The organism is Streptomyces cinerochromogenes (assembly GCF_014648635.1).
GTDB classification, from domain to species: Bacteria; Actinomycetota; Actinomycetes; order Streptomycetales; family Streptomycetaceae; genus Streptomyces; species Streptomyces cinerochromogenes.
This window is the reverse complement of record NZ_BMRM01000011.1, coordinates 56,713-111,318: the sequence shown is the minus strand read 5'-3', so window position 1 is coordinate 111,318 and position 54,606 is coordinate 56,713. Positions and strand designations below refer to the sequence as shown.

Here is a 54,606-nt window from a genome sequence, read left to right as displayed (position 1 = left end):
GCCGGCTCGGCGTCGACCACATCGACCTCTACTACCAGCACCGGGTCGATCCGCAGGTACCGATCGAGGAGACCGTCGGTGCCATGGCGGAGCTGGTGCAGGCCGGCAAGGTCCGTCACCTGGGGCTGTCCGAGGCCGGCGCGCAGACCATCCGGCGGGCGCACGCGGTGCACCCGATCTCCGCGCTGCAGAGCGAGTGGTCGCTGTGGACCCGGGACCTCGAGGCGGAGATCGTTCCGGTCTGCCGTGAGCTGGGCATCGGCCTGGTCCCGTTCTCCCCGCTCGGCCGCGGCTTCCTGACGGGCCGTTACGACTCGCTCGACGCGCTGGCGGAGTCCGACGTGCGGCGCAGCCAGCCGAGGTTCGCCGACGGCAACCTGGAACGGAACCTGGCGATCGTCGCGAAGCTGAACGAGCTGGCCGCCGCCAGGTCCGTCACCGCCGGCCAGCTCGCCCTGGCCTGGGTGCAGCACCGGGGCGACGACGTGGTGCCGATCCCCGGCACCCGCCGGCAGCGGTACCTGGAGGAGAACCTTGCGGCACTGGCCGTCGAGCTGACCGCGGACGACCTCGCCGCGATCGAGGCCGCGGCCCCGCCGGAGCGGATCGCCGGCAGCCGGTACGACGCGAACAGCCTCACCTTCGTCAACCGCTGACCCCACTTGGGCGTGCCGCGGAGCGAGCCGGCGGCGCCGGGGCCACGCTGGGTACAGGGCATTCCCGGCCCGTGACCCACCGGAGGAGCGGATGCGCAGACCCGACGCACCACCCGTCGTCGCCACGAGGGAGGCACACGCGATGCACCCCAGGCACGCGACGCGCCCAGGACACGACGTGCGCCCAGGGCACGACATGCGTGCCAGGCACCCGATGAGCCCAGGTCACCCGATCAGCCCCAGGCGCTCGATGCGCTCGATGCGCTCGATCCGCTCGGTCGGAAGAGTCACGGCCGCAGCCCTGGCAGGGGCCGCGGTGCTGTGCCTGTGGGCCGCGGCCCAGGCCGTCGCCGGCCCCGACGCCGCCCGGTCCTCGGCCGCGTACTGCGGACCGGACAAGGCCACCGGGCTGGCGGTCTGGGCCGACCCGGCGGACTCCTGTGCCACCGCCCTGCAGGTGGCGAGCGCCTACGCCAAGGCCCGGTCCGGCACGGCGCGCGCGCCCGTCACGGTCCGTACCGGCGACGGCACGTGGACGTGCCAGGAGCGCCAGGGCGACCCGAACCCGTACCAGGAATGCGTCGACACGGGCGACAGCGGCCGCCGGGTCTTCCTCTCGTCCTGAGCCGTGCCCCCTGACCCCTGTCCGTGCCGGTCAGCCCGGCGACCGTCCGCCGAGCGGCGGGAGCACCGTCAGAGTGCCGTTGGCCTCCTGCAGCGCCTCCTCCAGGGTGCCGGGTGAGTGCAGTGCGCCCGTGCCGTCGGGCGGGACGAGCCACTCCAGGGAACGGGCGGACCGGTACGGCGGCGGTACGGAGACCCAGGAGCCCTTCGTGGCGTAGCGCACTCCGGTGCCCACCCAGCCCCCGGACGGGTCCGGCGGCAGGAAGAAGCCGACCCGGCCCGCTCTCGTGTCCACGAGCGTGGGTCCCGGCACCGGCAGCGCCGGCCGCCACAGCAGGTCCAGGGTGAGCATCCCCAGCCGGTCGGGGACGCTCAGCACGTCCCAGAAGCGGCCCGCCTCCAGCAGTGCGACACCCTCCCCGTGGTCCCATTCCCATTTGCAGGCGCGCGGGTCGGCCGACGCCGCTGCCAGCCACTCCACGCCCCGCATCCACATCGTGTTCGTCATGCACTGCTCCGGATGTCCTCGCCCACCTGCCTGAGCGCAGGGAACGTCCCTGACCGGGCACTTCGTGCGTCCGCACACCAACCCGGCATATGCATGGTTGTAGATATTTCTACGTGGCGGAAGGGGTGGCGAACCCTGGCGTTTGAGTCGGGGCGTTCGAACTCCGCGAGTCGGTTCGTCAGTTGAGGTATAAGGCCGCGTCACTCGTCCGGTGGTCGAGGGTCTGCACGACGCTCGATTCCGTTGATCACGCGATCGATTCCACTGTGGATCATTGCTCCAGGCTGCTTTTCCGTCGTAGGCTCACGCTGTTCCGTCGCCGTCTCTGCCGAGGTGTTCCATGGACCGCACGCGCCTGCACGCCCTCCTCGCCCGCGAGAGCGCCGAGGCCGAACGCCTGAGCCCGCGTTCCCGGGACGCGTACGCACGCGCCGACCACCTCTTCGGGCGAGTGCCGATGACCTGGATGAACAAGACCGCCGGCGCCTTCCCCCGCTACCTGGCCGAGGCGCGGGGCGCCCGTGTCACCGACATCGACGGGCACACGTACATCGACTTCTGCCTCGGAGACACGGGCGCCATGGCCGGCCACTCGCCCGCGCCCGTCGCCGAGGCGGTGCACCGCAGGTACGCCGAACTGGGCGGGGCCACCGCCATGCTGCCCACCGAGGACGCCGAGTGGGTCGGCGCCGAACTGACCCGCCGGTTCGGCCTGGCCCGCTGGAGCTTCTCGCTCACCGCGACCGACGCCAACCGCTGGGCGATCCGGCTCGCACGCGCCGTCACCGGCCGGCCGAAGATCCTGGTCAACAGCTACTGCTACCACGGCAGCGTGGACGAGTCGCTCATCGTCACCGGTCCCGACGGCACCGGGGTGCCCCGCCCCGGCAACGTCGGCGCGCCCTGCGAGGTGACGCTCACCAGCAGGGTCGCCGAGTTCAACGACCTCGCCGGGCTGGAGCGGGAGCTGGCCCACGGGGACGTCGCCGCCGTACTGATGGAGCCCGCCCTCACCAACATCGGCATCGTGCTGCCCGAACCCGGCTACCTCGCGGGGGTCCGCGAGCTGACCCGGCGGTACGGCGCCCTGCTCGTCAACGACGAGACGCACACCTTCTCCGCCGGACCCGGCGGCTGCACAGCGGCCTGGGAGCTGGCACCCGACCTGCTCACCATCGGCAAGGCGATCGGCGGCGGCATCCCGGCCGGCGCCTACGGGCTGTCCGCCGAACTCGCCGAGCGGCTGCTGGCCCGTACCGACCTCGACCTCGTCGACATGGGCGGCGTCGGCGGCACCCTCGCCGGCAACGCGCTGTCGGTCGCGGCCACCCGGGCCACCCTCGAACACGTACTGACCGACAAGGCCTTCGACCGGATGAGCCGGCTCGCCGAGCGCTTCGAGGCGGGCGTCCGGGCCGGCGTCGAGGCACACGGACTGCCCTGGTCGGTCACCCGGCTCGGTGCCCGCACGGAGTACCGTTTCACCGCCCCGGCGCCGCGCACCGGCACCGAGTCCGCGGCGGCCTCCGACCCGGAGCTGGAGGACTTCCTCCACCTCTACCTCGCCAATCGCGGCATCCTGCTGACCCCGTTCCACAACATGGCGCTGATGTGCCCGGACACCAGTGAGCAGGACGTCGACACCCACACCGAGGTGTTCGCCGCGGCGCTCGCCGAGCTGGCCGGCTGAGGAAGCCGAGACGGCCGAGGAAGGCCGGGGGAAGGGAGACGTACGACGTGAAGGACATGGACGACATCGACCGGGCCATCCTGCGCGAGCTGCAGAGCGACGGCCGCATCGCCTACGCCGACCTCGGCCCGAAGGTGGGCCTGTCAGCCTCGGCGGCCCGGCAGCGGCTGCAGCGCCTGCTGGACGCCAGAGTGGTCCAGGTGGTCGGCGTCACCGACCCGATGGCCATGGGCGGGCAGGCCATGGCGCTGCTCGGCATCGGTGTCGACGGCGACCCGCGGGCCGTGGCCGACGCCCTCGCCGAGCGCCCCGAGGTCGTCTACTCGGTGCTCACCTCGGGTGGCTTCGACCTGTTCGCCGAGGTGGTCGCGCCCGGCCCGAAGGCGCTGCTCGACTTCGTCAACGACGTGGTCCGCCCCGTCGAGGGCGTCCGGGAGATCCGCTCCTTCCCGTATTTCGGCATCCACACCCACCGGTTCCTGTGGGACGTGGGCTGACCGGCGGGGGACGGGGGAGGCGTCAGCCGTCCCGTGACTCCGGTGCCCGCGGTACTCCTGCCGCCCCCGATGCCTCGGGTGCCGTCGGTACCTCCGGGTCCAGCACCAGGATGGTGGCGTCGTCGCGGACCTCGTACCGCTGCCGCAGCAGGTCCGCCCAGACGGCGCCGGGCAGCTCGGCGGACGGGCTGCCGGCCAGGGCGGCCAGCCGCTCCGGCAGCGGATAGAAGGTGCCGGAGGCGTCCCGGGCCTCCCACACGCCGTCGGAGGCGAGGAACAGCCGGTCCCCCGGGCCGAGCGGCACGGTGATCTCCTTCGGCCGGTCGGCGTCGAGGAGCCCGATGCCCAGCGGCGGCCCGGGCGCGACGGCGACCTCCCGGGTCTGCTCCGCGTGCAGCAGCACGGGCGCCGGATGACCGCAGGCCACCACCCGCACCGCGGCCGAACCGGTGGCGAACTCCAGCAGCAGGGCCGTGGCGAACAGCTCCGCGTGCCGTACGTCCGCCGAGTCCACCGTCAGCCGGCGGTCCAGCCGGGCCGCCACCGACTCCAGGTCCGGCTGGTCGAGGGCGGCCTCCCGGAACGCCCCCAGCAGGGACACCACGGTCGCGACGGCCGCCAGCCCGTGCCCCTGCACGTCCCCCATCACCGCGCGCACGCCGTACGGCCCCTGCCGCACGTCGAAGAAGTCCCCGCCCACCAGCGTCCCGTCCTGCGCGGCCCGGTAGAAGGCCGCGCAGCCGACCCGCCCGACCCGCTCCGGCAGCGGCGGCAGCACGGCCCGCTGCACGGCCTCGCCGATCGCCCGCTCCGTGTCCAGCTGGGCGTCCCGGTGGCTGCGCACATACGACACGAATACGCTCAGCGCGGCCACGAACACGATGGTGAGCAGGTCGGTGTCACCGGGCCGGTTCAGGTGCGTGGCCGGCACGTTCAGCACCACGACCACGCCCAGCCCGAGCAGTCCGGTCGTCAGCGGGCCGTACGACAGGACCGCCAGCGGCGGGATGGCGCCCAGCAGGAAACCGAGATCACGCGCCTGGGACGTGACCAGCGTGGCCGAGCCGACGGCCGCGAGCAGCAGCACGGGCAGCACCCGGACCCACCACGGCGGCGGCGCGCCCCGCAGCCAGCCGCGATCCTCCGGGCGTCCGCGCGATGCCCATCCGCGCACCGATCCCACATCCCCAAGTTACGCCGCCCACGGCAGACCGCCAGGAAGGCAGCGAACACCGACCGGACCACCCCCTGCCCGACCGACGGTGAACCCGCGCACCGTATCCAGCCGCAGCACCGTAGCCCCGTGATCGCACTCCGCAACCGTCAGACGGCGGTCACGCAACCTCAGCCGCCAGCCGCCAGCCGCCAGCCGCCAGCCGCCAGCCGCCAGCCGTCAGCCGCCGGCAGCAGCCCCGCGGTCGCTGCCGGCACGCCCGGCCGACCGTGCGCCCCCGGGCCGAGGGGGCCTGCCGGGGTAGGGAGCCCCCCGCCGGCGACCCGCCCCGCCGCTCGTGCCGAGGCCGCCCGGTGCCGGTGCGTTCCCCGGGCCCCCGGGTGGGGCGCCCGCGTGCCGGGGCCGGCCGTCCGTGCCGGACCGCGTGGTGACGCCTCCCGGTGGCCGGTGCGTTCGCCGGGCCCCGGGCGGGGTGCTGCCGGACCTCGTGCCGCGGCCGCCCGGTGCCGGTGCGTTCCCCGGGCCCTCGGGCGGGGCGCCCGTGTGCCGGAGCCCGCTCCTCCTGCCGGACCTCGTGCCGAGGCCGCCCGGTGACCGGTGCCTTCCCCGGGTGCTAGTCCGTCCCGCCGGCCAGGCGGGACTCCGCCGCGGCCAGGATCTCGGTGACCCGGAGGCCGAACGCGGCGTCGCAGGGGTGCGGGCGGCCCGTGCGGGCGGCGCGCGCCAGTGCGTCCGCCGCGCGGGTGAGCGCGGGGACCGCCCCCTCGGTGCTGCCCGGCAGGACCGTCACGCCCGCCTCGCCGCGCAGTTCCACATCGGCACCGGCCGCCGCCGGCGGGGCCGTCAGGCTGAGCGTGAGGGTGCTCGACGCACCGGTGGCGTGGTCGAGCACCAGGTGCACGGTGTCCGCCGGACCGTGCGCCGCCGCCACCACGTGCCGTACGTCGCCGAGCACCGGGAGCAGCACCGACAGGGCGTGCGGGCCCACGTCCCACAGCGCGCCCTTCTCCCGCCGCCACGGCGAGGCCGCGAACGGGCTGTCGCTCGTGAACACCGCCCCCAGCCACTGGGCGCGCGCCGTGAACCAGCCCGGCACGGCCGCCTGCTCCTCGATCCAGGCATCCGGCTCCTTCTGGAACCGCGCGGTGAAGAACACCACCGACGCCACCCCGGCCCGCTCCACCGCCTCCACGACGGCCCGCCCGTCCTCGACCGACACCGCCAGGGGCTTGTCCAGCAACAGGTGCCGGCCCGCCCGGGCCGCCCGCACCGCCACCTCGGCCTGCACGGACGGGGGCAGGGCCACCGCCACCGCGTCCACGTCGGCCAGCAGCGCGTCCACGTCGGCGTACGCGGCGACGCCGTACTGCTGCGCCAGCCCGGTGGCCGCCTCCGGCCGGCGCCCCCACACCCCGGCGAACTCCAGGCCGGTGTGCCCGGCGAGGGCGGGAGCGTACGCCGCCCGTGCCCAGGGGCCCGTTCCCAGCAGTCCGATGCGCATGTCGCGTTCCCTTCTCCGAGCCGATCCCCGCACCCTCAAGATGCTGCGCTCCGGTCGCCCTCCGCACACCTGCGGCCCGGATCGCCTTGCCGGGCGAGCCAGTTGGCGATGGCGGCGGCGATCGGCTGGCCGGTGTCCATCTCCACGAAGCCGAACTGGCCGGACTGGTTGCACTCCAGGAACCACCAGATCCCGTCGGCGTCCTCCGCGAAGTCGAAGGCGCCGTACGCCAGTTCCGCGCCCGCCATGTAGCGCAGTACGCCCTCGGCGACGCGCGGTGGCACGTCCGCGGGCAGCCAGGGGGAGACCGACGGGGCGAACCGGACGTCCACGTCGTCCGGAGAGGCGCCCGGGTCGGCGGGCTTTCGTGCGGCCAGCAGCGTGTCGCCGACGACGGTGAGCCGGATGTCGGCGTGTTTCGCGATCCGCCGTTGCAGCAGGGTCGGGCCGAAGGCGACCGCGGTGAAGTCGGCGTCCGGCGGCACCCGGCTGGTCGGCACCGCGCGGGGCGGCTCCTGCGGATGCGCGCCGGAGACCGGTTTGACCACCAGGTCCGGGAAGCGCTCCGCGAACTCCCGGGCCGCCTGCGGGAACGTCGTGATCAGGGTGGCCGGCACCGGCAGGCCGCTGCGCTGGGCCAGATGCAGCTGCCAGGGCTTGTGCCGGGCCCGGCGGGCGGCGTCCGGATGGTTCATCCAGCGGGCGTCGCTGCACCGCAGCATGCCGTACAGGGCCTGCGACGACTCCTCCGTCAGCCAGGCGGACGGCTGGACGGCGCGGGCGGCCGGGGCTCCCGGCCTGCGCACCCACACGGAGCGCAGGCCGTTCATGCTCACCAGGCGCCCGCCGACGGACAGATGTCCGTGGCGGGCGCCGTGTACGTACTCGCCCGACAGCGCCACCCCGTTGGTCAGATCGGCGGGGTCGAGCCGGACGACGGGCACCCCGGCCTCGCCCAGCCGGAGGACCACCATGTCCGCCGTCACGTCCTCTTCACTGGTCAGGATGAGCACGGTCATCTCTCGAAGTCCGCGGTTCAGTCGTCGAAGTGCGTCTTGGAACCGGCGGTCGACGTCGTGGTCCCGAGGGCTCTCAGGGTCGCGTGGTCGGTGGCGGCGATCCGCCCGTCCGGGAGGACGTTCAACTGCAGTCCGGAGTCGTACGCGTACGGAGCGCTGACCTCCAACTGCACTGCGGGCCGCGCGTAGTTGAGGGTGAACGGTTGCATGGTCTCTCCCTGTTTAGGCTTTCACGTCCTTATACGAGTCGAACGGGTGATTGGTTTCCTCACGCTGAGTGAGCACGGCCGGAGCGGTTCCTTCCGGGGCTATCGGGCGAGCGCCCTCCGAGCCGCCGCCAGTGCCTGTTCCCCGTATCCCCGGCCGAACAGCACCGCGTGCACGAGCAGCGGGAAGAGCTGGTGCACCGCGACCCGGTCCCGCCAGCCGTCGGCCGGCGGTGCCACCTCCCGGTAGCCGGCGAGCACGCGGTCCAGGTGGGGGCAGCCGAACAGCTGGAGCATCGCCAGGTCGGTCTCCCGGTGCCCGCCGTGCGCGGCCGGGTCGATGAGCCGGACCTCTCCGTCGGCGCCCCACAGCACGTTGCCGTTCCACAGGTCGCCGTGCAGCCGGGCGGGCGGCTCGGCCGGACCCGCCAGCTCCGGCAGCCGGGCGCAGACCCGCTCGAACACGGCCGCCTCGCCCGGCAGCAGCGTGCCGCGGTCGAGCGCGGCACGCACATAGGGCAGGACGCGGTGTTCGGCGTACCAGCCGGGCCAGTCGGTGCCCGGCGCGTTCCGCATGGGGGCGAGGCCGATGTAGGCGTCCTGCGGTCCGCCGGGCGGCGGCGCCCCGAAGTGGGGTGCGCCGGCCGCGTGCAGGGCGGCCAGTGCCTGGCCGAAACGCAGCGCCGCCGCGGGGTCGGGGGCGCCGGTCGGCACCCGTTCGGTCACCATCCAGTGCTCGTCGTGCCCGAGCACCGCCGGTACCCGCACCGCGCCCGCGTCGGCCAGCCAGTGCAGCCCCGCCACCTCGGCGCGCACCGCCCCCGGACCGTCGCCACGCTTGACCATCACCGGTGTCCCGCCGTCCAGCAGTACCTCGGCGGGCGAGCCCGACGCCCGCCCGGCGCCGCTCACCGGGCGCCCGGTGAGCCGGGCCGCCACCTGTCCTGGATCCTCGTCCTGTGTGACCACGCGCCCAGAGTACGACCCGCAACCACGGCCGCCCGCCGGGCACTTCAACCGTTGATACGACTGTTTTCAGTCAAACCCAGGTGGTAACTACCCGTGCTGATCCCGTACCGCTAGCGTGATCCCGCCGCGTCGCCACACCGGGGGCACAGGGCCCCGCAGGGACTAGCGCGCGGCGGAGGATCTCCCCCGTGACCACAGCATCCGTGCTGATGGCCGACGTCTTCGAAGTCCAGCCGTACACCTCCCACTGCGAGGTGATCCTCCGTGAGGGCGCGCACGCCGTGATCGGTGTGTCCCCGGGCAACAGCTACTTCTCCGCCCGTCGCCTGAACGACCTCGCCCGCTGGGGGCTGGACCACTTCGACCGGGTCGACTTCGTCTACACCGACCTGTACGTCGCCGAGATGTACGAGGCCTCCGGGTACCCACCCGACGAGGCCCGCCGCAAGGCCGTGAAGAACCTCCGCGGGGTGCGGGCCAAGGTCCGTGACGCGGTGTCGGCCGCCGATCCCGACGGCACCCGGCTGGACTGGCACCCGATGTCGGAGTTCCGCACCAACCCCGACTACCAGGACATCCACCGGCGGCTGAAGGCCCGGCTGGCCTCCGACGGCGCCTTCCGGGCCGTCTGCGAGACCCTGGTGAATCGTTTCCTCACCGCGCGCGGCGAGACACCGACCGAGCGGCAGCGCGCCGTGTGCCTGGAGTACGTGTGCGCCGAGGCCCCGCTGTTCCTGGACACCCCGGCCATCCTGAAGGTTCCCTCCTCCCTCAACTGCTATCACCAACTCCTGCCGATGGCCGAGCTGTTGTACTCCCGGGGTGCCGGACTGCGTGCCTCCCGCAACCAGGGCCACGCCATCGTCACCCCCACCGCCCCGGAAGGAGCCGCGGCATGACCACCGCCCCCGACACCCGTACCGACCACCCTCCCTTGCCCGGTTTCCCGTTCTCCTGGGACGGCACCCGGGTGCCCCCCGAGGTCGCCGAACTGCGCTCCGCCACCCCGGTGCGCCGCGTGCGGACCATCGCCGGCGACGAGGCCTGGCTGGTCTCCTCCTACGAGCTGTGCGCACAGGTGCTCAAGGACGACCGCTTCTCCCTCAAGGACACCTCCGCGCCCGGCGTGCCCCGGCAGTACGCCCTCACCATCCCGCCCGAGGTCGTGAACAACATGGGCAACATCACCGGGGCGGGGCTGCGCCGCGCGGTGATGAAGGCGCTCAGCCCCAAGGCGCCGGGCCTGACCGAGTGGCTGCGCACCGAGGCCCACCGCCTGGTGGACCTGATCGTCGCCGACGGACCGACGGCCGACCTGCGCGGCGCGTTCTGCGAGCCGTACTCCGCCGGGATGCACTGCCGCGTCCTCGGCATCCCGCGGACCGAGGCCCCGGCCTTCCTGCGCAGCCTGGACATCGCCTTCATGAACTCCCCGTGCCCGGTCACCGGGGCGCGGCTCAACTGGGACCGGGACATCGCCCGGATGGCGGCCCTGCTCGACGACCCGGCCACGCACGGCCTGATGGGCGAACTCGCCGCCCTGCGCCACGACCCCGACTACGCGCACCTCACCGACGAGATGCTGGCCACCGTCGGCGTCACCCTGTTCGGTGCCGGTGTCGTCTCCACCTCGGGCTTCCTCACCATGGCCCTGGTCCACCTCCTCACCCATCCCATCGCCCGCGACCTGCTGCGCGCCCGCCCCGACCTCATCGGCCCGGGCGTGGAGGAACTGCTGCGGGTGAACCTCTCCATCGGCGACGCCCTGCCCCGCCTCGCCCTGGAGGACGTGACGCTCGGCGACGTCGACGTCCGCGCGGGCGAGCTCGTCCTCGTCCTGGTGGAGGGCGCCAACCTCGACCCGGAGAAGTTCCCCGACCCGCACCGCTTCGACGTCCACCGCGACAACGCCGCCGACCACCTCTCCTTCGGCGGCGGCGCCCACTACTGCCCGGCGACCGCGCTCGGCCGCGCGCACGCCCGTGTCGCCCTGGAGGTCCTGCTCGACCGGCTGCCGGAGCTCGCCCTCGCCGTCCCGGCGAGCCAACTGGTGTGGCGCACCGGGTTCATGAAGCGGATCCCCGAGCGGCTGCCGGTGACCTGGTAGCCCGTGGCGACCCCGCCCTCCGTACGGCGTCCCCGACCCGGCACCCCGTACGGCGTCCCCGACCCGGCACCCCGTACGGCGTCCCCGACCCGGCACCCCGGACGGGTGCGCCGGGCCGGAGCCGCTCAGCGGCCCCCGGGGTACGTCCCCCGGGTCAGCCCCACCGGATTACCGGCCGGCAGCAGTCCCGACTCCCCGACCGTGCGGGCCAGCGGCTCCAGCAGCGCGGCCAGCCGCTCGCCGCGCTCGGCGCCCAGCGCGGTCCACGGCCCTTCGGCCGCCGCGTCGGTGCGCGCCTCGGCCTCCGCGCGCAGCGCCGCCCCCGCGGGTGTGAGCGAGCCGTCCGCCGCGAGCCGGCCGTCCGCGCGCAGCCGCGCCACGGCCGCGGCCCAGTCCTCCTCCGGCCACTTCCGCGTCTCGCGCAGGAAGGCCCCGTCGGACTCGCCGGCCGCCGCCTTGAGCACCATCGCCTCGACCGGACCGATCCCCAGTCCGACCAGCACCGCCACATGGGAGTCGCCCCGGTGCTCGCGCAGCGTCGTCAGGGCCTGCCACAGACGCCCGGCGGGCCGCCCGGGGCGGTCGATCGCCTGGTTGGCGGCGGCCAGTACCCTGCCCGTGGTGTCCGCGGCCGCTGCGGCCTCCCAGGCGAGGTCCGCGGCCTCCGCGAAGGCGGCGGAGCCCACGGTGTCCGCCCCGAACAGCCGGGTCATCGCCGCGTCCATCGCCTCCGCCCGCGCCGCCAGCGCGTCCGCCGGAGCCGCGTACGTCCAGGCGTCCGGCAGCGCCCGCGCCACCCGCGCGGGGTGGAAGACGTAGAAACAGCTCGTCACCACGGAGGGAGGCGCCGCGCCGAGCGGGGCGGCCCGCAGCGCGAAGTACCCCATCCAGAACCCGCGCAGCCCGAGCCCGTCCGCCGCCCGGTGCGCCTCCGGCGCGAAGTAGACGAGTCCGTGCACCGGTTCGTACCGCTCCCACAGGGCCCGAGCCATTCCGTCCGCCACTGCGTCCTCCCACCACGTCGGCCTGCCGTGCCGTCGGGACCAGCCTGCGTTATGACAGCAGTCATAACAAGGGGACGGAGGTCACCCTGGGTGGGTGGCCGACATCACACCGGCGCCGCGCCGATCACTCCGGCAGGTGTACGGCCGCTGCGCGGATTGAGCCGGACGAGGGGTCCCGGGCCCGGCGCACTGGGGCAGACGGGTGGCGTGGTGCCCCGCCTGGACGGCTCGGATGGTGGGAGACAGATGCCTCACTGACGGTGGTTCATGTCGAGGCCGGGTCCACCCAGCTGATGAGGTATCCGCTGCCCGGTCCCGGCGGAAGGACATCACTATGCGCTCTGCCCGCATGCTCCTGGCGACGGCGGCTGCCGCCGCCGCACTGGCCTTCGCCACGCCCGGCGCCGCGTTCGCCGTGCCGGCCGAGCACGACAGCGGCCATGACGACTCCTCCTACAGCAAGGAGCACGACAGCGACTCCGACCGCGAGGAGAAGGGATCCGGCGGCGACCACGACAAGGACTACGGCAACAAACGCGGCGGCGGAGGAGAACACGACGGCCCGCGCGGCGGAATGCACACGGGTGGCGGAGCGCTCGCTGCGGTGCGCAGCGGCGACTGGGGTTCGGGCGGCGACAGCCGGTTCGATCCCGAGAGCTACCGGGACAAGGGCCGCGACAGCGGCGAGGAGGAGGACGAGAACGAGGAACAGGACAAGAGCGAGAGAGGCGGCAAGGGCGACAAGGAAGGCAAGGGTGACAAGAGCGAATGGGGTGGTGGTGACGACCGTGAGAAGCCGCGCGGTGGCATGCACACCGGTGGCGGAGCGCTCGCCACGCCCGGCGTCACCGCGAGCGGACTCGCCGTGCTGGGTGTAGGCGCCGCCGGCGCGTACGCGCTGCGCCGCAGGAAGGCCGCCGAGCCGGCGTCCTGACGGCCGGTGCGTCCCACAGGGGCTGCGGACGCCGTCGGCGCGCATCGTGTCGGCGGCCCGCGCTCCCCGCGCACCGCACCGTCCGGACCGCCGGTCGCGGCGCCGTTCCCCTCCCGCCCTGATCCCCGTGCTGCCGTGCCCGAGTGAGGTGGTGTCCGATGGCAGCAGATCCCTCCTCCCCGCCCCCCTCAGGACCGGCGGCGGGCGCCCCGCGCACCGCCCGCGGCGGGCGGCTGACGCTGTGGGGCGTGGCGGCCGTCTTCCTCGCCGTCAGCCTGTTCGGCGGTCACCGGACGCCGGAGGACACCCCGCAGGCACCCCGGGCCTCGGGCGGCGGCACCGCCGCACCGGCCGACCCGCAGCAGCCCGGTGAACAGCTGCCCCGGTCGGAACCGACCCGCCTGCACATCCCGAAGATCTCCGTGGACGCCCCCTTCACCTCCCTCGCCATCGGCGCGTCGGGCCAGCTGCAGCCGCCGCCCGCCGGCGACACCAATCTCGTCGGCTGGTACGCCGACGGGGTCTCGCCCGGCGAGAAGGGCACCGCGATCATCGCCGGGCACGTCGACACGGTGACCTCCCCGGCCGTCTTCGCGAACCTCGACGACCTGGAGCCCGGCGACCGGTTCTCCGTGGAGCGGGCCGACGGGCGCACGGCGGACTTCGTCGTGGACGACACCGAGACCTTCGCCAAGGACGACTTCCCCAGCAGCCGGGTGTACGCGGACGCCTCGCGTCCCGAGGTCCGGCTCATCACCTGCGCCGGGGACTACGACCGGACGGTGCGGGACTACACCGACAACCTGGTCGTCTTCGCTCACCTGGTGTGAGCCCCCGGGGCCTCCGGCCGGACGGCGCGGCCGGCGAAGGGGCCGTCCGCGGCGAACGCCAGCGCCGCGAACCGTTCGCCGATCCGGCGGTGGGCTGCGGCGTCCGGGTGGAGCCCGTCGGGCAGCGGCAGTTCGGCGGCGTCGGCCTCGCCGTACAGCTCCCGGCCGTCCAGGAAGTGCAGCCACGGGTCCTCGGCCGCCCGTTCCCGCACGATCCGGGCCAGCTCCTCCCGGACGACCCCCAGGGTGAGCTTCCCGGCCGCCCGCTCCGCCGGATCCCCGGTGGCCCGGAAACGTACCCGGCCCTCGCCCAGGGCCTGAAGGTCCAGGGCGGTCGGGCCGGGCGTCTCCTCGTGCATCGGGCACAGCACCGGCGAGACGACGAGCAGCGGAGTGCCGGGGTGGCCCTCGCGGACGGTGTCGAGGAACCCGTGCACCGCGGGGCCGAAGGCGCGCAGCCTCATCAGGTCGGTGTTGACCACGTTCAGGCCGAGCTTGACGCTGATCAGGTCGGCGGGTGTGTCGCGCAGCGCGCGGGCGGTGAACGGGTCGAGCAGCGCGCTGCCGCCGAGCCCGACGTTGACCAGCTCCACCGAGCCCAGGGCCGCGGCGAGCGCCGGCCAGGTGGTGGTGGGGCTCGCCGCGTCGGAGCCGTGGCTGATCGAACTGCCGTGGTGCAGCCACACCCGGCGGCCCCGGTCCGGTACGGGCTCCACGGGCGCGTCGGCGCGCAGCGCGACGAGTTCGGTCGTCTCGTTGTGCGGCAGCCAGATCTCCACGTCCTTGACCGTGTCCGGCAGCCCGGCGAAGCGGACGGTGCCGACCGGGCCGGGCCGGTGCTCGGCGGTACCCGTGCCCAGGTCGATGACGATGGTGTCGCCCTCGGTGAGGGTGGCGCTGCCCGCCGGGCGTCCGTCCACGAGCAGGTCGTAGACGCCGTCGGGGCGGGGCGGTACGCCGGGGTAGAGCCGCTTGGTCGGCAGGGTGTCCAGTTCGACGGCGGTGGCGCGGGTGCGCAGGGCGAGCCGTACGCCTGAGGGCTGTGACTCCGCCAGGGCCAGCTGCGGGTCGGCGCACTGGGCTCGGGCCCGGGCGGGCAGCCGGTGCGGCAGCAGGCCGCGCGCGGTGCGCTCCAGATCGAGGGCGCCGCGGATGAGGTCGGCGGTCAGGGGGATGGTCTGCATGGTGTCTGCCTGCGTCTTCAGAGGGGGTGGGGGCCGGGTGGCCAGTTGCGCAGCAGGGAGTCGAGAGCGTCCAGGATCCGGCTCCACGACTCCTGCGAGTCGGGGGCGCTGTGGCTGAAGCCGCCCGCCGCCTCCAGGCTGACGTAGCCGTGGAAGACGCTGCCGAGCAGGCGGACCGCGTGGGTCTGGTCCGGCTCGGTCAGGTCGTAGCCGCGCAGGACGGCCCGGGTCAGCTGGGCGATCCGCACTCCCGCGCTGCCGGCCGCCGTCGCGGGGTCCAGCGGGTGCCGGGCCGCCGTGTAGCGACCGGGGTGCGCGCGGGCGTAGTCCCGGTAGACGTGCGCGAAGGCGGCGAGGGCGTCCTTCCCGGACCGGCCGGCCAGCGCCTCGGCGGCACGGTCGGCCAGCTCCTCCAGGGCGAGCAGCGCGATCCGCGTCTTCAGGTCCTGGGAGTTCCTCAGGTGCGAGTACAGGCTCGCCACCTTGACGTCGAACCGCCGGGCCAGCGCGGACACCGTCACCTGCTCGAAGCCGACCTCGTCGGCCAGTTCCGCGCCGGCGTGGACCAGACGTTCGGTGGTCAGACCCGCACGCGCCATCCTCGCTCCTCTCCCTCGTACCGAAAGCCATTATGGAGCTGCCTAAAACATTTAGGCAAACGGGATGCCCGACTAGGCGCCACGCTCACTCCCGCCCGCTGTCCTCCGCGTTCTCCGTGTTCTCCGTGTTCTCCGCGAGACGGTAGAGGGCGGCGCCGTGGGCGGGCAGCCGGACGGTGAGGTGGTGGCCGTCGTGCGGGACGTCGGTACGGGTCCACAGCTCGCGGATCCGGTCGTCGGGACGGGCGCCGACCGAGCCGAGCGGCACCTCGTGGCGGCGTGGCCCGTCGGCGAGGGAGAAGATGGCGGCGTAGCGGGTACGGCCGTCGGTGTCGCGGGCGGTCCACAGGACGAGCCCGTCCTCGCGGAGCACCTCGCGGTTGCCGGTGCTGTGCCACAGCACGGCCAGCGCCTCGTCGTTGGTGAGGAGTTCGATGGTCTCGGGCGGACTGGTGGGCAGGTCGCCGCCCATCATCAGCGGCGACCGGGAGATCAGCCACAGGGTGAGCAGGCTGATCTGCTCGGGCCGGGTGAGGGAGCACAGCCGGTCGGTGCCGCGTTCGGCGCGGACGCCGATGCGCCCGAGGGGCAGCATGTCGGCGTCCGCCCAGCCGCCCTCGCCCTGCCAGGGCGCCCACCGGGCCATCCGGGCGAACTGCGCCTCGACGTCCTCCCACCGGTCCCACAGGTCGTCGCAGACGCGCCACATGGTGGCGTGCTCGCGCAGGTGGTCCAGACGGGCCAGGGAGACGTCGGTGCCGGGGGACAGGCTCAGCTCGACCGGCCGGCCGCAGCGCTCGATCGCCCGCGCGTAGGCGGCGATCTCCCGCTCGTGGTAGGGGAAGAGCATGTCGTCGGCCTTGACGAAGTCCACCCCCCACTCCGCGAACCGGGCGACCTGGGAGTCGTAGTACGCCTGGGCGCCCGGACGGGTGTGGTCCAGGCCGTAGTTGTCGGTGTTCCACGGGCAGACCGAGGAGGTGTCGGCGATCTCGTCGGCGGTGAACTCCGTGCCGTACACCGGCAGCCGGGCGGCGACGGCCCGGCGCGGGATGCCCCGCATGATGTGCAGGCCGAAGCGGAGCCCGAGGTCGTGGACCCGGCGGGCCAGCGGGGCGAAGCCCGCGCCGCCGGCGGCGGACGGGAACCGGTTCGGCGCCGGGAGCTGGCGGCCGTACGCGTCCAGGACCAGGGGGGCGTCCGGGTTGTAGCCGTGGGCGCGGGCCGTCGGCTCGTACCACTGGATGTCCACCACCACGGTGTCCCAGCCGTGCGGCAGCAGGCGGGCGGCCATGAACTCCGCGTTGGCGAGCACCTCCTGCTCGGTGACGGCCGGGCCGTAGCAGTCCCAGCTGTTCCAGCCCATCGGCGGACGCAGGCGGCGGGCGGGGAGGGGGCGGTCCACGGATCGGTGTCCTCTCGGTCCGGCAGGGACATGGGGCCTGGACGGGCTCCGCGCCGAGCAGTTCGCACAGCGCCATGAACTCGTGCGTGCCGAAGCGGTTGCTCTCCTCGACGTTCCCCCAGGGGGTGTTGACCATTCGGGGGCGCTGCTCGCGCGGTCCGTCGCCGTCCCGCCGGTGGTACTCGTCGGCGAAACAGCCGCCCGGCCGGCGGAGGTTGGGGATGTCCAGGCCGCGCAGGGCGTCCACGACGTCCAGCCGGATGCCACACGGAGGGGGGTGGGGCGGAGGGCTGGACAGGGGTCCGACACCCACTTTTTTGTGGGTACTTGGCAGCTCCCGTCCACCCGGGAGAGGCTGTTCTCCGAGGTCAGGGGCTGCCGGAGAACGGACGGGAGGTGACGGCGGCAGCGGTCAGGACGCCGCTTCGCGCTCGCGGAGCAGCTCCAGACGGCGGTGGCCCCACGCGGCCAGCGGGTCCAGCGCCGCGGCCAGGTCGCGGCCGAACCCGGTCAGCGAGTACACGGTCTTCGGCGGCAGCACGTCGTGCACCTCCCGGTGCACCAGGCCGTCGTCCGTCATCTCGCGCAGCGCCTGGGTCAGCACCTTCTCGCTCAACCCGGGCAGATGGCGCCGCAGTTCACCGGGCCGGTGCGGCCCGGACTCCAGCAGCCACAGCAGCGACGTCTTCCACTTGCCGTCGATCACAGCGATCGCGGCGGTCACCCCGCAGACGTTCGGGTCCTGGGCGCGGCTGCGCGTCATCGTCGTCCTCTCTGTTCTCTCCACCGGCCCTCCGGCCGACTTCTCCACCACCTACGGGAGTTGCAACATGTCCACGTCTACGGATCTTCCTGCCGTCACCGTGCTCGGGCTCGGCCCGATGGGCCGCTCACTGGCGGGCGCCTTCCTCGCCGCCGGCGTGCCCACCACGGTCTGGAACCGCACGCCCGGCAGGGACCGGGAGCTGGCCGAGCGGGGCGCGGCGAGCGCCGCGACAGCCGAAGAGGCGGTAGCCGCAGGCGAGTTGGTCGTCGTCTGCGTGGTGAACTACGACGCCTCCGACGCGATCCTGCGCCGCGCCGACGTCACCCGCGCGCTGAAGGGCCGTACCGTCGTCAACCTCACCGCCGACACCCCGCGCCGCGCCCGGGACACCGCGGACTGGGCGGCTGCCCACGGCATCGGCTACCTGGACGGCGCGATCATGACTCCGGCTCCCAGCATCGGCACACCGGAGGCCGTCTTCCTGCACAGCGGCCCGCGCGAGCTCTTCGCACAGCACCGGCCGGTGCTGGAGGCGCTCGGCGGGACGCACACCCACCTGGGGGAGGACGCCGGGCGCGCCGCCGCCTTCGACATCGCGCTGCTGGACGTCTTCTGGACCGCGATGGCGGGTTACGCGCACGCCGTGGCGATCGCCCGCGCGGAGGGCGTCACCGCCCGTGAACTCGCTCCCTTCGCCCAGGGCATCGGCGCGATCCTGCCGCCGCTGTTCGAGCAGTTCGCCGAGGACGCCGACAGCGGCACCTACTCCGGGGAGATCAACCCGATCACCTCGGCCGCCTCCACCATGGCCCATGTCGTCGAGGTCGCCGAGTCGCACGGCATCGACGCGGGCGTGATGCGGGCCGCGGAGGGCATGGCCCGCCGGGTGATCGGCCTGGGGCACGGCACGGACGGGTTCATCCGGGTCGCCGAGGTGCTGGGGCGCCGCTGAGCCCCACGCCCCGGGGCGCCGGCCGGGGGGATGTGACCGCCCGCACCCTGGCGGACCTGCGACTTGTGCCAGGGAGGAGGCCATGGAACGCTTCGGTCCGCCGGCCCTGACCACGGCCGGCGCGGGCGGCGGGCGCGGTCACGTACGGGGTGCGGGGGCAGGGCGCCGGGCCGGCCGTGGGAACGAGCCGGGAGTGGACCGATGGAGCTGGAGCTGCGGCACCTGCGGGTGCTGTGCGCGATCGCCGACGCGGGCAGCGTGGGCCGCGCCGCCGCGCAGCTGGGCTACTCGCAGCCCGCCGTGAGCACCCAGCTCCGCCGCATCGAGCGCCATCTGGGCGAGCCGCTCTTCGAACGCGGGCCGAGCGGGGTCCGGCCGACCCGGTACGGCGCCGAGGTGGTGGAGCAGGCCCGGGACGTCCTGGTACGGGCCGCCGCGATCGGGCACCGTCCGGCATCCGCCCGCCCCCGCCGGCCCCTGCGCGTGGCCGCCACCAACTCGCCGGTGCTGTCCGGCACGGTCTCCCGCGTCCGTGCCCGGCTGCCCGAGCTGACCCTCTCGGTCACCAGCGTCTACGCCTCCTCGCGGATCGTGGAGCTGCTGGAGGAGGGCGCGGTGGACGCCGCCATCGCCGCGGACTACCCGGGCATGGAGCTACGGCACTCGACCGCCGTACGGCACCGCGGCATCGTCACCGAGCCCACCTTCGTCGCCCTCCCCGCCCGGCACCGGCTCCGGCAGAGCACCCAGGTGCAGCTCGCCGACCTCGCCGAGGACGCCTGGTTCGTGACCCCGGACGACGGCGCCGGCTGGCCCGGGGTCTTCTACGACGCCTGCGCCGCGGCCGGTTTCACGCCGGTCACCGTCCACGAGTGGCTCGGCGACCAGACCCAGCTGCAGAGCATGATCGCCGACGGTCTCGGGGTGTCCCTGGTGCAGCCGACGCTGCGGCCGATCCCGCACGTGGTGGTCAGGCCGCTGGCGGGCTCCCCGCTGTGGTGCCGCTACGTGCTGGCCTGGCGGCCGGACACCGTCGCCGACGACGTCGTGGAGACGGTGCTGCAGTCCGCCATGGACGCCTACCGCGACCTCGTCGCCCAGGCACCGCACCTGCGCACCTGGGCCTCGCGGACGTGGAGCGCCGCCGGGGCGTAGGAGCGGGTCACGGGAGCACCGCGATGTTATGAGCGGGCAGTGTCATGTGCTATGTCACACGCCATTGTTGGCCCGGGCGGGGCGCTGAGACAGTGCCTCACACGCCTCAACACCCCACAGAGGCGCATCCCTTCGTGGAGGAATCCCGATGCGCTATCGCTTCGCGCTGCCCGGACGCGTGCCGAGAGGCACGGCCGGCCGCATCGCCGGCGCCGCCGCCGTCTGCGCCACCCTGGCCGGCCTGCTGTCCACGCCGGCGCTGGCCGCACCCCGGCCGCACCCCGCCACGGCCACCGTGCCCCGCCCGCACCCGGCCGTGCCGTCGCCCGCCGCCGCGTCCGCCGCCGCCACCGAGCGCCCCGCGACCCAGGCCCGGCGGCTCAGCCCGGCCCAGCTCCCGCCCCGACCGCCGTCCTTCACCCGCCAGTCCGGACCGCGCGCGGCGAAGGCGGCCTCCTGCACCCCGGCCGACTTCGGCAGCCGGACCGGCTCCGCCCTCGTCTCCTACGTCAGGGCCGCGACCCCGGACTGCGTCAACACCCTCTTCTCGGTCACCGGCCCGGACGCGCGCGCCGTCTTCCGCGAGGCCCAGATGCTGACCGTCGCCGACGCGTTCACCCGCACCGCCGGGCAGTACCGCGGCGACAACTCGGGCAGCCTGCTGCAACTGGTGCTCTTCCTGCGCGCCGGCTACTACGTGCAGTTCAACCACCCCGGCGACGTGGGCTCGTACACCTCCCGCCTCACCACCGCCGTCACCAGCGGCATGGACACCTTCTTCGCCCGCTCCCGCTCCCGGGACGTCACGGAGGCCAACGGCCGGATACTGGGCGAGACCGTCATCCTCACCGACAGCGCCGACCAGCAGGGCCGTTACCTGTACGTCTACCGGCGGCTGCTGAACGACTACGACAGCTCGTACGACGCGGTCGACAGCATGATCAGGGCCGTCAACGACGTCTACACCCCCCTGTGGCGCGGCAACTGGAACCCGCGGTACGTGCAGGCGGTCGAGGCCGACCCGCGCATCGTCGACACGCTCTACGACTTCGCCCTGGCCAACACCGACCAGCTCGGCACCGACCTGGCCTTCCTGGACTCCAACGCCGGGATGAACCTCGCCCGTTACACCGAGCACGCCGGACTGCGGGACGACGTACGGCCGCTGACGAAGGACCTGCTGGACCGGACCGGGATCACCGGTCCGACGGCCGCGCTCTGGGTGGCGGCGGCCACGCAGGCCGCCGCCTACGACACGGCCGACTGCGCCTACTACGACGTCTGCGACCTCCCGGGGAAGCTCGACAGGGCCGTCCTGCCCGTCACCCGGCACTGCGACGCGAACATCACCGTCCGCGCCCAGGCGCTGACCGCCGCCGACCTCGACGCGGCCTGCGCCAGCGTGCTCCGCCAGGACGCCTACTTCCGGTCGGTCGTGAAGGCCGACGGCGCGATACCCGGCCAGTACGCCGCCACGCTCCGGCTGGTGGTGTTCACCAGCCGGGCCGACTACCAGACGTACGCCGGCGCGATGTACGGCATCAGCACCGACAACGGCGGCATGACGCTGGGCGGCGACCCGTCGGACCCCGCCAACCAGCCGATGTCGATCATGTACCAGAAGAACTACGACGACGGGTTCCCGGCCCGGATCTGGAACCTCAACCACGAGTACACGCACTTCCTGGACGCCCGCGACGACATGAAGGGCGACTTCGCCCGGCAGATCTCCGTGCCGGACGTGTGGTGGATCGAGGGCATCGCCGAGTACGTCTCCTACGGCTACCGCGGCCTCGCCGACGACCAGGCGGTCCAGGAGGCCGGCAAGCACACGTACCGCCTGAGCACCCTGTTCGAGAACACCTACGACAACAGCGACGTGACCCGCACCTACCCGTGGGGCTACCTCGCCGCGCGCTACATGGTCGAGCGTCACCCCGACGACGTGCAGCGCATGCTCGCCCGCTTCCGCGTCGGTGACTACGCCGGCGGATACGCCGTCTACCACGACGGCATCGGCACCCGCTACGACGCCGACTTCGACCAGTGGCTCACGGCGTGCGCCGCGGGCGCGTGCGGCAGGCCGGCCTCGGCCTGAGCGCACCCGCGCCCAGGGGAACGGCCGCCGACCGGAAACCCCGGTCGGCGGCCGCATGCGTACGGAGGGGCGAGGGATCAGACCGCCGTCGCCGGGAACGTCGGGTACTCCACGCCCGAGACGTGCTGGACGACCCGGACGACCTGGCAGGAGTAGCCGAACTCGTTGTCGTACCAGAGGTAGAGGATCGCGTTGTCCCCGTCGACCTTCAGTGCACCGGCGTCCACGATCGAGGCGTGGCGCGAGCCGATGAAGTCACTGGAGACCGCGTCGGGCGCCGTGATGAAGTCGATCTGGCGCTTCAGCGGGGAGGTCAGCGAGACCTCGCGCAGGTAGTCGTGGACCTCCTCGCGGGTGGCCTCGCGGGCCAGCTGGAGGTTGAGGATCGCGATCGAGACGTCCGGCACCGGCACCCGGATCGAGCTGCCGCTGATCTTCGCCTTGAGGTCGGGCAGCGCCTTGGCGACGGCGGAGGCGGCACCGGTCTCGGTGATGACCATGTTGAGCGGCGCGGAACGGCCCCGGCGCTCGGACTTGTGGTAGTTGTCCAGCAGGTTCTGGTCGTTGGTGAACGAGTGGACGGTCTCCACGTGGCCGCGCAGCACGCCGTACTCGTCGTCCATGGCCTTCAGCGGCGGGACGATGGCGTTGGTGGTGCAGGAGGCGCAGGACAGGATCTGCTCGTCCGGCTTGACGGTGTCGTGGTTGACGCCGTGCACGATGTTCGGGACGTCGCCCTTGCCCGGCGCGGTGAGGACGACCTTCTCGATACCGGGGCGCAGGTGCTTGGACAGGCCCTCGCGGTCGCGCCACTTGCCGGTGTTGTCGATGAGGATGGCGTCCCGGATGCCGTACTCGGTGTAGTCCACGTGCGCCGGGTCGTCGGCGTAGATCACCTTGATCGCGTTGCCGTTGGCGACGATCGTGCTGGTGTCCTCGTCGACGGTGATCGTGCCCTGGAACTGGCCGTGGATGGAGTCGCGGCGCAGCAGCGAGGCGCGCTTGACGATGTCCTGGGCGCCGCCGCCGCGCACCACGATGGCGCGCAGCCGGAGACCGTTGCCGGAGCCGGCCTTCTCGATCAGCAGACGGGCGACGAGCCGGCCGATGCGGCCGAAGCCGTAGAGCACGACGTCGCGCGGCTCGCGGCGCTCGATCTTGTTGGCGCCGGTGGCGCCGGCGACCGCCTCGGCGGTGAACTCGGCCACGCTCAGGCCCCGCTCGTCGGCCTTGTACATGGTGGCCAGCATGCCGAGGTCGATCTGGGACGGCCCGAGGTCCAGCGCCGTCAGGGCCTCCAGGAAGGGCATGGTCTCGGTGACCGACAGCTCGGCACCGGCGATCTGCCGGGCGAAGCGGTGGGTCTTGAGGATGCTGACCACCGACTTGTTCACCAGGGAGCGGCTGTGCAGCAGGACGGTCACGTCCCGCTCGCGGTGCAGCTTCCCGATGAGCGGGATCATCGACTCCGCGATCTCCTCGCGGATCTTCCAGTTGGTGAACGAGTCGTCGTTGACAGTCACAGATCCATCTTTCGAGCTAGGCAGCGCTCATATGATAACCACACTCGTTCGAGGGCCTGTCGACGGCCCCGACCGGTTCCTGAATCAGGGTGGAACCGGGTGAGAAACCCGGGTCGCGCGTTGCACCCGCGCACGGGCCCGCCCAAGGTCGGGACCGTGAGTACCTCCTCCGTGCCCCGGCCCGAGCCGACGGCCCCCGCAGGACCCCTCAGCCGTCTCCGGCTGCCCCGGCCGGGCGGGGCCGGCTCGCCGCAGGGCTTCCTGCCGGCCCTCGCCCTGTTCGCGGCCCTCCGGCTCGCCGGGATCCTCGCGGTGGTCCTCGCCAACGCACTCCGGGGGCGCCCGCTGGTCGGCAACCTGGCCCACTCCTGGGACTCCCGCTGGTACCTGCACATCGCCACGCACGGCTACGGCCACCTGATCTGGATCACCCCGCAGGGCGCCGTCCAGACCGACTGGGCGTTCTTCCCCCTCTACCCCGCGCTCATCCGGGCGCTGACCCTCCCCCTGCCGCTCACCCCCGGCCAGGCCGCCCTGCTGATCGCCTGGACGGCCGCCTGCGTGGCCGCGTACGGCGTCTACCTCGTCGGCCACCGCCTCTACGGGCGGGGCGTCGCCACCGCGCTGGTCGCCCTGTGGGCCGCCGTGCCGCACGCGGTCGAACTCACCATCGCCTACACCGAGTCGCTGTTCGCGGCACTCGCCGCCTGGGCCCTGTACTGCGTGCTGAGGGGGCGCTGGGTGTGGGCCGGAACCCTGGCCGCGCTCGCGGGCCTGTCCCGGCCCAGCGGCTTCGCGGTGGCGGTGGCCGTCTCCCTCGCCGCCGGACACGAGGCGCTGCGGCGGCGCGGCCGGGTCCCGGCACGGCTGTGGGCCGGCGCGCTGGTGGCCCCGCTCGGCTGGCTGGGCTATGTGCTGTGGGTGGGCAGCCGCACCGGGGACGTCCTCGGCGGGTACTTCACGGTGCAGAGCGCCTGGGACTCCCGCTTCGACTTCGGCGCCGGCTCGGTCCGCTTCCTCAAAGCCCTGCTCCTGCACGGCGGAGGCGTCGTCTACCCGGCCGCCCTCCTCATCGTGACGGCGGGCCTGCTGCTGTTCGCGCTGCTGTGCCTGGAGCGCGCCCCGCTGGCCCTGGTGGTCTTCTCCGGCGTGCTGGTGCTGCTCGTCATCGGGGGCTCCGGCTCCTTCTCCTCCAAGCCGCGGTTCCTGCTGCCGGCCTTCCCGCTGCTCATCCCGATGGCACGGGCCCTGGCCCGGACCTGGTGGCTGCGCCGGTCCCCGGCGGTCGTCGTGTACGGCGCCCTCGCCCTGCTCTCCCTGCTGTCCGGCGCCTACGTGATGGCGGTGGCCCACTCCCCGCTGTGAACCACCGCCGGCTCACCCCCGTACCACCCCGGCTACGCGGCCCGCTCCCGCCGGTGTGCCGGAAGACGGGCGACCAGTCCCGCGACGGCCGTGAGCAGCACGCTGACCGCGACGGGAGAACGGTGGCCGAAGCCGCCGTCGAGCGCGGCCCCGCCGAGGACCGGACCGAGCGCGGCGCCCACGTTCAGCGCCGAGGTCGCGAACGCGCCCCCCAGGGACGGCGCGTCCACCGCCTCGTACAGCACCCGCGTCACCAGCGTCGAACCGACACCGAAGGCCAGCAGACCCAGCACCGGCACCAGGGCGAGGGCCACCGCCGGCCGGCCGGCGGTCACGGCGAGGGCGGCCCAGCCGGCGAGGAGCGCGGAGCCGGCGGCCGGCAGCACCCGCCGCGGCCCGCGGTCCGCCAGCCGGCCGGCCGCCGTCACTCCGGCGAACGCACCGGCGCCGAACAGCGCCAGCACCGCCGGCACCCACCCGGCCGCGAGCCCGCACACCTCCGTGACCAGCGGCGCCAGATAGGTGAAGGTGCAGAAGGTGGCGCCGTTGACGAGCGCGGCGAGGCAGAGCACCGACAGCAGGCGGGGGCGGCGCAGGGCCCGCAGCTCCGTGCGGACCCCGGGGGCCGGGTCCCCGCCGTCCGCCGGGCCGCGCGGCACCGACCGGGCGATCGCGACGAGCGCCGGGGCGGACACCAGAGCCACCGCCCAGAACGCCGAGCGCCAGCCCAGCAGGTGCCCCAGGGCGGCACCGGCGGGCACCCCCACCACACAGGCGAGCGTGGTGCCACCGAGCAGGACGGCGGTGGCCCGGCCCTTGGCATCCGGTGCGACCATGGCGGTCGCCGTCACCAGGCCGACGGCCAGGAAACCGGCGTTGGCCAGGGCCGCGACCACCCGCGTGAGCAACAGGACGGTGAAGTCGGCGGTGAGCGCACCGACGACATGGACGGCCAGGAACACGGCGAGGAACACCAGCATCGACTGCCGCCTCGGCCGGCGGCGGCCGAGCAGCGCCGTCAGGGGCGCCCCCACGATCATGCCCACGGCGAAGGCGGACGTGAGCGTCCCCGCCGCCGGGACGGAGACCGTGAGGTCGCGGGCGATGTCCGGCACCAGGCCGGCCAGCATGAACTCGGAGGTGCCCTGGGCGAAGACGGCCAGCCCGAGCAGATACAGAGGGAAAGGCATGAGACTCCACACACCGTGACGCGGACGGGAAGCGAGCACACGCAGCGCGTGCGGTCCCGGCAGCCCGGTGGTGGCGTGAGTACGACAGGAACAGCCACCGGACGGCCGGCGGCTAGCCTCTGGAAGCCTCGGGGCTGGACATGCCCGGCACGCTAACGTGCGGACACGGGCGCGTGCCACTCGGTTTTTCCGCGCCCGGCGCGCGACGATGGACACCGGCCGGCCGCCGCGCGCGGACCCGGCACCGGCCGCGGTGAGCCGACCAGCCGACCAGAACGGGGGAGATGCCGCCGATGAGGCTGCACACGCACGAGTGGGGGAGCGGCGACCGGATCGCCGTCCTCGTCCATGGCCTCATGTCCGACCACCGCACCTGGCACCGGCTCGCGCCCGTCCTCGCGGACAAGGGATACCGGGTCGTCGGCGTGGACCTGCGCGGACACGGAGCGAGCGGGCGGGGCGAGTACAGCCCCGAGGCCTGGGCGGGCGACCTCGTCGAAACCCTGCCCGCCGGGCCGGAGTTGGCGATCGGGCACTCGCTCGGGGCCCTGGCGCTCTCCGGGGCCGTCGAACGGCTGGCGCCCGCGCGGGCCGTCTACTGCGACCCGGCCTGGGAGTTGCGCCACCGGGCGGTCCAGGCGTCGGCGTACTTCACCGTGTTCAAGAACGCGAACCGCACCATGATCAGCGGCCTGAACCCACGCTGGGACGACACGGACGTGGACATCGAGCTGGCCACGCTCGCCGACTGGGACCCCGCGACGGCACGCATCCTGCCGGCCGTCTACTCGGGCAGCCGGACACCGGCGCGCCCGGCGGTGCCCTCGCTGGTGCTGCTGGCCGGGGGGAGCGACCTCGTACGGCCCGGTCTGGGCGGGGAGCTGGTGCGGCGGGGCTTCGAGGTGCGGACCGTCGAAGGGGCCGGGCACACCCTGTTCCGCGACGACTTCGACGGCTTCATGGGCGCGCTCGACGGCTGGATCTGAGGGGAACCGCGGGGGCTCACGCCCCCGCGTCGTCCCGCGGTGCGTTTCAGCGCGGGTTGAAGATCACGCTGGCGAACCGGGTGCGGGCGGGCGCGGACCGGCCGGGCCCGAGCCGCAGTGCGGTGCCCTTGCACCTCTTCTTCGTGTAGATGACGAGAGGCTTCTTCGTCCCGTTGCGGGCGGCGCGCGCCTCCTGGCCCATGTCGAAGCACTTGTTGTCCGGCGGGCTGTCGATGGCGTACGCCTTGCCCTGGGGCCCGACCCACACGAACGTGCCGTCGGCGGCGAGCGCGGAACCCGTGGTGGTCAGAGCGAGGGCGAGACCGCCGAGTACGGCGGCGAGCGGACGGCACAGGCGCATGGGCGTGTCCTTCGTGACGGGGGTCGGGAGGGTAATCTCCCACTCCCGCCCCGCCCGGCCCCGGTGCCGACACGGGCACATCCACCGTCCGGGGGACGACAGCGGGGGCGTGGGGTGCCGCCGGCCGGCCGCCCGCTGTGCGAAGCACGCGAATCGGGGTAGTCGAGGGGACGCCCGAGGAAAGGACCGTCTCATGACGACCTATGTGATCAGCGTCCCCGGCACCTTCACCACCGGGATCGAGGCCGACACCCGCACCCGGCTGGCCCGGGCCTTGCGGCCCGCCGATCCGCACGGCACCCGGATGGGCAACGCCGAGGACCTGGACGTGCTCAGTGTCAACGAGGACAACACCTTCACCCTGCGCCTGACCGTCGAGGCCGACACCGGCCGGCACGCCGAGGAGGAGGCACACCGGCTCGCGGGCTCCGCGCTCCAGGACGCGGGACTGGACGAGCGCACGGCACCGCTCGGGCCCGCCGTGATCACCGGCATCGACTCCGAGGTCCGTTGACCGGGACAGGAGCCCGCTCCCGGTCCCGGCCCCGATCACCCCCCAGGGCGCGATCGTCCCTTTTCGGTAAAATCTAGGCGTTTGCCATAGATGCAGGCGACCGGCCCGCCCCGGGCCACCGCCCCGCCGGAAGTGATCGATGCCCCGCAAGCGCTCCCCGGACGAAGGCGACGAGCTGCTGGCCAGACTCGGTTCGCTCACGGCCCAGGCGCGTCAGCGCGCGGAGGTGCAGCGCACCCAGGTCGAGCTGGCCCTCGCGCTGCAGCGCGGCATGCTCCCCCGGGACCTGCCGGCCGCGCCCGGCCTGCATCTGGCGGTGCGGTACACCCCCGCCAACCTCGGTCTCCACGTGGGCGGCGACTGGTACGACGCCTTCACCCTGCCGGACGGCCGCATCGGGCTGTCCATCGGGGACGTGCAGGGCCACAACATCGAGGCCGCGGCGTTCATGGGCCAGGTCAGGGCGGGACTCCGGGCGCTCGCCTCGGTCACCGGCGAGCCCGGCGAACTCCTGGCCCGCACCAACGACCTGCTGCTCTCCCTCGGCAGCGAGCTGTTCGCGACCTGCACCTTCATGCGGCTCGACCCGGCCACCGGGGTGCTGGAGAGCGCCCGGGCCGGTCACATCCCGTTCGTCTGGGCCACGGCCGACGGGAAGTCCGGCGTCGTCGACGACGAGGGAGGGCCGCCGCTCGGGATCGAGCGGGGCGTCGACTTCCCGGTGAGCCGGCACCGGCTCACCACCGGCGGGGTGTTCGTCCTGCTCACCGACGGTGTCGTGGAGGGGCCGTCGCTGAACATCGAGGACGGTCTCGACCAGGTGGTGCGGCTCGCCGGCATCGCCGCCGTCGCCGGGCTGGACACCCGCGCGCTGGCCGCGGCCGTGATCAAGGGAGCCGGGAGCGTGGGGCACGAGGACGACGCCGCCGTCCTGGTCGTGGGCCTGGACGGCCGAAGCGGCGGACTCTGAGCCGGGCGCCGTGGGCAGCACCGGATGCGGCCGTCGCGGTCCGTCGCTGTGGTCCGTCACCGTGATCAGCCGCCGTAGGAGCCGTCGCGGTCGGCCGTCGCGTTCAGCTGCCGTACGAGCCGTCGCCGTGAGCCGTCGTATGAGCCATCGCGTTCAGCCGTCGTAGTCCGTCGCCGTCGTAGTCAGCCAGAGGGCCGGACCGGAGCCTGCCTCGCCTCGCCGTGCGGCGGCCGTCGGTGTGAGATGGCTGCTGTGGTGGCTATCGAGGAGCTGCGCCGGCCGGTCGGCTACGCCGTCCAGACGCTGGCCGTCGCCGCCTGCTACTACGCGGCGGCTCGGCTCGGGCTGCTGCGCGAGCTGACCGTCGAGGGCGCCACCGTCACCCCCATCTGGCCGCCGACCGGCGTCGCCGTCGCCGCGCTGCTGATCCTCGGCCTGGGCTGCTGGCCCGGCATCACACTGGGCGCCCTCTTCTCCGTCCTGTCCCTCACCACCCCCGGCGCCGACGTCCTCGTCATCCTCCTCGGCAACACCGCCGCGCCCGTCTGCGCGGCCCTGCTGCTGCGCCGGGCCGGATTCCGCACCGGCCTGAACCGGCTGCGCGACGGCCTCGCGCTGGTGTTCCTGGCCGCGCTGGGCGCCATGCTGATCAGCGCCACCCTCGGCGCCGGCCTGCTCGTCCTCAACGACAGCCTGCCCGCCCGCAGCTTCTGGCCCGTCTGGCTCGCCTGGTGGGTCGGCGACGTGATGGGCGTCCTGATCGTCACCCCGCTGCTGCTGTTGCTCCACGGCGCCCGCAGACCGCTGCCGCTGGGCCGCTGGCAGGAGGCGACCGCGCTGGCCGCCGTCGCCTGCGCGGTCGTCCCGTTCGCCGTCCACAGCTCGCTCAGCATGCTCTTCCTGGTCTACCCGCTCATCATCTGGGCGGCCCTGCGCTTCCAGCTGGCGGGCAGTGTGCTCTGCGCGCTGCTGACCTCGGTCGTGGCCACCGTCGCCGCCACGGAGGGCGTCGGCGCGTTCGCCGACCTGAGCCGGATCGAGGTCATGCTGAAGCTCCAGGCGTTCAACGGAGCCATGGCCCTGACCGCACTGCTGCTCTCCGCCGTGATCACCGAGCAGCGCAACACCCGGCGCTCGGTGGAGCGGGCCTGCCAGGAACTGGTCGAGGTGCTGGAACACCTCACCGCGGGCGAGGCCCCGCCACCCCGGCCGCCGTCGGACGACGCGGGCGACGCCGACGACGCGGACGGACGGTCCCGGCGGACCGGGGCCCCGTGAGCCGTGCTCCGCGCGCGGTCAGCGCTCCGACCGGTTCACCGGCCCCTCGTCGTCACTGCCCGGCTCCGCGGCCGGCGTCCCCGCCGCCGTGCCGCGGCGCTCGCGGTTCGGCGGGTGCGCGGCGCCGACGGCGCCGGGCTGTCCGCCGCCCGTCGTGCCGTACCCGCCGGGGATCCCCGGCGGTGTGTCCGCGGCGGCCGCCGCCTCGCTGATGTGGCGCCGGGCCCGGACGCCCGCCCGGCGCTCCGGGTAGGGGTAGTCGAACGGCTCGGCGGAGGCGCGCTCGCGCTCCGCCTCGAGCTGCCGGCGCGCCGCCCGCCCGGCCTCCGTCGTGTTCTCGTCCTGTGGCTTGCGCTCGTGGTCCTTCATGAGCCGCCGAGTACCCGGCCGCCGGCCGCCGTACCGGAGGCAGTGCCTCCCTCGTATCGGGGCGGCCGGGCGGCGCAGTGGAGCGGTGCCGTCGGTACCGGAGCGGTGCTGCCGCCGTACCGGAGCGGCGGCCCGGTACCGGAGCGGTGCCCTGGGTACCCGGGCGGTGCCCGTCGTACCGGTCGTCCGGCGTGTCGGGCCGTCCGACGGGGGCACTGGGAGACGATGGGCCGTGCCCGAACGGGCGCAGGGCCGGACCGGGAGGGACAGGGGCGGCATGGAGCAGCGGCCGGTACAGGAGAGGACGGGCGAGGCCACCACGCGGCGCACGCCCCGGCCCGCCGACCCGATCGCCGACCCGATCGCCGATCCGATCGCCGACCCGCCCGGCGGCCGGGATCCGGAGGGCGTCCGCCGCCGCATCCCGCGCACCGACGCCGTCCTGCGCGACCCCCGGCTGGCCGCGGCCGCGGACCGGCTCGGCGCGCACCGGGTGAAGGCCGCCGTACGGCAGGCGCAGGAGCGGGCCCGCGCGGGCGGCATCCCGCCGGAACAGGTCCCGCAGCACGCCCTGGACCTGCTGCCCGGCACCGCGAGCGGACTGCGCCCGGTGATCAACGCCACCGGGGTACTGCTGCACACCAACCTGGGGCGGGCCCCGCTGTCGGCCGCCGCCCGGGAGGCGGTCCGGGAGGCGGCCGGTCCCACGGACGTAGAACTCGACCTGACGACCGGCGTACGGGCCCGCCGGGGACGTTCCGCGCTCGCCGCGCTGCACGCCGCGGTGCCGGCCGCCGGCGCCGCGCACGTCGTCAACAACGGTGCCGCCGCCCTGGTCCTGGCCGCCACCGCCCTCGCCGCCGGGAGGGAGATCGTCGTCAGCCGGGGCGAGATGGTGGAGATCGGCGACGGCTTCCGCCTGCCCGACCTGCTCGTCTCGACCGGCGCCCGGCTCCGCGAGGTCGGTACGACCAACCGCACCACCCCCGCCGACTACGCGGCCGCGATCGGGCCGGACACGGGGTTCGTGCTGAAGGTCCACCCGTCCAACTTCCGGATCACCGGCTTCACCCGGTCCGCGGAGGTCGCCGACCTCACCGGCCTCGGCGTCCCGGTCGTCAGCGACATCGGCTCCGGGCTGCTCGCCCCGCATCCGGCGCTGCCCGCCGAACCCGACGCCGACACCCAGCTGCGCGCCGGCGCGGCGCTCGTCACCGCCAGCGGCGACAAACTGCTCGGCGGACCCCAGTGCGGGCTGCTGCTCGGCCGGCAGGACCTGGTCCGCGCCCTCGCCCGGCACCCGCTGGCCCGCGCCCTGCGCGTCGACAAGCTGACCCTGGCCGCCCTGGAGACCACCCTCACCGGGCCGCCCACCCCGACCGCCCTCGCCCTCACCGCCGGCCCGGCCGGGCTCCGGGCCCGCGCCGACCGGCTCGCCGCCGCGCTGGCCGCCGACGGGATCGACGCGTCCGCCGTGGAGAGCGCCGCCACGGTCGGCGGCGGAGGCGCGCCCGGCGTCACCCTGCCCAGCGCGGCGCTGTCCCTGCCCGAGCCGTACGCCGCCGCGCTGCGCACCGGACCGGTCCCGGTGGTCGGGCGCCTGGAGGCGGGGCGCTGCCTGCTGGACCTCAGGGCGGTACCGGCCGAGGACGACGAACGGCTCGCCACGGCCGTGCGGTCGGCCCGGACCACCGCGGAAGGGCGGCCGTGATGCGGGTCCTCGCCACCGCCGGACATGTCGACCACGGCAAGTCGGCGCTGGTCCGCGCCCTCACCGGCATGGAGCCCGACCGCTACGAGGAGGAGCGCCGCCGGGGTCTCACCCTGGACCTGGGTTTCGTGTGGACCCGCCTCGGCGGCGACCACCTGGCCTTCGTGGACGTACCCGGGCACGAGCGGTTCGTGCCGACCATGCTGGCCGGGGTCGGACCCGTGCCCGCCGTGCTGTTCGTGGTCGCCGCCGACCAGGGCTGGCAGCCGCAGTCCGAGGAGCACCTGGCCGTCCTGGACGCGCTCGGCGTCCGGCACGCGGTCCTCGCGGTGACCCGCAGCGACCTCGCCGACCCGGAGCGGGTGTGCGCGGACGCCGTGGAGCGGCTGGCCGCGACCTCTCTGGGCAAGGTGCCCCATGTCGCCGTCAGCGCGGTCACCGGTGCGGGACTGGACGCGCTGCGCACCGAACTGGCACGGCTGGCGGACGCCCTGCCCCCGCCCGACACCGAGGCCGACGTGCGCCTCTGGCTCGACCGGGCGTTCACCGTCCGTGGCCACGGCACCGTGGTGACCGGCACTCTCGGCGCGGGGACCCTGCGCGTCGGCGACCGGCTGGTCACGGCGGACGGGGCGGCCGTGCTGCGGGTGCGCGGCCTGCAGAGCCTGCAGGAGGAGCGGACGGCCGTCGGCGCGGTGGCCCGCGTCGCCGTCAACGTGCACGGCCAGGGGGACACCGGCCTGGGCCGCGGACAGGTGCTGCTCACCCCGGACCGCTGGCTGTGCACCGAGGTCGCCGACGTACGGGTCACCGGTGAGCCGGCGGCCGACCTGCCCCGGTGCGTCACCCTGCACATCGGCACGGCCGCCGTGCCCGTCACCGTCCGCCCGCTCGGCCCGGACACCGCCCGGCTCACCCTGGGCCGGTCGCTGCCCCTGCGGGTCGGCGACCGCGCGGTGCTCCGGGAACCCGGCGGCACCCGCACCCCCCGCGGGGTCACCGTGCTGGACGTACGGCCGCCCCGGCTGGCCCGGCGCGGCGCCGGCCGGGCCCGCGCGGCCGAGCTGGACACCATGACCGGCCGTCCGGACGGTGCCGCCGAACTGCGCCGCCGCAAGCTGGTCCGGCGCGCCGACCTGCGGGCGATGGGCGTCCCGGCGGCAGGCGAGCCCGTCGCCGGGGACTGGCTCGCCGACCCGGAGCACTGGAGCCTCCTCAGGGAGCGGCTGGCCGGCCAGGTCCTCGCCCACGCCCGGGCCCACCCGCTGGACCCCGGCCTGCCCACCGAGGCGGCCCGTCGGCTGCTCGGCCTGCCCGACCGCGCCCTGGTCGACGCGCTGGCCGCGGCCCAGCCCCGGATCCACGCCCGCCAGGGCCGGCTGTACCCCGCCGACAGTCCCCGGCCCGTCCTGCCGGCCCCCGTCCGCGCGGCCGTGGACGCCCTGCGCGGGGACCTCGCCCGCACGCCGTTCCGGGCCCCCGAGGCCGGACGCCTCGCCGAACTGGGCCTGGACCGCAAGGCGTTGGCGGCCGCGGCGGCCGCCGGGGCCCTGCTGCGGATCGCCGACGGGATCGTGCTGCTGCCCGGCGCGGACGCCGACGCCGCCGCCGTCCTGCGCGCCCTGCCCCAGCCGTTCACCCTCAGCGAGGCCCGGCGCGCACTCGACACCACCCGGCGGGTGGCCGTACCGCTGCTGGAGTTCCTGGACGCCCGGGGGCACACGGAACGCGTCGACGAGCAGCACCGGCGCTGCCGTCCGGACGCGGTGGACGGAGGCGGACAGGAATCGAACCTGCCTGCCCGAGATCCTCGGGCACCTCGGTTTTGAAGACCGGGAGGGCCACCAGGCACCCACACGCCTCCACCGCCCGTCAGGCTACTGCCCCAGGAGACCACCGGTATGACAACGACACCGGCCCATCGGACGCCCGTACGGCTCACCCAGTTCGCCCACGGCGGCGGCTGCGCCTGCAAGATCCCGCCCGGCGAACTGGAGGAGGTGGTCGCGGGGCTGACCGCGCCGCCGCTCACCGGCGGTGACACCCCGCTGCTCGTCGGCCTCGCCACCGGCGACGACGCCGCCGTGGTCACGCACCGGGGGACCGCCCTGGTGTGCACGGCCGACTTCTTCACCCCGGTCGTGGACGACCCCTACGACTGGGGCCGGATCGCCGCCGCCAACGCCCTGTCCGACGTGTACGCCATGGGGGGCCGGCCCGTGCTCGCCGTCAACCTGCTCGCCTGGCCGCGCGACCGGCTGCCGTTCGACCTCGCCCGCGAGGTGCTGCGCGGCGGACTCGACACCGCCACCGAGGCGGGCTGCCATGTCGGCGGCGGCCACAGCGTGGACGACCCCGAGCCGAAGTACGGCATGGCCGTCACCGGCATCGCCGATCCCGCGCGGCTGCTGCGCAACGACGCCGGCCGCCCCGGGCTGCCCTTGTCCCTCACCAAACCACTGGGCACCGGCGTCCTGAACAACCGGCACAAGGCCACCGGCGAGCGGTTCGAGCACGCCGTCGCCACGATGGCCGCGCTCAACCGGGAGGCCGCCGAGGCCGCGCTGGCCGCCGGCGCGGTGTGCGCCACCGACGTCACCGGCTTCGGCCTCCTCGGCCACCTGCACAAGCTGGCCCGCGCCTCCGGGGTGACCGCCGTGGTCGACACGGCCGCCGTCCCGTACCTGGAGGGCGCCCGGGAGGCCGTACGGGACGGGTACGTCAGCGGCGGCACCCGGCGCAATCTGGAGTGGGTCACCCCGCACACCGACTTCGGGACCACCGACGAGGACACCCGGCTGCTGCTCGCCGACGCGCAGACCTCCGGCGGGCTGCTCGTCGCCGGAGAGGTCCCCGGCGCGCCGGTGATCGGGGAGCTGGTGCCGCACGGCACCCACTCCCTCGTCCTCAGGTAAGTCCCCCTCACACACTCCCTGGTTCTCAGGCAGGGCCGCTCACGGCTCCGTGCCCGTGTGCTCGTCGATGCCCGCCCGGATCCGGTACGCCCGCACCAGCGCCAGGGCCGCCGGGCCCCGGGGCCGCCGGCCCGGGCGGACGTCGACGGCGAACGCCTTCGTCTCCTGGATGTGCGTGTTCGGGTCCAGGGACAGGTGCAGCAGCTCGTTGGCCGCGTCCCCGGTGCTGTAGCCGTTCGGGCCCCAGTGGTACGGCAGCCCCACTTGGTGCAGCCGCCGGCCGTGCACGGTCAGCGGGGCCATCCGGTCGGTGACCAGCACCCGCGCCTCGACCACGCCCCGCGCGCTGACGATCGTCGCCCACCCGGTGTGCGCCAGGCCCCGCTCGGCGGCCAGCTCCGGGGACACCTCGCAGAAGAACTCCGGCTGCAGCTCCGCCAGGTACGGCTGCCAGCGGGACATGCCGCCGGCCGTGTGGTGCTCGGTGAGCCGGTAGGTGGTGGCCACGTACGGGAACACACCGGAGCCGGGTTCGTCGCCGCTCGGCTGGTAGCGGTTGTCCGGGTGCGGCGGCAGCAACTGCCGCACCGGGTTGCGCTGCTGGTCGTAGAGCAGGTTCGGGAAGGGGGAGTCCTGCGGTTCGTAGTGCGCCGGCAGGGGACCGTCGGTCAGCCCGGACGGCACGTACAGCCAGGCCTTGCCGTCGGCCTGCATGACGAACGGGTCCGTGCCGGACAGCGCCTCCGGCCCGGACGCGTCCTCGGGCGGCTCGTGGTCCGGCGCCTTGTCCTTCTTGAAGTCGGGCACGTCGTGCCCGGTCCACTCGCCCCGCTCACCCTTGTCCGGGTCCCACCACACCAGCGCCTTCCGCTCGCTCCACGGCCTGCCCTGCGGATCGGCGGAGGCACGGTTGTACAGGATCCGCCGGTTGGCCGGCCAGGCCCACGCCCACTCGGCCGCCACCCAGTCCTGCTCCCGGCCCGGCTTGCGGCGCGCCGCCTGGTTGACGCCGTCGGCGTAGACACCGCAGTAGATCCAGCAGCCGCAGGTGGTGGAGCCGTCGGGCTTCAGCTGCTCGTAGGAGGAGAGCGGGTTCCCCTCGGCGTCGCGGCCGTTGATCTCGGCGAGGACGGCTTCCGCGTCCGGTTCGGTGAGCGGGCCCTTCACCGGGTAGTCCCAGGCCAGGTCGAGCACGGGCCGGTCCATCTCGTCGCCGGACCCGGCGAGCTTCTGCCGGATGATCCGCCCGAGGTGGTAGGCGAACCAGAGGTCGCTGCGCGCCTCGCCGGGCGGTTCGACCGCCTGGTGGTGCCACTGGAGCAGCCGCTGGGTGTTGGTGAAGGTGCCGTCCTTCTCGGTGTGCGCGGCGGCCGGCAGGAAGAACACCTCGGTGCCGATGTCCTCCGTGCGCAGCTCCCCGGTCTCGATCTCGGGGCCGTCCTTCCACCAGGTCGCCGACTCGATCAGGGAGAAGTCCCGGACGACCAGCCAGTCCAGGTTGGCCATGCCGAGCCGCATCAGCTTGGAGTTGGCGTTGCCCACGGCCGGGTTCTCGCCGATGAGGAAGTAGCCCTTGCAGACGCCTTCCAGCTGGGCCATCGTCGTCTCGTACGTCGAGTGCGAGCCGGTGAGCCGCGGCAGGTAGTCGAAGCAGAAGTCGTTCTCCGGCGTCGCCGCGTCGCCCCAGTACGCCTTGAGCAGGCTCACCAGGTACGCCCGCATGTTGCCCCAGTAGCCCTTGTGCGTGGCCTCGGCCCTCACGAAGGCGTCCAGGTCCTGGTTCTGGTGGGCGTGCGGCATCGGGATGTAGCCGGGCAGCAGGTTGAACAGGGTCGGGATGTCCGTGGACCCCTGGATGGAGGCGTGCCCGCGCAGCGCGAGGATGCCGCCGCCGGGCCGGCCGATGTTGCCGAGCAGGGTCTGCAGCACGGAGGCCGCCCGGATGTACTGCACGCCCACCGTGTGCTGGGTCCACCCGACCGCGTAGGCGAACGCGGTCGTGCGGTCGCGGCCGGAGTTCTCCGTGACGAGTTCGCACACCTGCCGGAACACGTCCTGCGGCACCCCGCAGATCCGCTCCACCATCTCCGGCGTGTAGCGGGCGTAGTGCCGCTTCAGCACCTGGAACACACAGCGCGGGTGGGTCAGCGTCTCGTCCCGCTCCGGCTCGCCCTCGCCGATCACCGCACCGCCGGCGCCGTGCGCCTCACCGCGTGCCGCCTCGGTCACCGAGCTGCCGCCGCCGGGGCGCTCGTCGTACTCCTGGTCGCGCTCGCCGGAGGGCGCCTGCACCTCGGAGCCCTCGTACTGCCAGCTGTGGGTGTCGTACGAGCGGGTGTCGGTGTCCAGGCCGGAGAAGACGCCGGCCAGGTCCTCGGTGTCCCGGAAGTCCTCCCGCAGGATCACCGGGGCGTTGCTGTACGCCACGATGTACTCGCGGAAGTACTTCTCGTGCCGGAGCACGTGGTTGATGATGCCGCCGAGGAAGGCGATGTCCGTTCCCGCGCGCAGCGGGACGTGCAGGTCCGCGAGCGCGCTGGTGCGGGTGAAGCGCGGATCGACGTGGATCAGCTTCGCGCCCCGCGCCTTGGCCTCCATCACCCACTGGAACCCGACCGGATGGCACTCGGCCATGTTCGAGCCCTCGATGACGATGCAGTCCGCGTTCTGCAGGTCCTGCTGGAAGGTGGTCGCGCCGCCGCGTCCGAACGAGGTTCCCAGACCGGGAACGGTGGAGGAGTGTCAAACACGCGCCTGGTTCTCGATCTGGATCGCTCCGAGCGCGGTGAACAGCTTCTTGAGGAGGTAGTTCTCCTCGTTGTCGAGGGTGGCTCCGCCCAGGCTCGCGATGCCCAGGGTGCGCCGGGTGCGGGTCTCGTCGACCTCCCACTGCCAGCCGGCCCGGCGGGACCCGATCACCCGGTCGGCGATCATGTCCATCGCCCGGTCCAGGTCCAGCCGCTCCCACTCGGTGCCGTGCGGGCGCCGGTAGAGGACCTGGTGCTCGCGGGCGTCCCCGGTGGTCAGCTGGAGACTCGCCGCGCCCTTCGGGCACAGCCGGCCGCGCGAGATCGGGGAGTCGGGGTCGCCCTCGATCTGGGTGACCTTCCCGTCCTGCACGTACACGTTCTGGCCGCAGCCGACGGCGCAGTACGGACAGACGGACTTCACCACCCGGTCGGCCGTGGCGACCCGGGGCGTGAGCCGTTCGCTGCGCCCGCTCTTGGCGGCGGCGCCGCGGCCGAGCGGATCCGTGCCGGTGAGCTGGCGGTAGACGGGCCAGGAGTCGATCCAGGTGCGTACGCCCACGTCTCCTCCTCCCGCTCGGTGCCTCGATTGTCCCGCGACCTTCCGATCGCGGCACCTCAGGCCGTGGTCGGCACGGAGGTACCCCTGCCGGGTCCGGCCAAACCGGTGTCGAGAACTTCGGGATGCACTTCGGGATGCCGGGCACGATCCTGGGCGGCCGGCTGCGGCTGCGCACTTCCGGGCGGGGCGGGGATCGCTTCCTCGCCGCGCCACTGCTGGACCTCCCGGCGGTCGGCATGGTCGCCGCGGGCCACACCGTGGCCGGACTGGCCATCATGGTGGGGATGCTGCCGGTGGGCGTCGCGGCCGCGGCGGTCACCTGGTCGTGGGTGAACCGCGAGGAACGCGAGGCCCCGGCCGACCAGGCAGCCCGACTCGGAGGTGGTGATCCTGGTGCCCGGTGACGGACGTCCCCGCGTGCTCGTGTTCGACGTCAACGAGACGCTCACCGACCTGTCCCCGCTCGCGGCGCCGATGGCGCGGGCCGGGCTGCCGGAACACGGGCTCCAGACCTGGTTCGCCGGTGTGCTGCGGGACGGGATCGCCCTGAGCCTGGCCGGAGGCCACGCGTCCTTCGGTGACGTCGCCCGCGACGGACTGCGGACGCTCGCGGCCGCGACGCCGGGCGTGGGCGACCCCGAGGCGGCGGCGGACCAGGTCCTCGCCGCGCTGCCCCGGCTGCCCCTCCACCCGGACGTCCCCGACGGTGTCCGGGCCCTGCGCGCCGCCGGATACCGGCTGGCCACCCTCACCAACGGCTCCGCCGCCAGCACCCGTGCGGTCCTCGACCGGGAGGGGCTGACCGACTGCTTCGAGACGCACCTCGACGTCGAGGCGGTGGGCCGCTGGAAGCCCGCCCGCGAGGCGTACGCGCACGCCGTGGACGCCGTGGGCGTGCCGGCCGACGAGGTGGTGCTGGTGTCGGTGCACCCCTGGGACATCGACGGCGCGGCCCGGGCCGGCCTCGCCACGGCCTGGCTGCGGCGCACCCCCCGGCCCTACCCGGCCGCCCAGCTCCCCGCGGCCATCGAGGCCACCGGCGTGCGCGACCTGGCCGACCGGCTCGGCGCCCAGGGGCAGCTGATCGACGGGGAGGGCATCGGCTAGGGTCCGGCCACGCGCGCCGGCAGCCCGCGCGGTACGGCACGAGCGGCGGGCGGCACCGTCAGCACTCCCGCGCCCGGAGCCGCTCCCGCTGCGGGACGACCGTGTACCGGGGGTCCTCCGCGGAGGCCACCCCGGCGTGGAAGACGCCGAAACGCAGCGCCGCCGAACCGGCGAGGAGGGCCGCGCCCGCCGCCGCGGCCGGACGCCGGTCCCGCACCCGGGCGGAGAGCACGGCCAGGGCGGCTCCGCCCGCCGTCAGGGCCTCCGCCGCGCGCAGCAGCCGGTGCGGCCTCCCTTGCTCGAAAGGCTCCGCGGTCAGCCCCATCCGCCGCTTCATCACCTGGAAGGAGCCCAGTTCCAGCACGGCTCCCAGCGCCGCCATCCGCCGTGCCGGCCCGGCCTGGGCGGCGGGCGCCGCGAGGAGGGCGAGGCCGGCGGCCGACGTGGCGGCGGAACCCGCGAACACGAACGGCAGCTGCCGGTAGCCCTCGTGCCAGGACGGCACCGCCGTGTCCGAGAGCAGCACCGCGGTGTAGGTCGCCACGGCCGGGCCGAGCACGGCGGCGCCCGCCGTGGCGGCCGAGCCCACCAGCCGGTACCGGCCCGTCACGTCGGTCGCCGCGGCCGCCAGCGTCAGCGGCGCGTACCCGCTCAGGATCCAGGAGCCGACGCTCATCGGCGAGGTGGGCTTGAACACCCGGAGCATGTTCAGGAACCGGGCCGGGCGCCCCAGGTCGTGCACCAGTGCCGCCAGGGACAGCGTGATGGCGCCGGCCGCGCCCAGCTTGGCCGTCCTGCCCAGCGCCGGCCGGCCCGTGGCCCCGGCCCCCGCCGCCAGCAGCGAGGAGGCTCCGGCCAGCCCGCCCAGGTACAGGTACCCGGCGATGTCCAGGGGCTTCCAGGTCGGCTTGTTGAGGACCGGCTTGCCGTAGTACGACGAGAACTCGGCGTCCGGCACCATCGGCTGCTCGCCCCGCCCGCGCCGGCGTCGCCTACGCCCCGCGTGCACCCCCGTCGGCGCCTCCCGGTCGGGCCGCGCGTGCCGCACACCGTCCCGTGTCACCTCGGACTCGCTCATCGCGGCCTCCGCACGAAGCTGCCGGCGGCGAGCGCGACCAGCGAGACGGCGGCCAGCGCCGCGTGCCGCCACATGTCGGGCAGGTCCCGGGTGGTGACCACCGGGTCCGGTGGCAGGCCGTACACCTCCGGCTCGTCCAGCAGCAGGAAGAACGCGCCGTCGCCGCCGACACCGTCCTCCGGGCTCTCGCCGTACAGGCGCGCGTCGGTCACACCGGCCGCGTGCAGCTGCGCCACCCGGGCCTGCGCACGCTCCCGCAGCTCCTCCAGCGGACCGAACTGGATCGAGTCCGTCGGACAGGACTTCGCGCACGCCGGTTCCATGCCGACGCCCAGCCGGTCGTAGCACAGTGTGCACTTCCACACCCGGCCGTCGTCCTTGCGCTGGTCGATCACGCCGTACGGGCAGGCGGGCACGCAGTAGCCGCAGCCGTTGCAGATGTCCTCCTGGACGACGACCGTGCCGAACTCGGTGCGGAACAGCGAGCCCGTCGGGCACACGTCCAGGCAGGCGGCGTGCGTGCAGTGCTTGCACACGTCGGACGCCATCAGCCAGCGCAACTCCGTGCGCCCGTCGGGGGACAGGGGCGAGATCTCCCCGGCGGGCGCGCCCTCGGGAGCCCGGTCCGGCGGGGGAGCGGTGGCGCCCGGCCCCGGGGAGGCGGCGCCGGTGCCGAGCCGGGACGCGGCGGCGAAGACGTCCACGTCCTCGTGCGCGACCCCGGGTTCCTGTCCGGCCAGCGGCTTGCGCTGCTCGATGAAGGCCACGTGCCGCCAGGTGTCGGCGCCGAGGCCCTGGGTGTTGTCGTAGGACATGCCGGTCAGCAGGAGCCCGTCCTCCGGGACGGCGTTCCACTCCTTGCAGGCGACCTCGCAGGCCTTGCAGCCGATGCACACCGAGGTGTCGGTGAAGAAGCCCATCCGCGGCGGGGCGTCCGGATAACCGGCCGCCCCGGCCACGTCCGGCTCCGGCCCGTACAGGAGGTTCTCCCGGCCCTCAGCGCCCTCGCCCATGTGGTGCCTCCTCGCTCATGGCTCGCCTTCCCGCCCGGGTACCTCGCCCGGCGCGGCCCGCACTCCCTCGATCCGGCGCCTCTCCCAGGCGGTGGCCGGCATCTCCACACTCCTGGCGAAGTACCAGCGGCTGAGGGCGTTGCGCAGCCGGTGCCGGTGGAACCAGCGCCAGGCCTCCGTGCCCTCGGCGCGCGGCCGGGATGTGTCCCGGACGAGGGTGCGGTAGGCCTCCTCGCGGGACAGCAGCGTGTGCGCCTCCTCGTAGCCGCCGCCCGCCGTGCGCCGTACCTCGCCGGTCGTCCCTCCCTCCAGGATCCGCCGCCGGTCGGCGGCCTGCAGCCCCAGGCAGGCCCGCTGGGTGAGGTGGTACGTGAGGAACGGCACCACGAACAGCGCGGTCCGCAGGGTCCGGGTCAGGAACTCCACCGGCAGGCCGAACGGGTACGCCGGCACGTCCTGCTCGCCCGCCGGCAGCAGCACGCGCCGTACCCGGAGACGGCGGCCGCGCCCGGCGCGGTGCGCGTGGGCTGGTCGCGCGGCCGGCCGCACAGGTGCTGCTCGGGCCGTGGGCCGGTGAGCCGGCGCTCGATGTACGGACAGCCGTGCAGGACCAGGAAGAGCAGCGCGGGCAGCACCACACCGGGCAGGAGCACGTCCCAGACGATCGTGTGTCCGGCGACGTCCGTCTGGGCCGTCGCGCACCCGCCTCGGCGTCCTGCTGCGGGCGCCCGGCTGACCGCCCCGCAGGACCGGCTCGGCCGGCCGCCGCGGGGTCGGGCGGAGCCCTGCCGCAGGCGTCTGGCCGACCCGCTCGTGCAGAACCGGTTCAGCCGGACCCGGCGGGGTCGAGCGGAACGGTCGTGGTGACCCGCTTGCCGTGGGACAGGCGGATCACCTCCAGCCCGCGGGAGAGCATCGCCACGAGGTGCAGGCCGTGGCCGCCGACGCGCCGGGGATCGGGAGGGCGTCGCCGCGGCGGCTCCGGGGAGGTGTCCGTGACGGTGATGCGCAGCGCCTCGGCGCCGGGCAGCAGCTCCAGACCGAGCGCGCACGGGCCGGGCGCGTGCTTGGCCGCGTTGGTGATCAGTTCGCTGACGACGAGCTGGGCGTCCTGCACCGGCCGCCGCCCTGGCTGCGGCCGCGCCCGGGCCAGCAGGGCGGCGACGGCGTCTCTGGCCTCGCCGATGCTGGATACGCCGGTGTCCCATGTGCGGCTGTAGCGCAGGGCCGTAGGCCGGTCCTGCGTCGTCGCGTGGGTCCTGAGCGGGATGTCCATACCTCGTCGCCCTTGTCCTTCGGGGTCTGGGGCCCCTCCTGTGCACAGGGGGTCGTTGCCGTCCCTGCTCGGTTACCCCATGCCGCGCCGGTCAAGGGGACGTGTCCGAGGAATCCTCCGGATGCGCGGGAAGCCCCGGGACACAGGGAACGGGCCCGGAGATCCGCCTCGGCTGGATCTCCGGGCCCGCGGCACAGCCGGACCCGCGCACGCTCAGTGCTTGAAGACGTCCTTGATCTTCTCCTTGGCCTGCCGGGCGTCCCCGCGCGCGCCTTCCATGCGGCCTTCGGCCTCTTTGCTCTCGTTCCCGACGGCGCGGGCCGCGGCCTCCTTGGCCTTGCCCTTGGCCTGTTCCGCCTTGGCCTTCGCCTTCTGGTTGCCGGCCATCGTGTGTCACATCCCCACTTCGACGCGGTCTTCGGTCGACATCCGGATTGCCGCTCCGACGGTGTCCAAACCAGGAATGTACGAGGTCCCTCGGCTCGTCACCGTCCAGGGCGCCGGCTGCGCCTGATGCCGCGAGGTCAGCATGCGCGGCGCCGGCGGGCGACGTGCCGTCCGGCGACGCCCGCCACGGCGACTGCGGCGGCGAGGAGGACGTACGGCTGGTAGCGCCTGATCTCCTCGTAGACCGCGGTGATGTGGTCGCCCGCCAGGTAGGCCAGGGTGGTCCACAGACCGACCCACAGAGCCGCGCCGAGGGCGTTGAAGGCGAGGAAGCGGCGCCAGCGCATGCCGGTCGTGCCCGCGATGATGCCGTTGGCCTGGCGCAGCCCTTCGACGAACCGGGCCACCGTGACGATCCGGCCGCCGTGCCGGGCGAAGAAGGCCTCGGCGGCCGCGAACCGCTTCGGCGTCAGGAGGACGTACCGCCCCCAGCGGTGCACGAAGGCCCGCCCGCCGGTCCGGCCGATCAGGTAGCCGAGGTTGTCCCCGGCGACGGCCGCGACGAACGCGATGACCGCCACGGCCGCCACGTTCAGCCGCCCCGCGCCCGCGTAGACCCCCGCGGCCAGGAGGATGGTCTCGCCGGGGGCGGGGACGCCGAAGTCCTCCACGAAGACCACGGCCCCCACGGCCCAGTAGCCGTAGTGGCCGAGCAGCGGCTCCAGCGCCGCCAGCGGTCCGGGCAGGGGTGGCGACATTCCTCCACGGTACGACGGCCCGGCCGTACGGCCGTCAGGAGCGGGTGACGGCCGCGTCCTCCTCGTCCCGCGAGGCGGCCTCCGGTGCCGTGGGCCGTTCCCGGCAGCCGGTCAGGCGGAGGGCGAGCGGCTCGGTGTACCGGGCGGTCAGCGGGCCGAGGACGACCAGGAGCAGCACGTACGCGGTGGCCAGCGGGCCCAGGTCGGAGTCGATGCCGGAGGTGACGGCGAGCCCCGCGATGACGATCGAGAACTCGCCGCGGGCGACGAGGGTGCCGCCGGCCCGCCACCGGCCGCGGGCCGAGATGCCCGCGCGGCGGGCCGCCCAGTAACCGGTGGCGATCTTGGTGAGGGTGGTGACGACGGCCAGGGCGAGGGCGGGCAGCAGCACCGGCGGGATGCTCGCCGGATCGGTGTGGAGGCCGAAGAAGACGAAGAACACCGCCGCGAAGAGGTCCCGCAGCGGCGCGAGGAGGTGGTGCGCGCCCTCGGCGACCTCCCCGGACAGGGCGATGCCCACCAGGAACGCGCCGACCGCCGCCGAGACCTGGAGCTGCTGGGCGACCCCGGCCACCACCAGGGTCAGGCCGAGCACCACCAGCAGCAGCTTCTCGGGGTCGTCGGTGGAGACGAACCGGGAGATGTGCCGGCCGTAGCGGACGGCCACCAGCAGCACCAGGCCCGCCACGCCGAGCGCGATGGCCAGCGTGACGCTGCCGGCGGCGAAGCCGGTCCCGGCCAGCAGGGCGGTGACGACGGGCAGGTACACCGCCATGGACAGGTCCTCCAGCACCAGGATGCTGAGGATCACCGGTGTCTCCCGGTTGCCGATCCGGCCCAGGTCGCCGAGGACCTTGGCGATGACGCCGGAGGAGGAGATCCAGGTGATGCCGGCCAGGACGACGGCGGCGATCGGGCCCCAGCCCAGGAGCAGGGCCATGGCGGCACCGGGCAGGGCGTTGAGGGTGGCGTCGACGATCCCGGCCGGGTACTGCGTCTTCAGGTTGGAGACCAGATCGCCGGCCGTGTATTCGAGGCCCAGCATGAGCAGCAGCAGGACGACGCCGATCTCGGCGCCGATCGCCACGAACTCCTCGCTGGTGCCGAGCGGCAGCAGGCCGCCCTCGCCGAAGGCCAGCCCGGCCAGCAGGTAGAGCGGTATGGGCGAGAAGCGCAGGCGGGCGGCGAGCCGGCCCAGCAGTCCGAGGCCCAGGATGATCGCGCCGAACTCGATGAGGAAGACCGCGGAAGAGTGCATCCGGCTCACTCCCGCCCGAGTATCGCGGCGGCGGCCTCGACGCCCTCGCGGGTGCCGATGACGATCAGCGTGTCCCCGCCGGCCAGCCGGAAGCCGGGGCCGGGGGAGGGGATCGCCTCGGCGCGGCGCAGGACCGCCACGATCGACACGCCGGTCTCGGTGCGCATCCGGGTCTCGCCGAGCAGCCGTCCGTTCCAGTGCGAGGCACCGGGCAGCTCGATCCGCTCGGCCACCAGGCCCAGCTCCGTCGTGGACAGCAGGGTGGGACTGTGGTGGGTCGGCTTCAGTGCGTCCACCAGCGACTCCGCCTCGGACCCCGTGAGGTGGACCGAGAGCGCGCAGTCGTCCGGATCGTCGCGCCGGTAGGCGCTCAGCGTCCGGGAGCCGTCCCGGTGGGCCACCACGGACAGGTGACGGTGCTCGCGTGTCGTGAGGTCGTACCGGACGCCGATTCCCGGCAACGGCGTCCTGCTGGTGCGTGCGGCGCTCATGGCTGCCCCCCTGCCCGGCTTGAACGTTTCTTGGTGAAACCTTTAGCCGAACCCTACCTCGGCATTGATCACCGCAGGGAGGGTGCTCGGTCGGGCAGGGGGGGGGGGCGGAGCCCTAGGAGCCGGAGGAGCTGGAGGCCGCGGTGCTCCCGTCGGGGCCGGGATCGGGCTGGCACAGGTGGCACAGTTCGTGGTTCCCGTCGCGGGTCACGACGGTTCCCCAGCCGAGGCACTGCTCGCAGTCGCGGGCGAGGGCCAGGTCGGGGCGGGGAGGCAGGAGGGGACTGCGGTGGGCTCCGTACGCCATGCGGTGAGCGGCTCCTTGGGGTGCGGGAGGGTCACGGGGAAGGGGATGACAACGGTGTCCGAATGACTCCAATTATGTCCTACTTTTCCCCTACGTCTGTGACCCATGTCACATTCCCCTAGATCTTTCCGAGCCGGGCGTCCCGCCACAGGTCGACGCCGCCCTCGGTCGCGTACCGGTCGATCTCGGCCAGCTCCTCCTCGCTGAAGGCGAGGTTCTCCAGCGCGGCGACGTTCTGCTCCAGCTGCTCGACGCGGGAGGCGCCGATGACCAGCGAGGTCACCCGCTCGTCCCGGAGTGCCCAGGCCAGCGCCAGCTGGGCCAGGGTCTGCCCGCGCCGGGCCGCGATGCCGTTCAGGGCGCGCAGCCGGTCCCGCAGGTCGTCGGTCAGCCAGGAGGCGTCCAGGGACGTCCCCCGCGCCGCCCGCGAGTCCTGCGGGACGCCGTCCAGGTAGCGGCCGGTCAGCAGGCCCTGGGCGAGCGCCGTGAAGCCGATGACACCGAAGCCCTCGTCCTGGGCCGCGTCCAGCAGGCCGTCGGTCTCGATCCAGCGGTTGAGCATGCTGTACGACGGCTGGTGGATCAGCAGCGGGGTGCCGAGGTCGCGCAGGATCGCGGCGGCCTGCCGGGTGCGCTCGGCGTCGTAGGACGAGATGCCGACGTACAGCGCCTTGCCCTGGCGGACGGCGGTGTCGAGCGCGCCCATGGTCTCCTCCAGCGGCGTGCTTCCGTCCAGCCGGTGGGAGTAGAAGATGTCGACGTAGTCCACGCCCATCCGGCTGAGCGACTGGTCCAGCGAGGCCAGCAGGTACTTGCGGGAACCGCCGCCCTGTCCGTAGGGGCCGGGCCACATGTCCCAGCCGGCCTTGGTGGAGATCACCAGCTCGTCCCGGTACGGCGCCAGGTCCCGCTTCAGCAGCCGTCCGAAGTTCAGCTCCGCCGCGCCGTAGGGCGGGCCGTAGTTGTTGGCCAGGTCATGGTGGGTGATCCCGAGGTCGAAGGCGCGCAGCGCGATCTCGCGCTGGGTCTCGAACGGGCGGTCGTCGCCGAAGTTGTGCCAGTAGCCCAGGGACAGGAGCGGGAGATCCAGTCCGGAACGGCCGGTGCGCCGGTAGCGCATGGTGCCGTCGTAGCGAGCGGGGTCCGCGACGTACGTCATCGGGTCTTCTCCGGGTGGTGCGGTAGGGGTTGCCCGTGCGTGTGCGCACGGGCCCGTCCACCCTGCTTCCTGCGACCGCGCAAGTCCAACCGCCGTCCCGGATGGGATTGAGAGGTTCCGTTTCTTAATCGCCCACAGGGGCAGGCGGTGATCAGCGGAGCGAGAGGAGGAGGCGCCCGTGAGTGGTGCGATGTCCGGTGAGGAAGAGCGGGCCCGCGGCGGGCAGCGGGCACCGGGGGCCGTGGCGCGGCTGCCGCGCCAGGTCCGGGAGGAGCTGACCCGCAGACTGCGCCGCAACCGGCGGGCCTTCCGTGCCGACGACGTCCAGGTCGTCGAGCCTCCGCTGCTCCGGCGCGCCGTCGGCGCCTCCGCGCTCGGCAACTGCATGGAGTGGTTCGACTTCGGCGTCTACAGCTATCTCGCCGCCACCATCGGCAAGGTGTTCTTCCCGGGCGCCTCCCCGGCCGCGCAGGTCATCTCCTCGTTCGCGACCTTCGCCGCCGCCTTCGTCGTACGGCCCCTGGGCGGGTTGGTCTTCGGGCCGCTCGGCGACCGGATCGGCCGGCAGAAGGTCCTCGCCACCACCATGATCATGATGGCGGCGGGCACCTTCGCCATCGGCGTCATCCCCGGCTACGCCACCCTCGGCATCGCCGCGCCCGTGCTGCTCCTGCTGGCCCGCATGGTCCAGGGGTTCTCCACCGGCGGCGAGTACGGCGGCGCCACCACCTTCGTCGCCGAGTACTCCCCGGACCGCCGGCGCGGGTTCCTCTCCAGCTGGCTCGACTTCGGCACCTTCACCGGGTACGCCCTCGGCTCGGCCCTGGTCACCGCGCTCAACCTGGCCCTGACGGACGACCAGATGCTCTCCTGGGGCTGGCGCGTGCCGTTCCTGATCGCCGGACCCCTCGGCGTGATCGGCCTGTACATGCGGCTGAAGCTGGAGGAGTCCCCGGCCTTCCAGCAGCAACTGGACGCACACGAGAAGGAGCTGGCGCAGGAGTCGGCGGGCAGCGAGTTCAAGGACATCGTCAGGAACCACTGGCGGCCCCTGCTCGTGTGCATGGGCCTGGTGCTGCTCTACAACGTCACCAACTACATGGTCACCGGCTATCTGCCGACCTATCAGACCGAGACGCTGCACCGCTCCAGCGGCTCCGCCGACCTGCTCGTGCTCGTCGGCATGGTGTGGATCGTCGTCCTGATCACCTTCCTGGGCCGGCTCAGCGACCGGGTGGGCCGGCGGCCGCTCTACGCCGTCGCCGCCGCCGCGATGATCGTGCTCGCCGTGCCCGCCTTCCTGTTGATCAAGGCGCACGGCACCTGGCCGCCGATCCTCGGGGTGCTGCTCCTGGCCACGCTGCTGGCCTGCTTCGCCGCGCCCAGTGCGGCGACCCTGCCCGCCCTGTTCCCGACCGCCGTCCGCTACGCGGCCATGGGCATCGGGTTCAACGTCGCCGTCGCCGCGTTCGGAGGCACCACCCCGCTGGTCACCGCCGCGCTGGTCGGCGTCACCGGGGACGACCTCATGCCCGCCTACTACCTGATGCTGGCCGGTGCCATCGGCCTGCTGACCGTGCGCTTCCTGCCCGAGAGCGCGCAGGTCCCGCTCAAGGGCTCGCAGCCGATGGTCGGTTCGCGGGAGGAACTGCGCGACCTCATCACCACCTCGCAGGAGCTGTACGCTGTCGCGCGGCAGCAGGAGGGGGCGCGGCGCGGCTGAGCCGCCGGCTCCGGGGCACTTCGGGGAACGTGGGTTTGTTCGATCGTACGAACTTCGCACCGGCCGGGTACCGGTTCGTGCGTTTGACAGGAAACTTTCCTACCAGTGGGCAACTCCCCACCCCCCACGACTTCTTGGAGCCCCCGTGCTGAACAGGAACCGTCTCTCCCGCCGGGCCGTCGTCGCCGGGCTCGGTGCCGTCGCCTCGGCCGTCCTGGTCGGTGTCGCCCGGGACCGTACGGCCTCGGCCGCCGCACCCGGTCTGGACGACCCGGCGAAGAAGGAGATCGCCATGAAACTGGTGTCGAGCGCGGAGAACTCCTCGCTCGACTGGAAGGCCCAGTACAAGTACATCGAGGACATAGGCGACGGCCGCGGCTACACCGCCGGCATCATCGGCTTCTGCTCCGGCACCGGTGACATGCTCGACCTCGTCCAGCTCTACACCGACCGCAGGCCCGGCAACGTCCTCGCCGCATACCTGCCCGCCCTGCGGAGGGTCAACGGCACCGACTCGCACGCGGGCCTCGACCCGGACTACCCCGGGGACTGGCGCAGGGCCGCCCAGGACACCGCCTTCCAGCAGGCCCAGAACGACGAGCGCGACCGCGTCTACTTCGACCCCGCCGTCTCCCGGGGCAGGACCGACGGACTGCGCGCCCTGGGCCAGTTCGTCTACTACGACGCCCTCGTCATGCACGGCGACGGCGACGACCCCACCAGCTTCCGCAACATCCGGGCGCGCGCCCTGCGCAAGGCCAAGCCGCCGGCCCAGGGCGGCAACGAGACGACCTACCTCAACGCCTTCCTGGACGCCCGGGTCTGGGCCATGAAGCAGGAGGAGGCGCACAGCGACACCAGCCGCGTCGACACCGCGCAGCGGGTCTTCCTGCGCAAGGGCAACCTCGACCTGGACACACCGCTCGACTGGAAGGTGTACGGGGACAGCTACCACATCGGCTGACCTCGACGGGGGCGCACTCGCACGGTGCGCCCCTGACGGGGAAAGATGGTCGGTGAGCGAACGACCCACCGATGCGGAGGAACCGACTCATGGCGCACGAGCGCGCCGGCCGGCCGGCCGGTCCCGAGGACCTTGTCGACGTGGCCCGGCTGGTCACGGCGTACTACACGCTGCACCCCGACCCCGCCGACCCGGGCCAGCGGGTGGCGTTCGGCACCTCGGGGCACCGCGGTTCGTCCCTCGCGAGCGCCTTCAACGAGGACCACATCGCCGCCACCAGCCAGGCCATCTGCGAGTACCGTGCCGCCCAGGGCACCGACGGGCCGCTCTTCCTCGGCGCGGACACCCACGCCCTGTCCGAGCCCGCCAGGGCCACCGCCCTGGAGGTGTTCGCCGCCAACGAGGTGACCGTGCTCATCGACAGCGCGGACGGCTACACGCCCACCCCCGCCGTCTCCCACGCGATCCTGACCCACAACCGGGGCCGCACCACCGGCCTCGCCGACGGCGTGGTCGTCACCCCCTCGCACAACCCGCCCGCCGACGGCGGCTTCAAGTACAACCCGCCGAGCGGCGGCCCGGCGGCCTCCGACGCCACCTCCTGGATCCAGGACCGCGCCAACCAGATCATCACGGGCGGCCTGAAGGACGTCCGCCGGCTGCCGTACGCCCGCGCGCTCGCCGCGGACACCACCCGGCGGTACGACTTCCTCGGCGCGTACGTCGGCGACCTGCCCGCCGTGCTGGACCTGGACGCCGTCCGCGCGTCCGGCGTGCGCATCGGTGCCGACCCGCTCGGCGGCGCCTCCGTCGCCTACTGGGGCCGGATCGCCGAACAGCACGGCATCGACCTGACGGTGGTCAACCCGCACACCGACCCCACCTGGCGGTTCATGACGCTGGACTGGGACGGCCAGATCCGCATGGACTGCTCCTCGCCGTACGCGATGGCCTCCCTCATCGAGCAGCGCGACCGCTTCCGCATCGCCACCGGCAACGACGCCGACGCCGACCGGCACGGCATCGTCACCCCGGACGCGGGTCTGATGAACCCCAACCACTACCTCGCCGTCGCCATCTCCTACCTCTACCGCCACCGCGACCAGTGGCCGGCCGACGCAGGCATCGGCAAGACCCTCGTCTCCTCCACCATGATCGACCGGGTCGCCGGCGACCTCGGCCGCCGACTGGTCGAGGTGCCGGTCGGTTTCAAGTGGTTCGTGGACGGGCTGGCCGGCGGCGACCTCGGGTTCGGCGGCGAGGAGTCGGCCGGCGCGTCCTTCCTGCGCCGGGACGGCTCGGTGTGGACCACCGACAAGGACGGCATCATCCTCGCCCTGCTCGCCTCCGAGATCACCGCCGTCACCGACAAGACCCCGTCGGAGCACTACGCCGAGCTGACCGCCCGCTTCGGCGCCCCCGCCTACGCCCGCATCGACGCCCCCGCGACCCGCGAGCAGAAGGCGCTGCTCGGCAAGCTGTCACCGGCCCAGGTCACCGCGGACACGCTGGCCGGGGAGCCGGTCACGGCCGTCCTCACCGAGGCACCCGGCAACGGCGCCGCGATCGGCGGCATCAAGGTCACCACGGAGAACGCCTGGTTCGCCGCCCGGCCCTCCGGCACCGAGGACGTGTACAAGGTCTACGCCGAGTCCTTCCTCGGCTCGGACCACCTCGCCCGGGTGCAGGAGGAGGCCCAGGCGGTGGTGCTGGGGGCGCTCGGCGGCTGAGCGCACCGGGGGGCGGCCCCGTCCCGGGGCCGCCCCCCAACGGCTCAGCCCCGGCCGCGCCCGTGGGCCAGCCGGGCCAGCACGGCCCGCGCCATGACCTCTTCCCCCTTGGCGTTGGGATGCGCCGGGGCCGCGGGCGAGGCGGGCTGGAGCGGCTCGATCCAGCGGTCGGCGGGCGCCTTGCACATGTCGTGGCCGACCGTGGGGCCGTAGGTGTCCGCGTACTCGGCCCGGTTCACGGCGGCCACCAGCCGCAGCATCAGGTTCAGCCGCTTCTCGGTGTCCCGCAGATAGGGGAAGTCCCCCTGCGCGAACGGGACCTGCGGGGAGCAGCCGCTGCCGTCGTCGGGCAGCAGGTCCGGGTACCCGACCACGACCACCCGCGCGTGCGGCGCCCGGGCGTGCACGGCCCGCAGCACCCGGTCGACCTTCGGCGCGGTCCGCGCGATGGCCAGGGTCAACTCGTCGTGGCCCTCGGCCCGGTACGAGCGCTCGCAGGGGTTGCCCGACGGGTCCTGGGCGGCGAGCCGGGCGCAGGTGCCGATGATGGTCCCGAAGCCGATGTCGTTGCCGCCGATCTGCAGCGTCACCAGGCCGGTGTGCCGGCCCACGGCGTCGAGCTGGGGCGGGTGGGTGCCCTGCGCCTGCCACATCTCGGCGGTCGTGGCCCCGCCGCAGCTCACGTCCGTGAACGCGGACACCTGTCGCCGGGCGGCCACGAGCGAGGGGTAGTTGTGGTCCGAGCGCCCGCAGGCGGCGTCCACCTGCGCCGGGATGCCGGGGCCGGAGGTGTAGGAGTCGCCGAGCGCCACATAGGCGGTCGTGCGGCCGGGGCCACCGCCCGGCTGTGCCGTGGCCGGTGCCGTGCCGGCGGCCACGAGGGCGCAGCCGCCCAGTGCCGCCCCGAGCACGGCGGTCCGCCGCCGGCCTCTCGCCCCGCCCGCCCGACGCGTGTCGTGCGCCATGCATCCTCCCCCTGGTCCCGCGCGTCCCTCGCGCGGCCGACGGGGCCTGTATACCGTCCGGTAGGCCACGCCGACCAGAAGCGGGACGCGACGAGTTCAGGGGGAGGGGAGGGGCAACCGGCCCGTCGGCCGGGCGGGTTCAGGCCCCGGAGGCCTGGAGGAGGGAGTCGTCCTCGGGCCGGGCGCCGGGCGCCTGGAGGAGGGAGTCGTCCTCGGGCCGGGTCCCGGAGGCCTGGAGGAGCGAGTCGTCCTCCGGTCGGGCTCCGGACAGGCGGTGGCGGGCGGCGATCAGCGCCATGTCGACATCCCGCGTTCCGGTGGCCACGCACAGCGTGTAGGACACGTCGGCGAGCCGCTGCCGGGCCTGGGGTGTGCTGTCCTCCGCCCCGAGCAGTACGAGGGCCTCGTACTGCGCGATGAGGTCCTGCAGTACCGCGGGGTGTGCCATGAGCATGCTTCCGCCTCCATGGTGGTCGCCGATGTGCGAAATCGCAGGCCGAATACCCGCGGAGTCGCCGCGCATGCGTGCCGCCCCGCGTACACGGCGGTGGACCGGAGTCCGTGGCGGCGCGCGGGGGCATCACCCGGTCGGGTGCTCTCCGGCCGTGATCGGCCGGATCGGGGCCTGCCGCCGTGATCCTTCCGTGATCATGCCCCTGTGAGTCTTCCACGTCGAAGTGCCGTGCGCCGCCGGGCCGTTCCGGCCGCGCTCGGCGCCCTCAGTGTTCTGTCCCTGCTGTCCGCCCTGCCCGCCGCCGCCCAGCCGGCCGAGCGGGAGCACCGGTCGGCCGCGCCGCCGGCCCGGCCGGTCACCGAGGCGGAGGCGCGTACGGACGCCCGTCTCCGCTCCCTGCGCGACCGGCCCCAGGCCCTGCGCGCGTTCTTCCGGCAGCTCCCCAAGGGCGGAGACCTGCACAACCACCTCTCCGGGGCGGTCTCCACGGAGTACCTGATCGAGCTGGCCGCCGAGGACGGGCTGTGCATCGACACCGCCACGCTGACCGCGGTCGCCCCGCCCTGCGGCCCGGGCACCCGGCCCGCCGCCGACGCGCGCACCGACCGCGCCTTCCGTGCCGCCGTGATCCGCGCCTGGTCCATGGAGGACTTCCCGCCCGGCGAGAACGGGCACGACCACTTCTTCGACACGTTCGGCAAGTTCGGCGAGGTCACCTGGCGGCACCGGGGCAAGCTGCTCGCCGAGGTCGCCGACACCGTCGTGCGCGAGAACCAGTTCTACCTGGAGACGATGGTCACTCCGGCCTCCGACGGCGCGAAGAAGCTCGCCGCGGAGGTGGGCTGGGACGACGACCTCGCCGCGCTGCACCGCAGGCTGGTCGCGGACGGCAAGCTGGACAGGCTGGTCGCCGAGGCCCGCGAGGAGGCCGACGACGGCGACGCCGAGTTCCGCGCCACCGAGCACTGCGGCACCTCGCGGGCCCGGCCCGCCTGCGGGCTCACCGTCCGCTGGATCTCCCAGGCGTCCCGGAGCAGTTCGCCGGAGCGGGTCTTCACGCAGCTGGCCCTCGGGATGCGGCTGGCCGAGGCCGACCCGCGGTTCGTCGCCGTCAACCTCGTCCAGCCCGAGGACTGGGACAGCTCCCTGCGCGACTACAGCCTGCAGATGCGCATGGTCGGTTACCTGCGCACGAAGTACCCGAAGGCGCACGTCACGCTGCACGCGGGGGAGCTGTGGCCCGGGCTGGTCAAGCCCAAGGACCTGAAGTTCCACATCAGGCAGGCCGTGGACGTCGCCCGGACCGAGCGGGTCGGGCACGGCGTCGACCTCGTCCACGAGGACGACTGGCGGCGCACGGCGCGCACCATGGCGGAGCGTCAGGTGGCCGTGGAGGTGCCCTTCTCCAGCAACGCCCAGATCCTCGGCGTCAAGGGTGCCGACCACCCCTTCAGCACCTACCGCCGCTACGGCGTCCCGGTCGTCCTGGCCACGGACGACCCCGGGGTCTCCCGGATCGACATCAGCCACGAGTACCGGTACGCGGCCGCCACCTACGGCCTGAGCT

General features: G+C 73.9%; 53 protein-coding genes, 1 tRNA gene and 2 pseudogenes (2 of these 56 cut by a window edge). 25 read left to right on the top strand and 31 right to left on the bottom strand.

The genetic code is table 11. From position 1 onward, the window contains the following. Together IEZ20_RS22035 and IEZ20_RS22030 are read left to right on the top strand one after the other, a co-directional pair. Positions 1-656, top strand: partial view of an aldo/keto reductase gene (locus tag IEZ20_RS22035; protein ID WP_189301380.1) — the 3' portion only. Its footprint begins 331 nt before the window's first position; 656 of the gene's 987 nt are visible here — the last part of the coding sequence; the start codon falls outside the window, past its left edge; the stop codon is at positions 654-656. A gap of 214 nt (positions 657-870) precedes the next feature. Continuing rightward, positions 871-1,281 carry a hypothetical protein gene (locus IEZ20_RS22030; protein ID WP_229896190.1) on the top strand — a complete coding sequence of 137 codons (411 nt, stop codon included), beginning with the start codon at positions 871-873 and terminating at the stop codon, positions 1,279-1,281. A gap of 30 nt (positions 1,282-1,311) precedes the next feature. Here the strand turns inward: IEZ20_RS22030 and IEZ20_RS22025 are convergent, their stop codons facing one another. Continuing rightward, a complete protein-coding gene (locus IEZ20_RS22025) occupies positions 1,312-1,788 on the bottom strand; it encodes a hypothetical protein (RefSeq protein WP_189301378.1) in 477 nt (158 codons plus the stop codon). Positions 1,789-2,128: 340 nt separating this feature from the next. On the opposite strand from IEZ20_RS22025, the gene IEZ20_RS22020 reads away from it, so the two are divergent. Both IEZ20_RS22020 and IEZ20_RS22015 read left to right on the top strand, forming a co-directional pair. Further along, positions 2,129-3,478, top strand: coding sequence for a transaminase (locus tag IEZ20_RS22020; RefSeq protein WP_189301375.1), 1,350 nt, complete (start codon positions 2,129-2,131; stop codon positions 3,476-3,478). 56 nt (positions 3,479-3,534) lie between these two features. Further along, positions 3,535-3,975 (top strand): Lrp/AsnC family transcriptional regulator, encoded by a 441-nt coding sequence (locus tag IEZ20_RS22015; RefSeq protein ID WP_189301697.1) that lies wholly within the window; start codon positions 3,535-3,537, stop codon positions 3,973-3,975. A gap of 22 nt (positions 3,976-3,997) precedes the next feature. Here IEZ20_RS22015 and IEZ20_RS22010 read toward each other — a convergent pair whose 3' ends face one another. From IEZ20_RS22010 to IEZ20_RS21990, 5 genes are all read right to left on the bottom strand, one after another. Next, a complete protein-coding gene (locus tag IEZ20_RS22010; RefSeq protein WP_189301373.1) occupies positions 3,998-5,158 on the bottom strand; it encodes a PP2C family protein-serine/threonine phosphatase in 1,161 nt (386 codons plus the stop codon). Positions 5,159-5,762: 604 nt separating this feature from the next. Next, positions 5,763-6,650 (bottom strand): Gfo/Idh/MocA family protein, encoded by an 888-nt coding sequence (locus tag IEZ20_RS22005; protein ID WP_189301370.1) that lies wholly within the window; start codon positions 6,648-6,650, stop codon positions 5,763-5,765. Between the two features lie 35 nt (positions 6,651-6,685). Next, entirely contained in the window at positions 6,686-7,669 is a 984-nt protein-coding gene (gene tgmB, locus IEZ20_RS22000) for an ATP-grasp ribosomal peptide maturase (protein WP_189301368.1), read from the bottom strand. Positions 7,670-7,686: 17 nt separating this feature from the next. Then, positions 7,687-7,878 (bottom strand): putative ATP-grasp-modified RiPP, encoded by a 192-nt coding sequence (gene tgmA / locus IEZ20_RS21995; RefSeq protein ID WP_189301365.1) that lies wholly within the window; start codon positions 7,876-7,878, stop codon positions 7,687-7,689. A gap of 99 nt (positions 7,879-7,977) precedes the next feature. Next, positions 7,978-8,814, bottom strand: coding sequence for a fructosamine kinase family protein (locus IEZ20_RS21990; RefSeq protein WP_189301695.1), 837 nt, complete (start codon positions 8,812-8,814; stop codon positions 7,978-7,980). 218 nt (positions 8,815-9,032) lie between these two features. On the opposite strand from IEZ20_RS21990, the gene IEZ20_RS21985 reads away from it, so the two are divergent. Continuing rightward, positions 9,033-9,743 (top strand): cyclodityrosine synthase, encoded by a 711-nt coding sequence (locus IEZ20_RS21985; RefSeq protein WP_229896189.1) that lies wholly within the window; start codon positions 9,033-9,035, stop codon positions 9,741-9,743. Next, positions 9,740-10,951 (top strand): cytochrome P450, encoded by a 1,212-nt coding sequence (locus IEZ20_RS21980; RefSeq protein WP_189301363.1) that lies wholly within the window; start codon positions 9,740-9,742, stop codon positions 10,949-10,951. The genes IEZ20_RS21985 and IEZ20_RS21980 overlap by 4 nt, the downstream gene beginning before the upstream one ends. Before the next feature lie 125 nt (positions 10,952-11,076). On the opposite strand, the gene IEZ20_RS21975 is transcribed toward IEZ20_RS21980, so the two are convergent. Further along, positions 11,077-11,955, bottom strand: coding sequence for an SCO6745 family protein (locus IEZ20_RS21975; protein WP_189301361.1), 879 nt, complete (start codon positions 11,953-11,955; stop codon positions 11,077-11,079). 334 nt (positions 11,956-12,289) lie between these two features. On the opposite strand from IEZ20_RS21975, the gene IEZ20_RS21970 reads away from it, so the two are divergent. Continuing rightward, positions 12,290-12,889, top strand: a complete 600-nt coding sequence (locus IEZ20_RS21970; protein WP_189301359.1) for a hypothetical protein — start codon at positions 12,290-12,292, stop codon at positions 12,887-12,889. Positions 12,890-13,047: 158 nt separating this feature from the next. Further along, positions 13,048-13,719 (top strand): class F sortase, encoded by a 672-nt coding sequence (locus IEZ20_RS21965; RefSeq protein ID WP_189301357.1) that lies wholly within the window; start codon positions 13,048-13,050, stop codon positions 13,717-13,719. On the opposite strand, the gene IEZ20_RS21960 is transcribed toward IEZ20_RS21965, so the two are convergent. The 5 genes and pseudogenes from IEZ20_RS21960 to IEZ20_RS21945 all read right to left on the bottom strand — a co-directional run bounded on the left by IEZ20_RS21960 (position 13,707) and on the right by IEZ20_RS21945 (position 17,670). Next, positions 13,707-14,903, bottom strand: coding sequence for a GDSL-type esterase/lipase family protein (locus IEZ20_RS21960; protein ID WP_189301355.1), 1,197 nt, complete (start codon positions 14,901-14,903; stop codon positions 13,707-13,709). The genes IEZ20_RS21965 and IEZ20_RS21960 overlap by 13 nt on opposite strands. A 17-nt stretch (positions 14,904-14,920) precedes the next feature. Next, complete coding sequence (locus IEZ20_RS21955) at positions 14,921-15,502, bottom strand: TetR/AcrR family transcriptional regulator (RefSeq protein WP_189301352.1); 582 nt, start codon at positions 15,500-15,502, stop codon at positions 14,921-14,923. A gap of 85 nt (positions 15,503-15,587) precedes the next feature. Beyond that, positions 15,588-16,907: a glycoside hydrolase family 27 protein gene (locus IEZ20_RS21950; protein WP_229896188.1), complete on the bottom strand. Its 1,320-nt coding sequence runs from the start codon at positions 16,905-16,907 to the stop codon at positions 15,588-15,590. Positions 16,908-16,956: 49 nt separating this feature from the next. After that, positions 16,957-17,154 (bottom strand): annotated as a pseudogene (locus tag IEZ20_RS40950) (alpha-L-arabinofuranosidase family protein); the annotation flags it as partial. A 165-nt stretch (positions 17,155-17,319) separates the two neighbouring features. Beyond that, a complete protein-coding gene (locus IEZ20_RS21945) occupies positions 17,320-17,670 on the bottom strand; it encodes a winged helix-turn-helix transcriptional regulator (RefSeq protein ID WP_189301350.1) in 351 nt (116 codons plus the stop codon). Positions 17,671-17,737: 67 nt separating this feature from the next. Here IEZ20_RS21945 and IEZ20_RS21940 point away from each other — a divergent pair, with 67 nt between their 5' ends. The 3 genes from IEZ20_RS21940 (at position 17,738) to IEZ20_RS21930 (ending at position 21,878) form a co-directional block, all read left to right on the top strand. Beyond that, the gene (locus IEZ20_RS21940; protein WP_189301348.1) at positions 17,738-18,625 is read left to right on the top strand and encodes an NAD(P)-dependent oxidoreductase; all 888 of its coding nucleotides are present in this window, start codon (positions 17,738-17,740) and stop codon (positions 18,623-18,625) included. 201 nt (positions 18,626-18,826) lie between these two features. Further along, positions 18,827-19,780, top strand: coding sequence for a LysR family transcriptional regulator (locus IEZ20_RS21935; protein ID WP_189301346.1), 954 nt, complete (start codon positions 18,827-18,829; stop codon positions 19,778-19,780). A gap of 148 nt (positions 19,781-19,928) precedes the next feature. Next, positions 19,929-21,878, top strand: coding sequence for a collagenase (locus IEZ20_RS21930; RefSeq protein WP_189301345.1), 1,950 nt, complete (start codon positions 19,929-19,931; stop codon positions 21,876-21,878). Between the two features lie 77 nt (positions 21,879-21,955). Here the strand turns inward: IEZ20_RS21930 and IEZ20_RS21925 are convergent, their stop codons facing one another. Further along, complete coding sequence (locus IEZ20_RS21925; protein WP_189301342.1) at positions 21,956-23,401, bottom strand: glyceraldehyde-3-phosphate dehydrogenase; 1,446 nt, start codon at positions 23,399-23,401, stop codon at positions 21,956-21,958. Between the two features lie 156 nt (positions 23,402-23,557). Between IEZ20_RS21925 and IEZ20_RS21920 the strand changes: the two genes are divergently transcribed. Further along, positions 23,558-24,766, top strand: coding sequence for a putative hexosyltransferase (locus tag IEZ20_RS21920; protein WP_189301340.1), 1,209 nt, complete (start codon positions 23,558-23,560; stop codon positions 24,764-24,766). Between the two features lie 32 nt (positions 24,767-24,798). Here the strand turns inward: IEZ20_RS21920 and IEZ20_RS21915 are convergent, their stop codons facing one another. Continuing rightward, positions 24,799-25,956 carry a Cmx/CmrA family chloramphenicol efflux MFS transporter gene (locus IEZ20_RS21915; RefSeq protein ID WP_189301338.1) on the bottom strand — a complete coding sequence of 386 codons (1,158 nt, stop codon included), beginning with the start codon at positions 25,954-25,956 and terminating at the stop codon, positions 24,799-24,801. Between the two features lie 293 nt (positions 25,957-26,249). Between IEZ20_RS21915 and IEZ20_RS21910 the strand changes: the two genes are divergently transcribed. Next, entirely contained in the window at positions 26,250-26,942 is a 693-nt protein-coding gene (locus tag IEZ20_RS21910) for an alpha/beta fold hydrolase (protein WP_189301336.1), read from the top strand. A 46-nt stretch (positions 26,943-26,988) separates the two neighbouring features. Here the strand turns inward: IEZ20_RS21910 and IEZ20_RS21905 are convergent, their stop codons facing one another. Continuing rightward, complete coding sequence (locus IEZ20_RS21905) at positions 26,989-27,303, bottom strand: hypothetical protein (RefSeq protein ID WP_189301334.1); 315 nt, start codon at positions 27,301-27,303, stop codon at positions 26,989-26,991. Between the two features lie 193 nt (positions 27,304-27,496). On the opposite strand from IEZ20_RS21905, the gene IEZ20_RS21900 reads away from it, so the two are divergent. The 3 genes from IEZ20_RS21900 to IEZ20_RS21890 all read left to right on the top strand — a co-directional run bounded on the left by IEZ20_RS21900 (position 27,497) and on the right by IEZ20_RS21890 (position 30,065). Next, positions 27,497-27,817, top strand: a complete 321-nt coding sequence (locus IEZ20_RS21900) for a hypothetical protein (protein ID WP_189301332.1) — start codon at positions 27,497-27,499, stop codon at positions 27,815-27,817. 139 nt (positions 27,818-27,956) lie between these two features. After that, entirely contained in the window at positions 27,957-28,787 is an 831-nt protein-coding gene (locus tag IEZ20_RS21895) for a PP2C family protein-serine/threonine phosphatase (protein WP_189301329.1), read from the top strand. Between the two features lie 252 nt (positions 28,788-29,039). Beyond that, the gene (locus IEZ20_RS21890; protein ID WP_229896187.1) at positions 29,040-30,065 is read left to right on the top strand and encodes an MASE1 domain-containing protein; all 1,026 of its coding nucleotides are present in this window, start codon (positions 29,040-29,042) and stop codon (positions 30,063-30,065) included. 18 nt (positions 30,066-30,083) lie between these two features. Here the strand turns inward: IEZ20_RS21890 and IEZ20_RS21885 are convergent, their stop codons facing one another. Next, complete coding sequence (locus IEZ20_RS21885; RefSeq protein ID WP_189301325.1) at positions 30,084-30,434, bottom strand: hypothetical protein; 351 nt, start codon at positions 30,432-30,434, stop codon at positions 30,084-30,086. A gap of 277 nt (positions 30,435-30,711) precedes the next feature. Here IEZ20_RS21885 and selA point away from each other — a divergent pair, with 277 nt between their 5' ends. Together selA and IEZ20_RS21875 are read left to right on the top strand one after the other, a co-directional pair. Further along, positions 30,712-32,145, top strand: coding sequence for an L-seryl-tRNA(Sec) selenium transferase (gene selA, locus IEZ20_RS21880; RefSeq protein ID WP_229896186.1), 1,434 nt, complete (start codon positions 30,712-30,714; stop codon positions 32,143-32,145). Beyond that, positions 32,145-33,908, top strand: a pseudogene (locus tag IEZ20_RS21875) (SelB domain-containing protein); the annotation flags it as partial. The gene selA and the pseudogene IEZ20_RS21875, both read left to right, overlap by 1 nt. A gap of 4 nt (positions 33,909-33,912) precedes the next feature. On the opposite strand, the gene IEZ20_RS21870 reads toward IEZ20_RS21875, so the two are convergent. After that, positions 33,913-34,009, bottom strand: a tRNA-Sec gene (locus IEZ20_RS21870). Positions 34,010-34,046: 37 nt separating this feature from the next. Between IEZ20_RS21870 and selD the strand changes: the two genes are divergently transcribed. Then, the gene (selD, locus tag IEZ20_RS21865) at positions 34,047-35,060 is read left to right on the top strand and encodes a selenide, water dikinase SelD (protein WP_189301323.1); all 1,014 of its coding nucleotides are present in this window, start codon (positions 34,047-34,049) and stop codon (positions 35,058-35,060) included. 39 nt (positions 35,061-35,099) lie between these two features. On the opposite strand, the gene fdh is transcribed toward selD, so the two are convergent. After that, positions 35,100-38,369, bottom strand: a complete 3,270-nt coding sequence (gene fdh, locus IEZ20_RS21860) for a formate dehydrogenase (RefSeq protein ID WP_229896185.1) — start codon at positions 38,367-38,369, stop codon at positions 35,100-35,102. Positions 38,370-38,503: 134 nt separating this feature from the next. On the opposite strand from fdh, the gene IEZ20_RS21850 reads away from it, so the two are divergent. Both IEZ20_RS21850 and IEZ20_RS21845 read left to right on the top strand, forming a co-directional pair. Further along, positions 38,504-38,773, top strand: a complete 270-nt coding sequence (locus IEZ20_RS21850; protein ID WP_229896184.1) for a hypothetical protein — start codon at positions 38,504-38,506, stop codon at positions 38,771-38,773. Between the two features lie 13 nt (positions 38,774-38,786). Continuing rightward, the gene (locus IEZ20_RS21845; protein ID WP_229896183.1) at positions 38,787-39,476 is read left to right on the top strand and encodes a haloacid dehalogenase type II; all 690 of its coding nucleotides are present in this window, start codon (positions 38,787-38,789) and stop codon (positions 39,474-39,476) included. A 58-nt stretch (positions 39,477-39,534) separates the two neighbouring features. Here IEZ20_RS21845 and nrfD read toward each other — a convergent pair whose 3' ends face one another. The 11 genes from nrfD to mgrA all read right to left on the bottom strand — a co-directional run bounded on the left by nrfD (position 39,535) and on the right by mgrA (position 47,203). Further along, complete coding sequence (gene nrfD, locus IEZ20_RS21840; protein ID WP_189301317.1) at positions 39,535-40,554, bottom strand: NrfD/PsrC family molybdoenzyme membrane anchor subunit; 1,020 nt, start codon at positions 40,552-40,554, stop codon at positions 39,535-39,537. Beyond that, a complete protein-coding gene (locus tag IEZ20_RS21835) occupies positions 40,551-41,567 on the bottom strand; it encodes a 4Fe-4S dicluster domain-containing protein (protein ID WP_189301315.1) in 1,017 nt (338 codons plus the stop codon). The genes nrfD and IEZ20_RS21835 overlap by 4 nt, the downstream gene beginning before the upstream one ends. Before the next feature lie 15 nt (positions 41,568-41,582). Continuing rightward, positions 41,583-42,047 carry a hypothetical protein gene (locus IEZ20_RS21830; RefSeq protein WP_229896182.1) on the bottom strand — a complete coding sequence of 155 codons (465 nt, stop codon included), beginning with the start codon at positions 42,045-42,047 and terminating at the stop codon, positions 41,583-41,585. After that, a complete protein-coding gene (locus tag IEZ20_RS39785) occupies positions 41,981-42,220 on the bottom strand; it encodes a hypothetical protein (protein ID WP_229896181.1) in 240 nt (79 codons plus the stop codon). The genes IEZ20_RS21830 and IEZ20_RS39785 overlap by 67 nt, the downstream gene beginning before the upstream one ends. A gap of 173 nt (positions 42,221-42,393) precedes the next feature. After that, a complete protein-coding gene (locus IEZ20_RS21825; protein WP_189301312.1) occupies positions 42,394-42,843 on the bottom strand; it encodes an ATP-binding protein in 450 nt (149 codons plus the stop codon). Between the two features lie 213 nt (positions 42,844-43,056). Further along, positions 43,057-43,230 (bottom strand): CsbD family protein, encoded by a 174-nt coding sequence (locus IEZ20_RS21820; RefSeq protein ID WP_189301310.1) that lies wholly within the window; start codon positions 43,228-43,230, stop codon positions 43,057-43,059. A gap of 137 nt (positions 43,231-43,367) precedes the next feature. Then, positions 43,368-43,988, bottom strand: a complete 621-nt coding sequence (locus tag IEZ20_RS21815; protein WP_189301308.1) for a DedA family protein — start codon at positions 43,986-43,988, stop codon at positions 43,368-43,370. 34 nt (positions 43,989-44,022) lie between these two features. Beyond that, positions 44,023-45,246, bottom strand: a complete 1,224-nt coding sequence (locus IEZ20_RS21810) for a cation:proton antiporter (RefSeq protein WP_189301305.1) — start codon at positions 45,244-45,246, stop codon at positions 44,023-44,025. Between the two features lie 5 nt (positions 45,247-45,251). Next, positions 45,252-45,737: a cation:proton antiporter regulatory subunit gene (locus tag IEZ20_RS21805; RefSeq protein ID WP_189301303.1), complete on the bottom strand. Its 486-nt coding sequence runs from the start codon at positions 45,735-45,737 to the stop codon at positions 45,252-45,254. A gap of 115 nt (positions 45,738-45,852) precedes the next feature. Beyond that, complete coding sequence (locus IEZ20_RS21800) at positions 45,853-46,044, bottom strand: hypothetical protein (RefSeq protein WP_189301301.1); 192 nt, start codon at positions 46,042-46,044, stop codon at positions 45,853-45,855. A 118-nt stretch (positions 46,045-46,162) separates the two neighbouring features. Next, on the bottom strand, positions 46,163-47,203 hold the full coding sequence (mgrA, locus tag IEZ20_RS21795) for an L-glyceraldehyde 3-phosphate reductase (RefSeq protein ID WP_189301299.1): 1,041 nt from the start codon (positions 47,201-47,203) through the stop codon (positions 46,163-46,165). 190 nt (positions 47,204-47,393) lie between these two features. On the opposite strand from mgrA, the gene IEZ20_RS21790 reads away from it, so the two are divergent. The 3 genes from IEZ20_RS21790 (at position 47,394) to pgm (ending at position 51,620) form a co-directional block, all read left to right on the top strand. Continuing rightward, positions 47,394-48,926, top strand: coding sequence for an MFS transporter (locus tag IEZ20_RS21790; protein ID WP_189301684.1), 1,533 nt, complete (start codon positions 47,394-47,396; stop codon positions 48,924-48,926). A 145-nt stretch (positions 48,927-49,071) separates the two neighbouring features. Then, the gene (locus IEZ20_RS21785; protein WP_189301298.1) at positions 49,072-49,890 is read left to right on the top strand and encodes a chitosanase; all 819 of its coding nucleotides are present in this window, start codon (positions 49,072-49,074) and stop codon (positions 49,888-49,890) included. Positions 49,891-49,979: 89 nt separating this feature from the next. After that, on the top strand, positions 49,980-51,620 hold the full coding sequence (pgm, locus tag IEZ20_RS21780) for a phosphoglucomutase (alpha-D-glucose-1,6-bisphosphate-dependent) (protein WP_189301296.1): 1,641 nt from the start codon (positions 49,980-49,982) through the stop codon (positions 51,618-51,620). Positions 51,621-51,664: 44 nt separating this feature from the next. Here the strand turns inward: pgm and IEZ20_RS21775 are convergent, their stop codons facing one another. Both IEZ20_RS21775 and IEZ20_RS21770 read right to left on the bottom strand, forming a co-directional pair. Then, a complete protein-coding gene (locus IEZ20_RS21775; RefSeq protein WP_189301294.1) occupies positions 51,665-52,585 on the bottom strand; it encodes an SGNH/GDSL hydrolase family protein in 921 nt (306 codons plus the stop codon). Positions 52,586-52,724: 139 nt separating this feature from the next. Then, the gene (locus IEZ20_RS21770; RefSeq protein WP_229896180.1) at positions 52,725-53,039 is read right to left on the bottom strand and encodes a DUF5133 domain-containing protein; all 315 of its coding nucleotides are present in this window, start codon (positions 53,037-53,039) and stop codon (positions 52,725-52,727) included. A 204-nt stretch (positions 53,040-53,243) separates the two neighbouring features. Between IEZ20_RS21770 and IEZ20_RS21765 the strand changes: the two genes are divergently transcribed. Continuing rightward, positions 53,244-54,606, top strand: partial view of an adenosine deaminase family protein gene (locus IEZ20_RS21765; RefSeq protein ID WP_189301292.1) — the 5' portion only. Its footprint extends 245 nt past the window's final position; 1,363 of the gene's 1,608 nt are visible here — the first part of the coding sequence; its start codon is at positions 53,244-53,246; its stop codon lies off the right edge, out of view.

Excerpts from the sequence above, each read along its gene's own strand:
- selD (WP_189301323.1), top strand. The coding sequence starts at position 34,047 with ATGACAACGACACCGGCCCATCGGACGCCCGTACGGCTCACCCAGTTC.
- IEZ20_RS22020 (WP_189301375.1), top strand. The coding sequence starts at position 2,129 with ATGGACCGCACGCGCCTGCACGCCCTCCTCGCCCGCGAGAGCGCCGAG.
- IEZ20_RS21945 (WP_189301350.1), bottom strand. The coding sequence starts at position 17,670 with ATGACGCGCAGCCGCGCCCAGGACCCGAACGTCTGCGGGGTGACCGCC.
- IEZ20_RS21825 (WP_189301312.1), bottom strand. The coding sequence starts at position 42,843 with ATGGACATCCCGCTCAGGACCCACGCGACGACGCAGGACCGGCCTACG.
- nrfD (WP_189301317.1), bottom strand. The coding sequence starts at position 40,554 with ATGAGCGAGTCCGAGGTGACACGGGACGGTGTGCGGCACGCGCGGCCC.
- IEZ20_RS21895 (WP_189301329.1), top strand. The coding sequence starts at position 27,957 with ATGCCCCGCAAGCGCTCCCCGGACGAAGGCGACGAGCTGCTGGCCAGA.
- selA (WP_229896186.1), top strand. The coding sequence starts at position 30,712 with ATGGAGCAGCGGCCGGTACAGGAGAGGACGGGCGAGGCCACCACGCGG.
- IEZ20_RS21790 (WP_189301684.1), top strand. The coding sequence starts at position 47,394 with ATGTCCGGTGAGGAAGAGCGGGCCCGCGGCGGGCAGCGGGCACCGGGG.
- IEZ20_RS21915 (WP_189301338.1), bottom strand. The coding sequence starts at position 25,956 with ATGCCTTTCCCTCTGTATCTGCTCGGGCTGGCCGTCTTCGCCCAGGGC.
- IEZ20_RS21805 (WP_189301303.1), bottom strand. The coding sequence starts at position 45,737 with ATGAGCGCCGCACGCACCAGCAGGACGCCGTTGCCGGGAATCGGCGTC.
- IEZ20_RS21965 (WP_189301357.1), top strand. The coding sequence starts at position 13,048 with ATGGCAGCAGATCCCTCCTCCCCGCCCCCCTCAGGACCGGCGGCGGGC.
- mgrA (WP_189301299.1), bottom strand. The coding sequence starts at position 47,203 with ATGACGTACGTCGCGGACCCCGCTCGCTACGACGGCACCATGCGCTAC.
- IEZ20_RS22005 (WP_189301370.1), bottom strand. The coding sequence starts at position 6,650 with ATGCGCATCGGACTGCTGGGAACGGGCCCCTGGGCACGGGCGGCGTAC.
- IEZ20_RS21910 (WP_189301336.1), top strand. The coding sequence starts at position 26,250 with ATGAGGCTGCACACGCACGAGTGGGGGAGCGGCGACCGGATCGCCGTC.
- IEZ20_RS21960 (WP_189301355.1), bottom strand. The coding sequence starts at position 14,903 with ATGCAGACCATCCCCCTGACCGCCGACCTCATCCGCGGCGCCCTCGAT.
- IEZ20_RS21885 (WP_189301325.1), bottom strand. The coding sequence starts at position 30,434 with ATGAAGGACCACGAGCGCAAGCCACAGGACGAGAACACGACGGAGGCC.
- IEZ20_RS21770 (WP_229896180.1), bottom strand. The coding sequence starts at position 53,039 with ATGCTCATGGCACACCCCGCGGTACTGCAGGACCTCATCGCGCAGTAC.
- IEZ20_RS22015 (WP_189301697.1), top strand. The coding sequence starts at position 3,535 with ATGGACGACATCGACCGGGCCATCCTGCGCGAGCTGCAGAGCGACGGC.
- IEZ20_RS22025 (WP_189301378.1), bottom strand. The coding sequence starts at position 1,788 with ATGACGAACACGATGTGGATGCGGGGCGTGGAGTGGCTGGCAGCGGCG.
- IEZ20_RS21935 (WP_189301346.1), top strand. The coding sequence starts at position 18,827 with ATGGAGCTGGAGCTGCGGCACCTGCGGGTGCTGTGCGCGATCGCCGAC.
- tgmB (WP_189301368.1), bottom strand. The coding sequence starts at position 7,669 with ATGACCGTGCTCATCCTGACCAGTGAAGAGGACGTGACGGCGGACATG.
- IEZ20_RS21940 (WP_189301348.1), top strand. The coding sequence starts at position 17,738 with ATGTCCACGTCTACGGATCTTCCTGCCGTCACCGTGCTCGGGCTCGGC.
- IEZ20_RS21810 (WP_189301305.1), bottom strand. The coding sequence starts at position 45,246 with ATGCACTCTTCCGCGGTCTTCCTCATCGAGTTCGGCGCGATCATCCTG.
- IEZ20_RS21775 (WP_189301294.1), bottom strand. The coding sequence starts at position 52,585 with ATGGCGCACGACACGCGTCGGGCGGGCGGGGCGAGAGGCCGGCGGCGG.
- IEZ20_RS21820 (WP_189301310.1), bottom strand. The coding sequence starts at position 43,230 with ATGGCCGGCAACCAGAAGGCGAAGGCCAAGGCGGAACAGGCCAAGGGC.
- IEZ20_RS21980 (WP_189301363.1), top strand. The coding sequence starts at position 9,740 with ATGACCACCGCCCCCGACACCCGTACCGACCACCCTCCCTTGCCCGGT.
- IEZ20_RS21850 (WP_229896184.1), top strand. The coding sequence starts at position 38,504 with ATGCCGGGCACGATCCTGGGCGGCCGGCTGCGGCTGCGCACTTCCGGG.
- tgmA (WP_189301365.1), bottom strand. The coding sequence starts at position 7,878 with ATGCAACCGTTCACCCTCAACTACGCGCGGCCCGCAGTGCAGTTGGAG.
- IEZ20_RS22030 (WP_229896190.1), top strand. The coding sequence starts at position 871 with ATGAGCCCAGGTCACCCGATCAGCCCCAGGCGCTCGATGCGCTCGATG.
- IEZ20_RS21905 (WP_189301334.1), bottom strand. The coding sequence starts at position 27,303 with ATGCGCCTGTGCCGTCCGCTCGCCGCCGTACTCGGCGGTCTCGCCCTC.
- IEZ20_RS21900 (WP_189301332.1), top strand. The coding sequence starts at position 27,497 with ATGACGACCTATGTGATCAGCGTCCCCGGCACCTTCACCACCGGGATC.
- IEZ20_RS21955 (WP_189301352.1), bottom strand. The coding sequence starts at position 15,502 with ATGGCGCGTGCGGGTCTGACCACCGAACGTCTGGTCCACGCCGGCGCG.
- IEZ20_RS21815 (WP_189301308.1), bottom strand. The coding sequence starts at position 43,988 with ATGTCGCCACCCCTGCCCGGACCGCTGGCGGCGCTGGAGCCGCTGCTC.
- pgm (WP_189301296.1), top strand. The coding sequence starts at position 49,980 with ATGGCGCACGAGCGCGCCGGCCGGCCGGCCGGTCCCGAGGACCTTGTC.
- IEZ20_RS21970 (WP_189301359.1), top strand. The coding sequence starts at position 12,290 with ATGCGCTCTGCCCGCATGCTCCTGGCGACGGCGGCTGCCGCCGCCGCA.
- IEZ20_RS21800 (WP_189301301.1), bottom strand. The coding sequence starts at position 46,044 with ATGGCGTACGGAGCCCACCGCAGTCCCCTCCTGCCTCCCCGCCCCGAC.
- IEZ20_RS21930 (WP_189301345.1), top strand. The coding sequence starts at position 19,929 with ATGCGCTATCGCTTCGCGCTGCCCGGACGCGTGCCGAGAGGCACGGCC.
- IEZ20_RS21835 (WP_189301315.1), bottom strand. The coding sequence starts at position 41,567 with ATGGGCGAGGGCGCTGAGGGCCGGGAGAACCTCCTGTACGGGCCGGAG.